The following is a 57,222-nucleotide window of genomic DNA, read 5'->3' as shown; positions in this document are numbered from 1 at the left end:
GTTGACCGCGAGCGGCTGGTTGGCGTCCGCGACCTCCTTCACCAGGGCTGCGACATCGACCGGCTCGCGGCGGATGGTGATGTCGAAGGCGTCAGCCATCGCGTCCGAGATCAGATGGTCGACCATCGTGGTCAGGCGCTTGGTGGCGTCGCGGATGTGATCGACCTGGGCGACCACGCCGCTCGCCGACGCGCCGGTCGAGATCAGCTCCTTCAGCATCTCGGTGCGGCCGAGGATGACGCCGAGCGGGTTCTTCAGATCGTGTGCGACGGTGCCCAGGATCTCGTTCTTGAAGCCGTTGGCGCGCTGCAGCCGCAGCCATTGTGCCGACAGCCGCCGATTGGCCTGCATCAGCGCGCGGGTGCGCTGGGCGACGCGGTCTTCCAGCTGGGTGTTGGCGTCCTGGAGCTGCTGGTAGAGGATGACGTTGTCGAACGCGATCGAGAGCCGGCTGGAGAAGATCTCGACCAGCGAGCGGTCGGTTTCCGACAGATCGCGCTCGGACTGCAGCAGCACCACGACCTCGCGGCCGGAGCCGGTGCGCAGATAGATCACGCTGCGATGGTCGGCGAATTCGTTCTTGCGGCGCTGGAAGGCGGCTTCGACCATCTCGCGCAGATCGGGGTCGAGCGCCTTCGACGAGGTGGTGCCGATGAAGCGGCTGTAGCAGCCGCTGCCCGCGAGCACCGAGAGCTCGGGATCGACGCCGCCATTGTCGCGCAGAACCAGTATGCCGGCGCAGTCGACATTGAGCAGCGAGGCGAGCTGGGTCAGCACGCCCTCGGCGAGTCGCTGCATCGACTTGAAGTCGTACAGCGTCGAGGCGGCATCGATGATGATCTCGAGCCCGCGCCGCGTCTGCACCATGCGCTCGAGCTGCTGGTAGGAGCGCAGCGCCGCGGTCAGCGAGGTGAACAGCTTGTCGGCGGTGAGCTCGGTCTTGGCCTTGTAGTCGTTGATGTCGTACTGCACGATCACGCGCCGCTCCGGCGCCTGGCCGGGCTGTCCGGTGCGCAGGATGATACGCACGGTCTCGTTCTTGAGCTCGTTGCGGATGTATTCGACGAGCTCCAGGCCGGCGACGTCGGTCTCCATGATGACGTCGAGCAGCACCGCGGCGATGTCGTTGTGCGCCGCCATCAGCTTGCGACCTTCGGCCGCGGAATGGGCGGAGAGGATTTCCAGCCCCTGGCCGTTCAGGTTGTAATCGGACAGCGCAAAGCGGGTGCCGTCATGCACGGCCGGATCGTCGTCGATGACGGCGATCTTCCATTTCCGGGCGTCCATATCCTCCGACGCGGTACCGGTGTCGTCGATCAGGTGGAGGACATCGTCCTGTTCGGCCATTGCGAAGTCCCGTCACTTTCTGTGCTTTGCGCGCCGCCCTTGGCGATCCGCGGCATGATAATCCGAAAAGTAGTGCCTTGTCCCAGCTTGGATTCCAGCATCATCCGCCCCCCGAGCTGCTGGGTGACGAGGTTATAGACGATATGAAGCCCGAGTCCCGTGCCACCTTCATTGCGCCGGGTGGTAAAGAATGGGTCAAAGGCCTGGCGCTGCACGTCGGGGGTCATGCCGGCCCCGTCATCGGCGAAGATGATCTCGATATCGTCGGTGCCGCGCGGCCGCGCCGAGATCGTGATGGTGCCGGCGCGGCGGTCGGCGAAGGCGTGGTTGGCGGCGTTGAGGAACAGATTGGTCAGGATCTGGCCATAAGAGCCGGGATAGCCATCCAGCAGCAGCCCCTCGGGCACGTCGACCTTGAGCGTGATCGGCGAGCGCTTCAGCACGGGCTTAAGGCTCGCGATGATCTGGTCGGTCGCTTCGCTCAATGAGAATTGCCGGCGCTCGGCATGGGAGCGGTCGACCGCGACCTGCTTGAACGACTGGATCAGCTCGCCGGCGCGGGTGAGGTTGGCGACCAGCTGCTGCGAGGCATCGCGCGAGGACTGCACGAACTCTTCCAGCTGCGAGCGGCGCAGGCCGCCGTCGCCCCTGAGCTGGGCCTCGAAGATCTCGCTGCGTCGGGCAAAACTCGAGGCAACCGTCAGGCTGATGCCGATGGGGTTGTTGACCTCATGCGCGACGCCGGCGACGAGGCCGCCGAGCGCTGCGAGCCGCTCGGCGTCGATCAGATTCTGCTGCGCGGTGTTGAGCTCGAGCAGCGCGCTCTCGGCTTTTTCCTTCGAGGCCCGCAGCTCGTCCTCGGTCTCGCGCTTGGCGATCGCGTTCTCGCGGAACACCTCCACCGCGCGCGCCATGGCCCCGACCTCGTCGCGGGCCTTGGTGCCCTGCACCTCGCGGCCGAGATCGCCGAGCGTGATCGCGCGCATCGCCGCCATGATCTGCTGCAGCGGCAGCCGGATCGACAGCGCGATCAGCACGCCTGCGGTGAGGATGATGCCGAGGAAGATCACCGCGATCGACAGCACCCGCCGTGAAATGTCGGCCAGCGTGCGGTCGAACGTCTCCTGCGCCTTCTGCTCGCGCTGGCGCATCTTGGTCGAGAGATCGTCGATGGCGCCGATCGCCTCGGCCTGGCTGGCGTCGATGGTGTTGCGCAGCAGTTCGGTGCGGTTGGTGAGCTGCTCGGACAGTTTTGCAAAGCCCTCGCGCAGCGCCATGGTGCGGGCGGCGAGCTTTTGCAGCGCCATGCGCTGCAGATCGTTGTCGGCGAGATCGATCATGACCGGAATGGTCTTCTCGATCGTCTCGGTGTTGCGGCGCGCATCGTCGGCGGCGCCCGGCGACAGCGACAGATAGTAGGAGTTGGCCGCGACCAGCATCGCGGTGAAAGCCTCGCGCGACTTGCCGAGCGAGGGCCAGATCAGCGCGTCGCGATGGCCGGTGGCGCCCTCGATGATGGAGTAGAGGCCCGCCATGTCCTTGGCCGGGCCCTGCACCTGCTCTTCATAGGTCCTGGCGATGGTCGCCTGCACGCTGCGCAGCTCGCCAAAGCCGTTGAGGAAGCGGTCCGTGGTGCGCTCCAGCTCCTCGACCGAGCCCGACAGCATCGGGTCCTTGGCGGCACGGTCGGTCAGCGTGCCGAGCACGGCCTCGCGCAGCAGCAGGATCTCGGCGAACAGGTCCGGGCTCGGCTGGTTGATGTAGCGGTGGATCAGGTTCTGCAGGCGTCCGGTCTCGCTTTCGAGCAGCGCCAGGATGCGGTCGGATTCGCGCACCTGGCGGACGTCGTCCCAGGCCGAGCCCAGCACCTGCGCGCCGTTCCAGATCATCGCCACCAGCACGATCACGACGGCGGAGTTCAGCGCCGCGATCGACAGGATGCGCCAGCGGATCGGCACCGCCCGCAGCACGCCGACGAGGCGCGCGCGCGTCCGCCCGATCGGGCCGGGCGGCCGCTCTGCGAGCTCGCTGTGTCCGGGCGCGGCCAGTCGTGTCACTCCACCTTGCGAATGCGTTCGATCAGCGCGGCCGCGGCGGGGTCCTTCGCGGCCTTGGCGTAGATCGGCGCCATCGCGTCCTCGAACGGCTTGCGGTCGATGTCCTTGATCACCGTGATGCCGGCGGCTTCCGCCTTGCGCTGCGACTGCTCCTCGAGGTCGCGCCACTTCTCGCGCATGAACTGGCTGGAGCGCAGCGCGGCCTCACGGAAAATCTGCTGGTCGTCGGCCGACAGGCTCTTCCAGGCCTTGAGCGAGATCACCAGCACCTCCGGGCTCATGGTGTGCTCGGTCAGGGAGTAGTAGCCGGCATGTTTGTAATGGTCGGTGGTCACGAAGGATGGCCAGTTGTTTTCGGCGCCGTCGATCAGACGGGTCGCGAGCCCCGTGAGCACCTGCCCATAGGGCAATTCGACCGGCTCGGCGCCGAGCGAGCGGATCATCTCGCTCATCAACTCCGATTGCTGCACCCGGATCCGCAATCCCTTGAGATCGGCGATGCTCTTCACCGGGCGGACCGCATTGTAGATCGAGCGCGCCCCGGAATCGTAGAAGGCGAGCCCGACGAAGCCGTAGGGCTCGAAGCTTCCCAAAATCTCGTTGCCGATCGGCCCGTCCAGCACCTTCTGCATGTGCTCGATGGACCGAAACAGGAACGGCATGGCGAGCACGTTCATCGCCGGAACGAAATTGCCGATCGGGGCCACATTGGTCCGGTTGAGGTCGATCGCGCCGGCGCGGGTCTGCTCGATCGTCTCCTTCTCCTCGCCGAGCTGGCGGGAGTGAAACACCTTGATCTCGTGCCGGCCGCCGGTGCGCTCGGCGATCAGCGCGCCCATGTAGCGCAGCGCCTGGACGGTCGGGTAGTCCTCGGTCTGGGTGTCGGCGGCGCGGAATTCACGCGCAGCAGCGCCCGTCGCGTAGATGGCGAGCAAAAGCGCGACGAAGATCACCCCGGTCCGTGAGAGTTCGGCACGGTTCAGCACTGGCACACTCAACCCCTCGGAGATGGAGTCTATGGCGGGACCAAAAGGTTCAATGCAATCTAGCAGATGGTAAAGGGAAGGCCATCCCGGGTCGGGTCCCCGGGCGATTGTGCGGCGCGGCCCGTCTTTATTCCCGGTTGAAACCGCTTGTGTCGCGCCTTAAGCAGGGTCCGGTCGCCTTTTGCCGCTTGATCCGGGAAGAGCCATCGTGAGTTCAGCATTGCGCCTTTTGCAGGTCGCCGCCGCCACCTTGGCCCTCGCCTTGAGCTGCGAGGCGCGCGCCGCCACCGACATCGCGTGGTGGCACGCCATGTCGGGCGAGCTCGGCAAGCAGCTCGAAAAGCTCGCCTCCGACTTCAACACCTCGCAGTCCGATTACCGGATCGTGCCGAGCTACAAGGGCAGCTACACTGAGACGGTGACCGCTGCGATCTTCGCCTTCCGCTCCCGCAGCCAGCCCGCGATCGTCCAGGTCAACGAGGTCGCCACCGCCACCATGACCGCGGCCAAGGGCGCGATTTATCCGGTGTACAGCATGATGCGCGACATGGGCGAGCCGTTCTCGCTCAACGACTATCTTCCAGCGGTCTCCGGCTATTACACCGATGCGAGCGGCAATCTGCTGTCGTTCCCGTTCAACTCGTCGACGCCGATCCTCTATTACAACAAGACCATGTTCCGCGACGCCGGCCTCGATCCCGAGACGCCGCCGAAGACGTGGCCGGAGCTTGGCGTCATTGCAAAGCGGCTGCGTGACCGCGGCGCCGTCTGCGGCTTCACCACGTCCTGGCCGTCCTGGATCCATGTCGAGAATCTTTCGGCGTTTCACAATCTGCCGCTGGCCACGCGCGCGAATGGCTTTGCCGGCCTCGATGCGGAATTGACCATCAACAATCCGGTCGTGGTCAAGCACATCGCCCAGCTCGCCGAATGGCAGAAGACAAAACTGTTCGACTATAGCGGCCGCGGGCAGTCGGCCGAGCCGCGCTTCCAGAACGGCGAATGCGGCATCTTCATCGGCTCCTCGGCGACGCGCGCCGACATCAAGGCGAATTCGAAGTTCGAGATCGGCTACGGCATGATGCCGTATTGGCCCGACGTGAAAGGTGCGCCGCAGAACTCGATCATCGGCGGCGCCACGCTGTGGGTGCTGCGCGACCGTCCGCGCGAGGAATACAAGGGCGTGGCGCGGTTCTTCGCCTATCTGTCGCAGCCGGGCGTGCAGGCCGCCTGGCATCAGAACACCGGCTATTTGCCGATCACCCGCGCCTCCTTCGAGCTGACGCGCGCGCAAGGATTTTACGAGCGCAATCCGGGCTCGGCGATCTCGTTCGAGGAAATCACGCTGCATCCGCCGACCGAGAACTCGAAAGGCATAAGGCTCGGCTCCTTCAACCTGATCCGCGGCACGATCGAGGAGGAGCTCGAGCAGGCTTTTGCGGGCCAGAAGAGCGCGCAAGCCGCCCTCGATGCCGCAGTCGAGCGCGGCAACAAGCTCCTGCGCCAGTTCGAGCGCGCCAGCCCGGATCGGTAGCAGCAGCCAGAGCGCGTGCCTCGTCCTTCGAGACGACCGCTCCGCGGTCTCCTCAGGATGAGGCTAAGCGGCATGGGTGCCCGCCGAACTTGCTGCCGCGCACTCCGCCCTCATCCTGAGGAGCCCGCGAAGCGGGCGTCTCGAAGGATGGCCGCAGGGAATCCTGCTTTCGAAATGCATTTGCTCTTCCCGTAGCGGCAGGGCATTTCTCTTCCGATGACAATCAAGTTGGTTGCGATGTCGATGACACTGCCTCACTTCGCCGACGCGAAAACCTTTCGCGCCTGGCGCTCCGATCCGCCGCAATGGCTGCCGATCGCCCTCGACATCGCCCGCAGCCACGGCATCGACGTCAGCGCGCCGCATGTGTTTTCGACCGGCACCAATCTCGTGGTCGGGCTCGGCGAAAAACTGATCCTGAAAATTTTCCCGCCGCTGCTGCGCGCTCAATTCGTCTCCGAGCGCGGCTCGCTGATGCAGCTTGCGGGCCGGCTTCATCTGCCGATCCCCGAGATCGTCGCGGAGGGCGAGCGCGATGGCTGGCCTTATCTCGTCATCGCGCGCCTCGCCGGCATGCTCGGCTCGGAAGTGTGGCCATCATTGCCGGAAGCGCAGAAGGAGCGCGTGCTGCGCCAGATTGGCGAGACGATTGCCGCCGTGCAGCGCGTGCCGCTCGGCCTGCTCGCAGAGATCGAGCCGCGCTGGGATGCGTTCATGCGCACACAGATGCTGGGCTGTCGTAACAGGCACACGCGTCTCGGCCTCGCGCCAAAATTCCTTGAAGGCCTCGACGGTCTCCTGCGCGATGCGGCAACCCTGATTCCGATGGACGCGCCGCCGGTGATCCTGATCGGCGAGTACATTCCGGAGAACTTTTTGCTCGCTTGCCACGACGGCGACTGGTCGCTCGCCGGCCTGTTCGATTTCGGCGACGTCCGGGCGGGCTGGCGCGATTACGATCTGCTCGGCCCCAGCGCCTTCATGTCGGCGGGCCGGCCGGGGAGGGTGCGCAGCCTGCTCGAAGGTTTTGGCTACGAAAAGCCGGACTACGCGCTGAAGCGGCGCCTGATGGCGCTGCTGCTGCTGCACCAGGCCAGTGACCTCAACAGTCACATCTGCATCGAGGGCTGGCAGGACAAGGCGGATGATCTGGTCGCGCTGCAGGAGTTGGTCTGGGCGGAGTGATCGCCCCATCAGCCGTCATTGCGAGCGTAGCGAAGCAATCCAGACTGCGTCCGCGGAAAGATTCTGGATTGCTTCGCTACGCTCGCAATGACGGGTTCGAGGGCGCGCTTTCATCCTCTTGATAGCTCGCGGAGGTGATAGGGCATCGTCGCGCACATTTATTAGGCCGCAGGCCGCTTCAGTCTATTTAATAAGCAAATGCTCTGCTTTGTATGCAATGCATAAGAGCTGAGCGTTGGCGCTCCGTCACTGATTTCTAGGATTTAGATGCGATATCAATTGCATAAGCCGAAGCTAACCTCTCGTTAAGCCTTGGCACGAACCTTGCGAATCCAGTTCCAACCAAAAACTTTTGAGTTGGAGCATCCTCATGAAGCGCCGCGATTTCCTCAAGTCCGTTTCCGGATTGGCCGCCGGCGCGACGCTTCCGGCGATGCCACAGGTGGTTTCCTCGGCCTATGCCGACGCGCGCTCGGAGACGCTGCTGATCGTCTCGGAAGGCGGCCCGAACAATCTCGACATCCACGGCGTCGGCACCAACGTGCCCGGCTATGAAGTGTCCTGGAATTGCTACGACCGGCTGATCAGCCACGAGATGAAGGTCGGTCCCGGCGGCGTGCCCTATTACGACCGCGACAAGTTCAAGCCCGAGCTCGCCGAGGAGTTCAAGATCGACGACATGTCGGTCACCTTCAAGCTGCGCAAGAACGCCAAATTCCACGACGGCACGCCCGTCACCGCCAAGGACGTGAAGTGGTCGCTCGATCGCGCCGTCAGCGTCGGCGGCTTCCCGACCTTCCAGATGAGCGCGGGCTCGCTGACCAAGCCGGAGCAGTTCGTCGTCATCGACGACCATACGGTGCGCGTCGACTTCCTGAAGAAGGACAGGCTGACGGTCCCCGATCTCGCCGTCATCGTGCCCTGCATCGTCAACTCCGAGCTCGTGAAGAAGAACGCCAACGAGAAGGATCCCTGGGGTCTCGAATTCACCAAGCAGCAGACGGCGGGCTCCGGCGCCTACAAGGTGACGAAGTGGACCGCCGGCACCGAAGTGATCATGGAGCGCAACGAGGATTGGGTCTGCGGTCCGCTGCCGAAGATCAAGCGCGTCATCTGGCGCATGGTGCCGCAGGCCGGCAACCGCCGCGCACTGCTGGAGCGCGGCGACGCCGACATCTCCTACGAACTCCCGAACAAGGATTTCCAGGAAATGAAGGCCAGCGGCAAGCTCAACGTGGTGTCGCTGCCGTTCTCCAACGGCATCCAGTATATCGGCATGAACGTCACCAAGCCGCCGTTCGATAATCCAAAAGTCCGTCAGGCGGTGGCCTACGCGCTGCCCTATCAGAAGATCATGGATGCCGTGATGTTCGGGCTGGCGAACCCGATGTTCGGCGCGGCAAAGGACAAGCCGACCGAAGTCGCCTGGCCGCAGCCGCACAAATACAACACCGACATCGAGAAGGCGAAGACGCTGATGGCGGAAGCGGGCCTCGCGGGCGGCTTCGAGACCACGATCTCGTTCGATCTCAACTTCGCCGGTGTCAACGAGCCGCTCTGCGTGCTGGTGCAGGAGAGCTTGGCGCAGATCGGCATCAAGACCACCATCAACAAGGTGCCCGGCGCCAACTGGCGCACCGAGTTAAACAAGAAGGAGATGCCGCTCTTCACCAACGTGTTTTCGGGCTGGCTCGATTACCCCGAATACTTCTTCTACTGGTGCTATCACGGCAACAATTCCGTCTTCAACACCATGAGCTACAAGTCGGCGGAGATGGACAAGCTCATCGACGGCGCGCGCACCGCAGCCGCCACCGGCGATATGGCGACCTACGACACCGACGTCAAAGGCTTCGTCGATCTCGCCTACACCGACATCCCGCGCATCCCGCTGTACCAGCCCTTCGTCAACGTCGCGATGCAGAAGAATATCAGCGGCTACCAATACTGGTTCCACCGCCGCCTGGACTATCGCGCGATGGCGAAGGGGTGAGGCGTCATGCTCACCATGATTGGCAAGCGCCTGATGTTCGCGATTCCCTCGCTGATCGGCGTCGTCATCGTCACATTCCTGCTGACGCGCGCGCTGCCGGGTGATCCGGCCGCGTATTTTGCGGGGCCCGCCGCGACCAAGGAAGCGGTCGAGCAGATCCGCAAAAAGCTCGGTCTCGACAAGCCGCTGATCGAGCAGTTCTTCCGCTACACCAACGATCTCGCGCATGGCGATTTCGGCAACTCGCTCACGACAGGCCAGCCGGTCGCAGCCGAAATTCGCAACCGCCTTCCGGCGTCCGCCGAGCTGACGCTGCTCGGCCTGATCGTCTCCATCGTCATCGCCATTCCGCTCGGCGTGCTGGCTGCAACAAGACCGGGATCATGGATCGATCATCTCTGCCGAATAACAACGACGGCCGGCGTCTCGCTGCCGGTGTTCTTCACCGGCCTGGTGCTGGTCTATTTCTTCTACTTCCGGCTCGGCTGGTCTCCGGCGCCGCTCGGGCGTCTCGACGTCTTCTACAGCGCGCCGCAGACCGTGACCGGCTTCTATCTGATCGACACGCTGATCGCGCGTGACTTCGAAGCGTTCCGCTCGGCGCTGAGCCAGCTCATATTGCCCGCGACGACGCTCGCGATCTTCTCGCTGGCGCCGATCGCGCGCATGACGCGCGCCTCGATGCTGGCAGTGTTGTCGTCGGAGTTCGTCCGCACCGCGCGCGCCAGCGGCCTGTCACCGGCAACCGTCATCGTCACCTATGCCTTTCGCAATGCGATGCTGCCTGTGATCACCACGCTCAGCATGGTGTTCTCGTTCCTGCTAGGGGCCAACGTGCTGATGGAAAAAGTGTTCGCCTGGCCCGGCATCGGCTCCTATGCGGTGGAAGCGCTGATCTCGTCGGACTTCGCGCCGGTGCAGGGTTTCGTGCTGACCATGGCCGTGATGTACGTGCTTTTGAATCTCGTGATCGACATTCTCTATGGCGTGATTGATCCACGCGTCAGACTTGAAGGCTAGGGGGACATAATGAGCTCCGTTGCGCCTGCTGTTGAACCGGCCGGTCCCGCGCGAACCTCGGGACTCACTGCGATCCTCGAACAGACCCGCTATGTGCTTGGCGAGAACAAGGTCACGGGCTTTTCTTTCGCCCTACTGATCGTCATTCTCCTTGCCGCGGTCTTCGGCCCATATGTTGTGCCGTACGATCCGCTCGCCTCCGACACCGCAGCGGCGTTGAAGGCACCGTCGGCGGCGCACTGGTTTGGCACTGACCAGTTGGGCCGCGACATCTTCAGCCGCGTCGTGGTGGCGACGCGGCTCGATACCTTCATCGCGGTCGCCTCCGTCGTGCTGGTGTTTTTGATGGGCGGCCTCGCCGGCATCGCGGCGGGCTATTTCGGCGGCTGGACCGATCGCATCGTCGGCCGCATAGCCGACACCATCATGGCGTTCCCGCTGTTCGTGCTGGCGATGGGCATTGTCGCAGCACTCGGCAATACCGTGCAGAACATCATCCTCGCTACCGCCATCGTCAACTTCCCGCTCTATGCCCGCGTCGCGCGCGCCGAGGCGAATGTCCGCCGCAATGCTGGCTTCGTGCAGGCGGCGCGTCTCTCCGGCAACGGCGAATTCCGCATCCTGCTGATGCACATCCTGCCGAACATCATGCCGATCATGATCGTGCAGATGTCGCTCACCATGGGCTACGCCATTTTGAATGCTGCAGGCCTGTCGTTCATCGGCCTCGGCGTCCGTCCGCCAACCGCCGAATGGGGCATCATGGTCGCCGAGGGCGCGGGCTTCATGGTGTCGGGCGAATGGTGGATCGCGCTGTTCCCCGGCCTCGCACTGATGATCGCCGTGTTCTGCTTCAACCTCCTCGGCGACGGCCTGCGCGACATCGTCGACCCCCAGCGGAGGACGTGATGGCTCATTTTCCGCGAAAATTCTCCAATGATTCCAACGCCGTTCTACTGTGCATGGGGTTGTTTTCGAGCTCTTTGAGTGACGGGAGGCATTCATGACCGCCCAGCCGTTGCTCGACGTCCAGGACCTCACGGTCGAATTCAGCACCCGCCGCGGCATCGTCAAAGCCGTGCAGCACGTCAACATCTCCGTCGCCAAGGGCGAGACGCTCGCCATCGTCGGCGAGTCCGGCTCCGGCAAGTCGGTGACATCCTACGCGGTGATGCGCATCCTCGACCGCGCCGGCAAGATCGCCGAAGGCTCGGTGATGTTTTCGGGCATCGACGTCAAGGCTGCCACCGAAGGCCAGATGCGCGATTTGCGCGGCCGCGAAGTCTCGATGATCTTCCAGAACCCGCGCGCGGCGCTGAACCCGATCCGGAAAGTCGGCGACCAGATCGAGGACGTGCTGCGCACCCATGTGCAGCAGGCCATGGTTTCGGACCACGGCGAAAAGGCGATCGAGGCGCTGGAACAGGTCAAGATCGCCCGCCCCCGCGAGCGCTATCACGCCTATCCGTTCGAGCTCTCCGGCGGCATGTGCCAGCGCGTCGTCATCGCCCTCGCGCTCGCCTGCAATCCGCAATTGCTGATCGCGGACGAGCCGACCACCGGCCTCGACGTCACCACGCAGAAGGCGGTGATGGACCTGATCGTCGAGCTGACCAAGCGCAAGGCGATGTCGACCATCCTGATCACCCACGACCTGGGTTTGGCGGCCGCCTATTGCGACCGCGTCGTGGTGATGGAAAAGGGCCGGGTGGTCGAGACCGCCAAGGCCGCCGACATCTTCGCCAACCCGCAGCACCCCTACACCAAGAAGCTGATGCGCGCGACGCCGCGGCTCGGCGTGAGCTTGCGGGATCTGTTGCCGGAGGAGGAGGGCGCTGCGGCCGCGGAGTCCGCCCCGGCCGCCGTGGCAAGTGCAGAGGGCCAAAAGCCGCTCCTGCTCATCGAAAAGCTCGTCAAGGAATATCCCCGCCAGGGCGCCACCGCCACGCTCGGAAAACTGTTCGGCCGCAAGCCGCCCGTTGAGCCGGATGTGTTCCGTGCGGTCGACGGCATCAGCTTCTCGATCGGCCACGGCGAGAGCGTTGGCCTTGTCGGCGAATCCGGCTGCGGCAAATCGACCACGTCGATGATGGTGATGCGGCTCCTGGACCAGACCTCCGGCCTGATCCAGTTCGACGGCGAGGACATCGGCGCCATCGCGCCTGCGTCCTTCGCCCGGCTGCCGCAGCGCAGCCGCATCCAGATGGTGTTCCAGGACCCGACCGACAGCCTGAACCCGCGCTTCACCGCCGCCCGCGCCATCGTCGACCCGATCATGCAGCTCGGTGACATCAAGGGGCGCGATGCGCTCCGCGCCCGCTGTGAGGAACTGGCCACCATGGTCGGCCTGCCGCACAATCTGCTGGATCGCTTCCCGCACCAGCTCTCCGGCGGCCAGAAGGCCCGCGTCGGCATCGCCCGCGCCATCGCGCTGCATCCAAAGCTCGTCATCCTGGACGAGCCGACCGCGGCGCTGGACGTCTCCGTGCAGGCGGTGGTGCTGAACCTGCTTCAGGACCTGAAAGCGCGGCTAGGTATGAGCTATCTGTTCGTCTCGCATGATTTGAATGTAGTGCGCTTGTTGTGCGATCGTGTCATTGTGATGCGGACGGGGCGGATCGTCGAGGAAGGCTCTTCCGAGAGGGTCTTGAGCGATCCGCAGGACGACTACACCAAGGAGCTGCTGACGGCGATCCCGCATCCGCCGTTGCCGGTGCACTGAGCGATTGTTTGGGAGCGTGATGGCCGAGCCGCTGGACGACTATATCGACGCCGTATCGAAAGCGCTGGCATTGCCGGTCGAGGACGCCTGGCGGCCCGCGGTGCGCGCCAATCTCGAAGTGTCGCTGCGGCTCGCCCGCCTGGTCGACGAATTCGCGCTGCCGGACGAGACCGAGCCGGCGCCGATCTTCACGGCCTGATGCTGCCATGACCACGAAGCCAGAGATGACGGCCTCGGAGATCGCGAGTGCGGTTGTGCGCGGCAAGATGTCCGCACTCGATGCCACGGAAGCGGCGCTCGCGCGTATCAAGCAGCACGACGGCGTTCTCAATTCCTTCACCGACGTCACCGCGGATCGCGCCCGCACGAAGGCACGCGCCGTCGACGCCGACATCGCTGCCGGCAAGACCGTCGGCCCGCTCGCCGGCGTGCCTTTCGCGGTGAAGAACCTGTTTGACGTCGCGGGTCTGCCGACGCGGGCCGGCTCGAAGATCAACCGCGATCTCGCACCGTCGAAGCGCGACGCGACCTTGATCGAGCGGATGGAAGCGGCCGGCGCTGTTCTCGTCGGCGCGCTCAACATGGGCGAATACGCCTACGACTTCACTGGCGAGAACATCCATGATGGTCCCTCGCGCAATCCGCATGACACGACGCGGATGGCCGGCGGCTCGTCAGGTGGCTCCGGCAGCGCCGTCGGCGGCGCGCTGGTGCCGATCGCGCTGGGATCGGACACCAACGGTTCGATCCGCGTGCCGTCGTCTTTCTGCGGCATCTTTGGTTTGAAGCCGACCTACGGCCGGCTGTCACGGGCGCGCTCTTTTCCGTTCGTCGCGAGCCTCGATCATCTCGGCCCGTTCGCGCGCTCCGTCACCGATCTCGCGCTCGCCTATGACGCGATGCAGGGCCCGGATGCCGACGATGCCGCCTGCACCACCACACGTGGCCTCGAGCCGACGCTGCCGCTACTCGCCAATCCGGTGTCGGACCTGCGCATCGCGATCGCCGGGGGCTACTTCCAGAAGAACGTGTTTCCGGAAGCCGTCGAAGCCGTCAGCCGTGTCGTCAAGGCGCTCGGCGCGACGAAGGTGGTCGATGTGCCCGAAGCCGCGCGCGCCCGCGCGGCGGCTTATGTCATCACCACCACCGAAGGCGCCTCGCTGCATCTCGATCGCCTGCGCAAGCGCCCCAACGATTTCGATCCGGCCGTGCGCGACCGGCTGATCGCGGGCGCCATGGTGCCGGCACCGCTGGTCGACCGCGCGCAAAAGTTTCGCCGCTGGTATCGCGCGCAATTCGCGGAGATCTTCAAGTCCGTCGATGTGCTGATCGCCCCGGCGACGCCCTGCACCGCGCCAAAGCTCGGCCAGGTGAATTTCAATCTCGACGGCGTCGATCTGCCGGTGCGCGCCAATATCGGCATCCACACCCAGCCGATCTCGTTCATCGGCCTGCCCGTCGTCGCAGTGCCGGTGCCGCTCGAACCGCTGCCGATCGGCGTGCAGATCATTGCTGCACCCTGGCGCGAGGACATCGCGTTGCGCGTCGCGCACGCATTGGAGAAGATGGGCGTGGTCGCCGCGCCGTCACCAAAAGGATTCTGAGATGGAGATCGATCTCCCCGACGTGATCGCGGAAGTCAAAGCCGCGTTCGAGCGCTATGAGCAGGCCCTTGTCAGCAACGACGTCGCCGTGCTCGGCGAGCTGTTCCGCAACGATCCTCGCACGCTGCGCTACGGCATTGGCGAGAACCTCTATGGCTATGAGGCGATCTCCGGCTTCCGCGCCGGCCGCTCGCCGGTCGGCCTCAACCGCCGCACCGCCAGGACGGTGATCTCCAGCTACGGCCGCGATACGGCTGTCGCCTCCACCCTGTTCTATCGCGACACGGCTCCCGGCAAGGTCGGCCGGCAGATGCAGACCTGGATTCGCTTCCCGGAGGGCTGGCGCGTCGTCGCTGCCCATGTCAGCATCATCGACGAGTCGAAAGAGACCTGACCGTATGACGCTTGACGATTTTCCGCCCGGGACACTGCCGGCCGAGCCGATGGTGCCGCGCGTCGACCGTGCCTCGCCATCGGTGCAGAAGGTCACGCGCGCCGAGGAACTGCGTCTCCAGCTTGCCGACGAGATCGTGCGTGGAACTCTCGCGCCCGGCGCGCCGCTGGACGAGACCGACATCGCAAGGCGCTTCAGTGTCTCGCGCACGCCGGTGCGCGAAGCGCTGCGGCAACTGGTCGCGAGCGGCCTGGTCGAGGCGCGGCCCCATCGCGGTGCGGTGGTCGCGCAGCCCTCGATCGAGCGTCTCACAGGCATGTTCGAGGCGATGGCGGAGCTGGAGGCGCTGTGCGCCGGCCTTGCCGCCGAGCGTATGTCGGCCGCCGAGCGTCATGGTCTCGAAGCGATCCACGAGGAGCTCCGCGTTCTCAGCTACGCCGGCAATCCCGACCGCTTCCACGAGGTCAACGAGCGATTCCACAACGCGATCTATGCGGGCTCGCAGAACGGCTACATCGCCGAGATCACGCTGGCGACGCGAGTCCGCGTGCAGCCATTCCGCCGCGCCCAATTCCGCAACCTCGGCCGTCTCGCCAAGTCGCAAGCGGAGCACGACCGCGTTGTCGTCGCCATCATGCGCGGCGACAAGCAGGGCGCGGCCGCCGCGATGCGCGCGCATATCGAGCTCGTGCGCGGGGAGTATGAGATTTACGCGGTGTCGGTGTGATTTCGTAGGTGCCGTAGGGTGGGCAAAGGCGCGAAGCGCCGTGCCCACCATCTTCCGCGATGATCTGGAATTTGGTGGGCACGCTCCGCTTTGCCCACCCTACGGTACCTAGGTTGTCGCGGCTTCCTTCATATATGCGCGCCAGCCGCCATACGCCGTGATGTCCCGCGCCTCGCCAAGCACCTCCGGTTCGACGAGAAAGCCCTTCACACTGCGACCGTCGGCGAGCTGGATCGTACCGATCGCCATCGGCGCAGGGATCGCGTTGACGAACTTCCCGAAGGCCGATGACGACAGCGACCAGATCTCCAGCTCGATCGACGCGCCCTTGCCGGCCTCGACACGCAGCAGGCCCGGCTTCGGCGGCGTGGTTTTCAGCGCATAGAGCTTGTAGTCCGGCGCGGTCTTGGTCGCCTCGATCAGCTTTGCATTCAGCGCCTTCAAGTCGCCGTTCAGCGCCATGCCCGAGAGATGCGCGCCGACCACGGCGATCGGGATCTCGTCGCCGCTGTCTGCGGGAAGCGCCGAAAGCGGCGCCTGCATCACGCCGTTCGCACCGACTGTCAACTTCGTATCGGCATGGAACACGCGTCCGATGCTCGCAAGCATCGCATCGCGGCCTGCGGGCGCCAGCAGCGTGATGCCGAATGGAATGCCGTCCGCGCGCATCGCTGCCGGCACGGCGAGGCCGCAGAGGTCGAGCAGATTGACAAAATTGGTGTAGGTGCCGAGCCGGCTGTTGAGCTCGATCGGATTGGCCAGCACCTGCGCGGTCGTGTAGGCCGTCGGCGCCGTCGGCAGCACCAGCGCGTCGATATTGGTAAAGGTGCGCTCGGCGATCTTGCGCAGGCCCTGCAAGCGGTAGAGCGCAGAGAAGGTGTCCGCCGCTGTCAGCCGTGCGCCGGCCGCGGTGATCTCGCGCGTGACCGGATGAATCGAGTCCGGGGCCGAGGCGAGCAGATTCTTGATCACGAGATAGCGCTCGGCAACCCAGGGGCCTTCATAGAGCAGCCGCGCCGTCTCGTAGAACGGTTCGAGGTCGAACTCGACCAGCTCAGCGCCGAGTGCGCTCCAGCGCTTCATGGCTTCGCCGTAAGCGGCTTCCGCCTTCTTGTCGCCGAAGAAGATCAGCTGCCCGTTACGCGGCACGCCCAGGCGCAGATTCGCCGGGAAGGGCGTGAGCGCGCCCAGCGGCCGGTCGCGTGAGAACGGATCGGCCTGGTCGGGACCGGCCATCACCGACAGCGCGAGCGCAGCATCATCGACCGTCAGTGCAAACACCGAGATGCAGTCGAGCGTGCGGCATGCCGGCACGAGGCCTGCGGTCGAGATCATGCCGAGGCTCGGCTTCAGCCCGACGATGTTGTTGAGCATCGCCGGCACGCGGCCGGATCCGGCCGTATCGGTGCCGAGCGTCAGCGGCACGAGCCCGGCGCCGACCGCCACAGCCGAGCCCGAGCTCGAGCCGCCGGGAATGAGGTCCTCACGAATCGAATTCTTGGGAATGCCATAGGGCGAACGCACGCCGACGAGACCGGTTGCGAACTGGTCGAGATTGGTTTTGCCGATGATGATCGCGCCCGCCGCGCGCAGCCGCTCGACCGCGGTCGAGTCGTGCGTCGGTGTATAGGAGAAAGCCGGGCAGGCCGCCGTGGTCGGAAAGCCCAGCGCGTCGATATTGTCCTTCACCGCGACCGGCACGCCATAGAGCGGCAGGCTGGCAGGGTCCTTCGCGGCAAGCTTTTCAGCCTCCGCGATCGCGTCCTTCTCGTCGCTCACGCTGATGAAGATGGCGGGATCGTTGTGGTCGCGGATGCGCTGATAGGTCCGCGCGATCGTCTGCGCCGGCGTCATCGTGCCCGCGCGATGCGCGGCCACGATCGCGGCGATCGTTTCAGGCTGCTCAGCCCCCATTTCAGCCTTCATGGCGATAAAACTCCGGCAACTTGTCTTCAGCCGGAATGAAGCAAGCGATGTGCCATTGTGTACATTATCCGGGCAGCGTGGCGGCTCCGGATACTATCGAAAAATCAGCAGCTTGTGGGATTTCTCGATGATCGATTGGGCGGACGTGCCAAGGCCCTGTTGCGGGCACTTGCCCAAATGATGAGCAGTCCGGATCAGGTGAAGCCAGCGAGGATCTGAAGCAGCTGCTCCCGGTTGGCCTTACCAATCTTCTCCTCGACATGCCGCTCGTGCTCGGCGGCGAGGCGTTTGAATTTGGCCAGTGCGGTCTCGCCCTGCGCGGTGAGATGCAGCGCATGCGAGCGCCGGTCCAATTTCGACTTGATCCGCTTCACCAGCTTGCGCTGCTCGAGGCTGTCGAGCAGATGCACCAGCCGGGCACGCTCGATGCCGAGGCGCTTTGCCACCGCCATCTGCGACAGGCCGGGATTGGCGCCGATCACGGTCAGCACCGAATATTGCGTCGGCCTGATGTCGACCTCGCCGAGCGTCTTGATGAAATCCTGAAAGATCCAGATCTGGAAGCGCCGCACCGCATAGCCGGCGTGGCCGACCAACGCGTCGAGGCCGATCTCGTCCGCGTCGATCCGCCGCGCAGCGCCATTGCCGGCGCGTTTGCGGGGGGAAGTCTGGGTTGCGCTGGCTGTCACATCGTGTCTCCTGCCGTGCGACCTTAGCGCCTCGACGGTGCCAACGGAAGATTGTTGTTGACGACAACAATTGTCCCGCCCAACATTATGACCAAAGCAGCCCGGAACGAGGCTGCGGCCGATCCCGGACGCCCCGGGCGAGGAGGAAACCATGACGTCAGCCACTCGCGGTGACGCTTCGAGCCTGTTCGCAACGCCCAAGACCGTCGCCGAGCATCGCGCCGACGGCAGCATCGTGCTGCGCTCGCCCGATCCCTTGCGCGACTGCGCGCGCTGCATCGGCGACTGGCTGGAGCATTTTGCGCGGCAGACGCCGGACACGATCTTCCTCGCCGAGCGAGACAGCGCCGATACGCCCTGGGCCACCGTGACTTACGCAGGTGCTCTGCGGCGTATACGCGCCGCGGCGTCCTGGATCCTGACGCACGGCTCAGCGCGGAGCGTCCCGTTGTCATTCTCTCGGACAACAGCATCGATCACGCGCTGCTTGCGCTAGCCGCCGAGCATGTCGGCGTGCCCTCGGCCGCGATCTCGCCGGCCTATTCGCTGATGTCCAGGGATTTTGACAAGCTGAAAAGCATGATCGCGCTGCTTGACCCCGGCGCGATCTACGTTTCTGCTATCAAGCCGTTTGCGGCGGCGCTCGCTGCGATCAAGCCGCTGCATAAGGCGCAGATCATCAGTGGCAATGCTGGCGATGCCGATGCACTTGCGTTCCGCACCATCGCGTCAACTCCTGAGACGCTTGACGTTGCAAAAGCCTTTGCCGCAGTGTCTCCAGACACGATCGCAAAATTCCTGTTCACCTCAGGCTCGACCGGCACGCCCAAGGCGGTCATCAACACCCAGCGCATGCTGACCTCGAGCCAGCAGGCCAAGGCGCAGACCTGGACCTTTCTCGAACAGTCCGACGATCTCGTCATTCTCGATTGGTTGCCCTGGAGCCACACCTTCGGCGCCAACCACAATTTCAATCTGGTGCTGCGCAATGGCGGTTCGCTCTATATCGACGGCGGCAAGCCCGCGCCCGGCCTGTTCGCGACGTCGCTGGCCAATCTGAAAAGCGTGATGCCGACGGTCTATTTCAACGTGCCGCGCGGCTTCGATATGCTGATCGCGACGCTGCGCGGCGACGACGACCTGCGCCGCCGTTTCTTCAACGAGGTGAAGTTCGCCTTCTATGCCGGCGCGGCATTGCCGCAGAATCTGTGGGACGCTCTTGAAGAGCTTTCGATCAAGACTGTCGGTCGTGCGATGCCGATGGTCTCGGCCTGGGGCTCGACCGAGACCTCGCCACTGGCGACCGACTGCCATTTCCTTGCTGAGCGCTCCGGCAATATCGGCGTGCCGATTCCAGGCACCGAATTGAAGCTCGTCAATTCCGGCGACAAGCTGGAGGTGCGCGTGCGCGGCCCCAACGTCACGCCGGGCTATTGGAAGGCGCCGGAGTTGACCAGGCAGGCTTTTGACGAGGAAGGGTTTTATTTCATCGGCGACGCCGTAAAGCTTGCGGACACTGAGCGGCCCGACCGCGGCCTGTTCTTCGATGGCCGTGTCGCCGAGGATTTCAAGCTCAATTCCGGCACCTGGGTCAACGTCGGCACGCTACGCGTCGCCGGCATCGCCGCGCTTGCGCCGCTGGCGCAGGACATCGTCGTGACCGGCCATGGTGGCGACGAGGTGCGGTTTCTGGTGTTCCCGAACCTCGTCGCCTGCCGCGCGCACGCTGGTCTGCCAGAGGCGGCGGGCGTGAATGATGTGTTGGCGCACGACAAGGTCAGGACCGCCATCGCGCAGGGACTCGCAAAACTGAAGCAGCAGGGCGCCAATTCCTCCGGCCACGCCACGCGCGCGCTGCTGCTCGCCGAGCCACCTTCGGTCGATGGCGGCGAGATCACCGACAAGGGCTACATCAACCAGCGCGCGGTCTTGACGCGGCGTGCGGATTCCGTGGCGCAGTTGAATGATGATGCGTCGGGTGAGTGGATCGGGTTGTAGCGGCCGACTGATCAAGTCAGAGCGAGGCCACGCTCTCTCACCCCGTCATTGCGAGCGCAGCGAAGCAATCCAGAAACCATCCGCGGAAAGACTCTGGATCGCTTCGCTGCGCTCGCAATGACGGAGGATGGGGCGAGCAGCTCGCCCAAATACGCCAGCCATTCTGCCGCAATATCCTGCACGATTCTTTTGTTGCCGAAGCAACTAATTTGTGCGAACCGTTCCGGACAAGGATGACGGCGGAGGAACCGCTGCGTCGGATCGGAGGAAACGATGCTCGGCAGAGAAGGTGCCGCGGGCAAGCGCCCGCGCATGCCTGGAGGTGATACCCGATTGCGCCCGGCGCGTGGTCCGTCAGGCCTCGCTGCCGCCGGTCACGGCGCCGAGATTTTCGTGCAATCGACGCAGCAGGTCGATCAGAACCTCGCGCTCGTCCTTGCTCAGACAGGACAGCAGACGCCGCTCGCGTTCGAACGCTGCGACGATCACCTTGTCATGGGTGGCGCGGCCCCTTGCTGTCAGCGAGATCGAATGGGTGCGGCCGTCGTTCGGGTCGGTGCGGATCGACACATGCCCGCGCTTCTCCAGGCCGGCAAGCGTGCGGCTTACCGGGCCCTTGTCGAAGCCGATGACGTGGCAGATGCGCGAGGCGGGAATGCCGGGCTCGATCGCCAGCAGCGACATGATCCGCCACTCCGTGACGTTGACGCCGAACTGCCGCTGATAGAACGCGGTCGCGCTGTTCGAGAGCTTGTTGGCGATGAAGGTGATGAACGCCGGGACGTAGCGATCGAGATCGAGTGTCGGCCCGAATTCAGCGGGCGCAGGCTTTGGGCGGGATCTGGTCGAAGGCGGCATATCGGGAATCTGTCTCGCAGCGTGCCCAAAGACCTAAGGGCAAGCGCCGCCCTTTCACAAGATCAAAATGAGGGAGGACCTTCATGAGCGCACCCGGCTCGACTGCAAACGGCGTCCCGCATCTCGACGTCGATCCCTTCGACATGAATTTTTTTGCCGATCCGTATCCCACGCATGAGCTGCTGCGCGAGACGGGGCCGGTCGTCTATCTCGACAGGTGGAAGCTCTATGGCGTGGCACGGTATGCCGAGGTTCATGCGGTTCTGAATGATCCCGCGACGTTCTGCTCCAGCCGCGGTGTCGGCCTGTCCGACTTCAAGAAGGAGACGCCGTGGCGGCCGCCAAGCCTGATCCTCGAGGCCGATCCTCCCGAGCACACCCGCACCCGCGCCGTGCTGTCAAAGGTGCTGTCGCCGACCGTGATGAAGGGGCTGCGCGACCGCTTTGTGGCGGCGGCGGAGGAGCGGGTCGATGTGCTGCTCGAAAAGCGCAGCTTTGATGCGATTACGGATCTTGCGGAAGCCTATCCACTCTCGATCTTCCCGGATGCGCTTGGGTTGAAACCGGAGGGCCGGGAGAATCTCATTCCCTATGCGAGTCTGGTGTTCAACGCCTTCGGTCCGCCGAACCAGCTGCGCCAGGACGCGATCGCGCGTTCGGCGCCGCACCAAGCCTACGTCACGGATCAGTGCCAGCGCGACAACCTCACGCCCGGCGGCATCGGCGCCTGCATCCACGCCCATGTCGACGAGGGCGCCATCACGGCGACGGAGGCGCCGTTGCTGGTACGCTCGCTGCTGTCGGCTGGCCTCGACACCACGGTCAACGGTATCGGTGCCGCCGTCTATTGCCTGGCTCGCTTCCCCGATCAGTGGCGGCGCTTGCGCAGCGATCTCACGCTCGCGCGCAACGCTTTCGAAGAGGCCGTGCGGTTCGAGAGCCCGGTGCAGACCTTCTTCCGCACCACGACGCGCGATGTCGAGCTCTCCGGCGCGACCATCGGCGAAGGCGAGAAAGTGCTGATGTTCCTCGCGGCCACCAACCGTGATCCGCGGCGCTGGGACAAGCCTGACAGTTACGACATCACCCGTCGCACCTCCGGTCATGTCGGCTACGGCTCGGGCATCCATATGTGCGTCGGCCAGCTGGTGGCGCGGCTCGAAGGCGAGACGATGCTGTCGGCGCTGGCACGGCGCATCGCAAAGATCGAGATCACAGGCGAACCTAAGCGCCGCTTCAACAACACGCTGCGCGGGCTCGACAGCCTGCCGGTGACGATCACGCCGGCCTGATGCTGTCGGCGGCGAAAACAACAAAGGGGAGGGACCAATGAAGAACTTGAAGTGGACGCTCGCGCTCGCTGCGAGCCTGATCGGCGGCACGGCGAGCGCCGAGATCTCCGACAATGTCGTGCGCGTCGGAGTGCTCAACGACATCTCCGGCATTTTTCAGGATACCAATGGCATGGGCTCGGTCGAGGCTGCGCGCATGGCGGCCGAGGATTTCAATGGTGGCGGAAAAGGCATCAAGGTCGAGATCGTCTATGCCGACCATCAGAACAAGGCCGATGTCGGCAACGCCATCGCGCGCAAATGGCTCGACGTCGAAGGCGTCGACGCCATCGTCGATGTGCCGAACTCGGCGGTCGGCCTCTCCATCAACACGCTGTTGCGCGACAGCCGCATGACGTACCTCGCGTCGTCGACCGCGAGCGCCGATCTCACGGGAAAGGCCTGCTCACCGAATACCATCCAATGGGTCAACGACACCTGGGCGACCGGCAACACCACGGCGGCGGCGATGATGTCGCGCGGCGGCAAGGACTGGTATTTTCTGACGGTCGATTACGCGCTCGGCAAGGGCATCGAGGCGGAGGCGCAGAAATACATCGACGGCCGCGGCGGCAAGGTGCTGGGCTCTTCAAAACATCCGCTCGGCACCTCCGACTTCGCCTCGTTCCTGCTGCAGGCGCAGGGCTCAAAGGCGCAGGTGATCGGCCTTGCCAATGCCGGCGGCGACACCATCAATGCGGTGAAGCAGGCATCCGAGTTCGGCATCCAGCAGAGCGGGCAGAAGCTCGTCGCTTTCCTGCTGTTCATCAACGACGTCCACGGCATGGGGATCAAGGTCGCGCAGGGCCTGCAGCTCATGGAAGCCTTTTACTGGGACATGAATGACGACACCCGCGCCTTCGCAATGCGCTTCGCCGCGCGTCCCGGCATGAACGGCAAGATGCCGAGCGGCAACCAGGCCGGCGTCTATGCGTCCACGCTCGCCTATCTCAACGCGGTCGCGGTGACGGGCAGCGACAATGCCAAGGACGTTGTGCCCGAGATGAAGAAATTCAAAGGCAAGGACAGGTTGTTCGGCGACACCACGATCCGCCAGGACGGCCGCGTCGTGCATCCGATGTATCTGTTCGAGGTGAAAAAGCCGGAGGATTCGAAATATCCGTATGACTATTACAAGCTGGTTTCGACGATCCCCGCGGAGCAGGCGTTTCGCCCGATGGCGGAGGGCGGGTGTGAGCTGGTGAAGTAGCGAACCGACCCTCTCCCCCGTAAGAACGGGGAGAGGGAGTGCAGGCGCATTAGCTCCTCTTCAACCCTTGCTCGCCACGACCTTCGCCGCGTCCGCAATTCCCCTTGCCATCGCGACGAACTCGCTCGGCATCATGATGATGGTCATCGTGTTCTGCTCGGCGCCGACCTCGGTGATCATCTGCATGCGCCGCAGTTCGAGGCCGGCGGGGTTTTGCATGATCACCTCGGCGGCCTGACGGAGTTGTTCCGCGGCGTCGAGTTCGGCTTCTGCCTTGATCAGGCGGGCGCGCTTCTCGCGCAGGGCCTCGGCTTCCTGGGCCATCGCGCGTTGCATGCTCGGTGGGATCTCGACATTCTTCATCTGCACGAGTTCGACCTTCACGCCCCAGGGTTCGGTAATAGCGTCGATCGACTTCTGCATGACCTCGGCGATGGTGTCCTGCGCCTTCAGTATCTCATCCAGCGTATGCTGGCCGAGCACGGCGCGCAGTGTCGTCAAGGAGACCTGCACAACAGCATTCGAGACGGCCTTCACCTCGATGACGGCGCGTTCGGGGTCGACGATGCGATACCAGACCACGGCGTCGACCTTGATCGGCACGTTGTCTCGCGTGATGCCTTCCTGCTGCTCGACATTGGCGGTGATCGTGCGTAGGTCGAGCTTGGTCTGCCATTCGATCACTGGCCAGACGAGGTAAAGGCCGGGGCCGGCGGTACGGTTGAACTTGCCGAGCCGGAACACGACGCTCCGTTCATATTGATTGGCCACGCGGATGCTCAGTACCAAAAGGGCAAGAGCTACGATGCCGGCGATTAACAAGAACGAAAGCGATGCGAAGAAGTCCATGACGGACATAGCCGCCTCCAAAATGAATTCAGCGTGTGATGGATAAAATACTGGCGGTCATCGGGTTCAATCTCGGCGCTCGACGACCTAAGGCTATATATATTTGCCGGGGGTACTTGACGTTTACCCCACCACCTTGCTGCTTCCCTGCGTGATCAACCTCGCCGCGCGCTGGTCGCGGGCGTAGATCCAGAGCCAGCTCAGCGCGACGCTGAGGCGGTGGCGGAGGCCGATCAGGAAGTAGATGTGGGCGATGCCCCAGATCCACCATGCGATCGTGCCGCGCAGCTTGATGCGGCCGAAATCGATCACCGCGAGCCGTTTGCCGATCTGCGCGAGGCTGCCAGAGTGTTTGTAGCGGAACGCGCCCTTGCTCTCGCCGCGCAGCCGCGCCTTGATGGTGTCGGCGACGTGCTGCCCTTGCTGCTTGGCGGCAGGCGCGATGCCGGGCACCGGCTTGCCATCCCAGGCGTTGATCAAGACGGTGTCGCCGATCGCGAAGATGTCGGGATGGCCTGGGATGGTGAGATCGTCCTCGACTTGCACGCGCCCGGCGCGATCGGCCGGTGCGTCCAGCCATTCGGCAGCGGGCGAGGCGCGCACGCCGGCGGCCCAGATCATGGTTTTCGCGTTCAGCCGCTGCCCGCCATAGACGACGCCGTCGCGGTCGATCTCGGTGACGGCCTGGCCAAGCACGACCTCCACGCCGATCTTCTCAAGCGAGGCCTGTGCATAGGCCGAGAGATCGTCGGCAAAACCCGCCAGCACGCGCGGTCCGGCCTCGATCAGGACCACGCGGGCCTTGGTCGTATCGATGTTGCGGAAATCGTCCGGCAGGGTGTCGTGCGCCATTTCCGCGATAGTGCCGGCAAGCTCGACGCCAGTCGGTCCGGCGCCGACGATGACGAAGGTCATCCGGGCCGCCCGTTTGGCCGGATCGATCTCTCGCTCGGCGCGCTCGAACGCCACCAGGATGTGGCGGCGCAAGGTGGTCGCATCCTCCAGCGTCTTCAGGCCCGGCGCGAACTGCTCCCACTCGTCGTGGCCGAAATAGGCGTGGCGCGCGCCGGTGGCGAGCACCAGCGTGTCGTAGGGCACCTCGCTGCCGTCGTCGATCAGCACGCGGCGCCTGGCGGCATCGACGCCGCTGACGGTCGCAAACAGTGTCGTCACCTCGCGCCGGTCGCGCATGAGATGGCGGACCGGCCACGCGATCTCGCTGGTCGCGAGCGAGGCGGTGGCCACCTGATAGAGCAGCGGCTGAAACAGATGATGGTTGCGGCGGTCGATCAGCGTGATCTCGACCGGCGCGCCCGCCAGCCGGTAGGTCGTCTCCAGCCCGCCGAAGCCGGCCCCGACGATGACGACGCGATGCGGTGTCGTGGTCATGATGTACCCTCGAATCTCGCTGCTCTGACTTCCTCATTTAAGTGCGGATTGGGCGCCGTGGTCCAATAGTCGTCATCAATCACCGAATAGTCTCGGCGTATCGATATTCCCCGTGGAAAAGCGCCGCAGCCTTCGTCGAAGTAAGTAGAATTATATTTCTTGCCATCGACGATTGGGGCGAAATATGGTGCAGGGGCGGGCGCTGAGCCATTGGCGACGCGACAGATTTTGCGTTCAATAGAGACAGGCCCGGGGCGGCGATCACCCCGTTTCCGGGATCAATAATAAGGAGGGGAGTGGTTATGAAGACAGCATTCTGGCTGGCGGGTGCGGCTGCGCTCGCGCTGGCAAGCCCGGCATTCGCCGGCGACACCATCAAGATCGGTTTCGTCTCGACCTTCAGCGGCCCGGGCGCCGTGATCGGCAACGACATGCGCAACTCCTTCGAGCTCGCACTCGACCACATCGGCCGCAAGATGGATGGCAAGCCGGTCGAGGTGATCTATGAGGACGACGGCCAGAAGCCGGATGTCGGCAAGCAGAAGACCGAAAAGCTGGTGCAGTCCGACAAGGTCGATTTCCTCGCCGGCTACATTTGGTCGAACGTGTTGCTGGCCTCGCTCAAGACCGCAGTCGACTCGCAGACCTTCCTGATCTCGGCCAATGCCGGCCCATCGCAGCTCGCCGGCGAGCTGTGCAGCCCTTACGTGTTCTCGACGTCCTGGCAGAACGACCAGACGCCGGCCGCCATGGGCCTCTACATGAACCAGAGGGGCGTCAAGAGCGTGTTCCTGATCGGGCCGAACTACGCCGCCGGCAAGGACATGCTCGCGGGCGTGAAGAGCACGTTCAAGGGTGAGGTGAAGGGCGAGGAATACACGGTGTGGCCGAGCCAACTCGACTTCTCCGCCGAGCTCTCCAAGGCACGCGCCTCGGGCGCCGAGTCGATCTTCGTGTTCTATCCGGGGCCCGCCGGCGTGCAGTTCCTCAATCAATATGCGCAGGCGGGCCTGAAGAGCACGATGCCGCTCTACACGGCGTTCACCGTCGACGAGCTGTCGCTGCCGCTGCAGAAGGAGAACGCGTTAGGGGTTCCCGGCGCGCAGGAATGGGTCAACGACCTCCCCAACGAGCAGAACAAGCGCTTCGTCGCCGACTACCGCAAGAAGTACACCGGCCTGCGTCCGACCTATTATGGCGCGCAAGCCTATGACGCGGCCCAGCTCATCAACAGCGCGGTCGTCGCGGTGAAGGGCGATACCAGCAAGAAGGACGCGATGAAGGCCGAGATGGAGAAGGCCAACATCAAGTCGCTGCGCGGCCCCTTCAAGTTCGGCAACAACCACATCCCGGTGCAGAGCTTCTATCTGCAGGACGTGGTGAAGGACGGCGAAGGCCAGCTTTCGCTGAAGACTGTGGCGACGATCGTGGAGAATGATCAGGATCGTTTTCATGACAAGTGTCAGATGAAGTGAGATATCTCCCCTCTTCCCGCTCGCGGGAGAGGGGCTCTCAGCTCTCTCCTCCGTCATTGCGAGCGTAGCGAAGCAATCCAGAGTCTTTCCGCGGATGCAGTCTGGATTGCTTCGCTACGCTCGCAATGACGGCGATGGACACCGCCTACACCCGCGGCATGCTGACGGGGCGCACCTCGCGGGACTGCGCGGCCAGCCTGATCCCGGCATTGGCCGCACCAAAGCCCTGGTAGCTCCGTCGCTCCACGATCTCGAAGAAGAATCGCTCATCAAAGATGTGCGTGTAGACCTGGAAGAACTCGCCGTCGCCCTCGCGGTCGTAGAGGATGTGGTTGGCGCGGAGCTTGGCCATGACATCGGGGGCGAGATCGTATTTGGCTTCGATGTCGTCGTAGTAATTGTCAGGGATATCCAGGAAGTCCGCGCCGCGGGCGCGCATCGCAGCGACCGCGGCAAAGATATCCTGGCAGGCAAACGCGACGTGCTGCACGCCCGAGCCGAAAAACTCCGAGATGAAACGCGCCGGCAGCGTGCGGTTGGCGGATGAGCCGTTGAGCACGAAGCGCAGGCTCTGGTCGCCGTTGATGACGGCCTGGCTCTGCACGAGACCGCGGGGGTCGGCGATCTCCATCTGCGGCAGCCGCTTGAGGTCGAGGATGCCGGTGTAGAACAAGAGCCAGGACAGCATCTCGTCATAGGGCATCGACTGCGCGATGTGGTCGATGGCGAGCAGCGCATCCGCGCTTGCATCGCTCGCAACTGGCGCAAAATCCGTGTCCCAGTTCTTGCCGGCCTGGTCGAGGAAATAGAGCAGACTGCCGCCGACGCCGTGGATCGCGGGGATCTCCAGCTCGCCCGGCCCGACCGGCTGGTAGAAGGTGCGCGCCTTCAGCGTTTCGGCGCGCTGCATGGCAAGGCCGGCATTGTCGACGTCCAGCGCGATGGCGCAGACACCGGGGCCGTGCGTGACGTAATGCGAATGCGCAAAACCGTCGGTCTCGGAATTGATGACGAGTTCAACCGCACCCTGCGACCAGCGCTCCACGGCCTTGCTGTGATGCTTGCCGGTCTTGCGGAAGCCGAGTTGCGAGAACAGATGCGCGAGCTCGCCGGCCTTGGTCTCGTTGACGGCGAACTCGATGAAGCCCGTGCCGCTGCTCTTGGCCTTCGGTGCCAAGGGCTCGCCGACGAGCTTTGGCCAATCCGGGGCGAGCTGGTCCTGCAACAGGATCAGCGAGCGCAGGCCGTCCACCGCGGTCTGCGCCGCCGAGCCGGCGCGGAACTGGTCGTTGAAGATCTCCAACGACCACGGACCGGAGTAGCCGGTCGCCGCGATCGCCTGCATGAACTCGCCGACCGGCAGGTCGCCCTGGCCGGGGAAGGAGCGGAAGTGCCGGCTCCACGACAGGATGTCGAGCTCGAGCTTCGGCGCATCGGCCAACTGCACCAGAAAGATTTTGTTGCCGGGGATCGAGGCCATCGCGCGCACCGGGAAGCCCGGCGCCAGCGCGTGAAAACTGTCGAGGATGACGCCAATCGCCGGATGATCGGCGCGCCGCACGATTTCCCAGGCATCGCGATAGTCGTTGACGTGCCGCCCCCAGGCCAGCGCCTCATAGCCGACGCGCAAACCGCGCTTGGCGGCGCGATCGCCGAGCTCGCGAAAATCATCGGCTGCGCGGTCGATGCCGCCGAGCGAGTGAGGGGAGACGTTGGAGCAGATCAGCAGCAAATCGGTGCCGAGCTCCTGCATCAGATCGAATTTGCGCTCGGCGCGGACAAAATTGCGCGAGCGCTGTGGCTCCGGCATGCCCTCGAAATCGCGGAATGGCTGGAACGCGCAGATCTCGAGATTGAGGTCCGTGCACAGCTTTGCGATATCGCGCGGGCCGGAACCGAAGGACAGCAGGTCGTTCTCGAAAATCTCGACGGCCTCGAAGCCAGCGGATGCGATGGCGCGAAGTTTTTCGTCCAGCGCCCCTGAGAGGGAAACGGTTGCGATCGAGCGCTTGTTCATGCTGCCTGCTCCATGATTTGGCCCGGCGATATTTTTTGGCCCGTGCGTGCTGCTTCACTGACGGCCTCGACGATCGCGAGCGTGCCCATCGCATCTTCGACTGGGATGAGCGGTTGTTCGCGACCCCTGATGACCGCGCAGAAATGCCGGAGCTGCTCGGCCAGCGGATCGAGCGCTGCCGGGACGACGGTCTCGCGCGCCAGCGGCGCATGCCAGCCGGGCTCTTGCGCGTAGAACCATAGCTCCATATTCGGCACGGACAGCGAGCCCGCGGTGCCGGAGAGGATGCAACAGGGCTGATCCTGCTTCGGGTATGCAGCGTTCTCGCCCGACGTCAGCTCCCAGCTCCACGGCGCCGGCGTTGCGTCCGACACGGTCACCGTTCCCAGCGCGCCATTGGCGAAGCGCAGCAGCAATGCGGCGGTGTCCTCGACAGCGAAGCCGCGAACCTTGTTCGAGGTCAGCGCCTGCACCTCGGTGATCTCGCCGCAGATGAAGCGGAGATTGTCGATGTCGTGGATGAGGTTGATGAGCAACGGGCCGCCTCCGTGCTCACGCCGCCACGCCACGTCAAAGTAATCGTCGGGCTTCTTCAGGAGCCACAGTCCGACCACGGCCGTAAGCTCGCCGAGCTTGCCGGTCGTCACCGTTTCGCGCGCGGCCTTGATGATCGGATTGTGCCGGCGGTGATGGCCGACCAGCATTGGTACGCCGGTCCGTTTGACTGCCGCGCATAGCCGCTGCGCGGCCGCGACCGTGTCGGTCACCGGCTTCTCGATCAGCGCGGGCACGCCGGCTTGTGCGCAGTCGAGCGCCATCTGGAAGTGCAGCGCGTTCGGTGAGGCGATGATCAGGCCATCAGGCTTCTCGTCCGCCAGCAGCGTGCGGTGATCCGAATGCCAGGGTGTGCTGCGTGCCTGCGCGAACTCTTTCGCGGCGGGGGAGGGGTCAGCGATGCCGGCCAGCACGCAATCGGGCGAAGCGTCGATCAATTCGATATGGCGGCGGCCGATCAGGCCGGCACCGGCGACAGCGATGCGCATTGGCGCACTCATGCCGCGCTCTCTTCCATGGCGCCGCCGAGGAACAGCTGGCCGATGCGGGGATCGTTCAAAATACGCTCCGCCTTGTCGATCATGCGGGTCTGACCGAGCTCGAGCACAATGCCGATGTCCGATATCTGCAGCGCCGAGCGCGCGTTCTGCTCGATCATCAGGATGGTGACCCCGCGGTCACGCAGGCTCTTCAGGATATCGAAGGTCTGCTGCACCATCAGCGGCGACAGGCCGATCGAGGGCTCGTCGATCAGCACCAGCTTTGGTTCGAGCAGCAGCGAGCGAGCGATCTCGAGCTGCTTCTGCTCGCCGCCGGAGAGCGTCGAGGCCTGCTGCGTCGACTTGCGGCGCAGCGCGGGAAACAGGTCGAGCGCTGCCTCGATGCGCGTCGGCAGATCGATACCCTTTCCGGCGGAGACGCCGCCAAGCTCGATATTGCTGCGGACTGAGAGCTCGGGAAAGATGTTGCGGCCCTGCGGCACGTAGCAGATGCCGGCGTTGAGCAGCGCGCGCTGGCTCAGATTGGTGACGTCGCGGCCGGCAAAATTGATCTTGCCCTCGCGCAGCCTAAGTAGGCCGAAGATCGCCTTGAACACGGTCGACTTGCCGGCGCCGTTCGGGCCGATGATCGTGGTGATCGTCGCCGGCGGCACCGAAAATGTCGTGCCGTTCAGGATCGTCATCTTGCCGTAGCCGCCGACGAGGTTGTGAACCGAGAGGATCGGATCGCTCATGGCCCGCTTTCCCTAATGTCCGAGATAGGCTTCGATCACGGCGGGGTTTTTCCGGACCTCGTCCGGTCGCCCCATCGCCAGCACCTTGCCTTCCGCCATCACCATCACCCGCGAGCACAGCGACATCACGAACTCCATGTTGTGCTCGATCACGACGAAGGTGGCGTTCTTCTCGCGGTTGATCGCGATGAGGCGTTCCTTCAGATCCGACAGCATCGTCGGATTGACGCCGCCGGCGGGCTCGTCGAGCAACACCAGGCGCGGGCCGCCCATGAAGGCCATGGCGGCGTCGAGCAGCTTTTGCTGGCCGTAGGAGAGACCGCCGGCAGGTTCCGCGGCGAGATGATCGAGCTTGAAGAAGCCGATCATCTGGTTGGCGGTATCAGTCAGCCCGGCATCGGAGCGCCCGACCAGGCGCGAGGCCATGTTGCCCTGATGCTCCTGGCCCGCGAGGATCAGGTTCTCGCGCACCGAGAGTTTTGGGAATACCTGCAGGAGCTGGAAGGTGCGGCTGACGCCGAGCTTGTTGAGTTCGGAGGGGCGCAGGCCGGTGACGACCTTGCCGTCAAGCTTGACCTCGCCGCCTGATGGCGTGAGCTGGCCGAGGATGCAGTTGAACAAGGTCGACTTGCCGCAGCCGTTCGGGCCGATCAGGCCGAGGATCTCACCCTCGCGGACGTCGAACGAGACACCGTCGACCGCGGTGATGCCGCCAAAGCTCTTCTGGATGTCGGTGACTTCGAGGACTGCACTCATTGCGCCGTCTCCAGGCGAGACTTTGCGACGGCGCGCAACGCGGAGGCGGCCTTGGTGCGACGCTCGGCGAGATAGCGGTCAAGGATTCCCAAGATGCCCGTTGGCGACCAGATCAAGAGTCCCATCACCGCGATCGCGTAGAGCATCAGATAATAGCCTTCCGTGAAGCGCAGCCATTCCGGCAGCAGCACCGCAATCATCGCACCCAGGAACGGGCCAAAATAGAAGCCGGCGCCACCGACGATCACCATCATCAGGAGATCGAGCGAGAGCGACAGGTTGAACGGCACGGGATCGATATATTGCGTCAGCGGCGCATAGAGCGCGCCGGCGACGCCGCCGAGTGCCGAGCCGATCGCAAAGGCCATCAGCGTGTAGCGGCGCGTATCGATGCCGAGCGACTGCGCGCGGAGCGGATTTTCCCGCAGCGCCATGAAGGCGCGGCCCCAGGGCGAACGAATCAGCCACCAGACCGCGAGGGACGCGATTGCGAGCGAGCCGAGGCAGACATAGTAGAACGGCAGCGGCTTGTTGGTCGCGATGCCGAAGATATGCGGCCGCGGAATGTTGGAGATGCCGTAGATGCCGCCGGTGAGCCAGCTCTCGTTGCGGAACACCAGGAAGGCCAGGGTCGAGAAGGCGAGCGTGACGAAGGCAAGGTAGTGGTGCTGCACGCGCAGTGCTGGATAGCCGAGCACCCAGCCGACGCCGAAGCTCAGTACGATCGCAACCGGGATCGCGGCCGGCAGCGGCCAGCCGTGGGTCGTCATGATCGCGGCCGCATAGGCGCCGATGCCGACGAATGCGCCCTGCGCCAGCGAAACCTGGCCGGCATAGCCGAGCGTGAGGTTGAGGCCCATCGCGGCGATCGTCATCACCGCCCACTGGCTTAGGATGAACAGGCCGTAGCGGTTGAAGTTCATGGGAATGACGATCAGGCCGGCGATGACGATGAGGCCGAGCGCGATCTTCAGGGGTTTGGCAAAACCGCTCATACCGTGCGCTCCTCGGCGCGGCCGAGCAGTCCTTGCGGCCGGAGCAGGATGACGGCGATCAGGAAGATCATCGGCACGGCGGCGCGGTACTGCGTCGAGACATAGGCGGCCGCGAGGTTGTCGAGCACGCCGATCAACAGGCCACCAGCGATCGCGCCGCGCACCTGGTTGAAGCCGCCGACGATCGCGGCAATGAAGGCCGCCTGGCCCAGCACCTCGCCGCTCGAGAATTTCGCCAGATAGATCGGCGTGATCAGCAGCGAGGCCAACGCGACCAGGAAGGCATTGATCAGGAAGGTCAGCAGGATCATGCGCTCGACGGGCACGCCGATGATGCGCGCAACCGTCGGGTTCTGGGCTGCCGCCTGCATCTGGTGGCCGAGCGACGTGCGGTTGAGCAGCGTCGTCAGGCCGAACACGGCAAGGATGGCGACGACGAGCACGCCGATGCTTTGCAGCGATACGGCGTGGCCGAGGATGGCGATGTCGCCGGTCGGCACAATCGACGGGAAGGGCGAAGCTTCCGCGCTGAAGAACTGTTTGACGGCTTCCTTGATGCCGATCGCCAGCGCCATGGTCGCGATCGCCAGTGGCAGCACGCCATGGCGCATCATCGGATCGACCAGCAGCACCTTGAAGGCCAGTCCAAGCAGGATCATCGACATGAGGATGCCAAGGATGATCGCGAGCCAGAACGGCGCGCCGGCATGCATTGCCGCCAGCATCAGGAACGCGGGCAGCATCACGAACTCGCCTTGCGCGAAATTGATGGTCTGCGAGGTCTGCCACAGCAGCGTGAAGCCAACCGCGACCAGCGCATAGATCGCGCCAGTGGCCAGTCCCGCGACCAGAAGATCGAACAGATTGGACATTTTCCCCTCTCGTGTCCCTTGCGCCGCTCTTTCTTCTCCCTCGCCCCGTTCTCCTTACTTCTCCCTCTCCCCGCGAAGAGCGGGGAGAGGGAGAAGAGAGACCCCGCAAGCGGGGAGAGGTGAGAGACCTCGTTCCTCACTTCACTTTCGGCAGCACCTGCTTCACCACCTGCTTGCCTTCGACCACCTCGACCAGAAAACTCTGTCGGTCGATGTCGCCGGTCTCGTTGAAGGTGACGTCCATCAAAATGCCCGGCTCGTCCGCGGCCTTGATGGTCAAGCCATGCAGCGTGTCGGCGAAGGCCTTGGAATCGACCTTGCCCATCTTCTCGGTGGTGGCCTTCACCATGTAGACGGCGAGGTAGCCCTTCAGGCCGTTATGATCAGGAACGTAATTGTACTTCTTCGCGAACTTGTCGCGGAACGTCTTGATCAAATCGACCGGGGCATCCGTGGTGAGGCCGACATGGCCGCGCGCGCCGTTGGCGGCGTCGCCGGCGAGCTCGATCACCTTCTGGCCGATCAGCGTGGTCTCGCCCATCAGCGGCGCGGTGACGCCCTGGCGCTTGAGCTCCTTGAGAATACGCGCGCTCTCTTCCTCGTTGAGATAGACGAACACGGCGTCGGGATTGGCGGCCTTGATCTTGCCGACGTCGGCGGCGAAATCGGCTTGTCCGGCTTCGGTCGAGAGATCGGCGACGACCTTGGAGCCGAGCCGCTCCAGCTCCTTGACGACGACGTCGCGCCCGCCGCGACCGAAGTCATTGTTGACCCAGGCCACCGCGACCGACTTCGCCTTCATGTCGTCGTGGATGTATTTTGCGACCTTCGGCATCGAAGACTGCTGGCCGAACGAGGTGCGGAACAGGAACTTGTTGCCGGCCTGGGTCAGCTCGGCGGCTTCTCCGCCCATGATCTGCGCAATGCCGGCTTCGGCCGCGAGCGGGGCGGTGACCTTCACCGAGCCGGAATAGCCGGGCCCGAGCAGCACATAGGGCTCGGCGTCGAGTGCCTTCTGCACCTGCGCGCGCGCCACGCCGGGGTTGGACTGCGAGTCGGCATGGCTGACTTCAAGCTTGCGGCCGAGCACGCCGCCCTTGGCGTTGATCTCCTCGATCGCGAGGTCGATGCCGTTCTTCCAGTTGGTGCCGACGGTGGCGCCGCCACCCGAGAGTTCGGCGACGTCGGCAAGCTTGATCGCCTGTGCAAAGGCGCCCGTGGTCGTGATTGCGGTGAGCAGCGCGCCCACCAGTAGCGTTGATTTCATCGTCCTCACCTCCCGGTTCAATTTTGCAAGCGGCCTTGTGTCCGGCCGCTTCGTCTCAAGCTGCCTGATAGGCGGCGCTGCGCGCGGCCATCACGGCGTCAAAAGCCTCTCCCATGACTTCGGTCGACGGGGCAAGGCCTGTGAACAGTTCGAAGGCGTCGGCGGCCTGGTAGATCGCAAGCTCGCGCCCAGTCATGATCCGCGCGCCCTTCTCCTGCGCGGCGGCAAGGAGCGGCGTGATCAGCGGCGAATAGACGGCGTCGGCGACCCACAAGCTCTGGCGCAGCAGCGCTGGTGCGACCGGCGTGTCCCGGTTCGGCAGCATGCCGACCGGCGTGCCGTTGACGAGGCCGGTTGCGCCGTCGAGCGCGTCCTCGACGCTCTTGGCGACCCGCGCGCCACCATGCCTGGCCAGCAGCGCGGCGAGTTTTTCGGCCCGCGCCAGCTCGCTATCGAAGATGCGGAGGTCAGCCACCTCTAGGCTCGCCAGCGCAAAGGCGATCGCCTTGCCGACGCCGCCGGTGCCGATCACGGCCACTGCATTTCCGGCAGGTGCCAGCAGCGGCTTGACGGCGCGCGCAAAGCCGGTGGTGTCGGTGTTGTGGCCGATCAGGCGGCCGTCCTTGACGACGACGGTGTTGACCGCGGCCATGGTGGCCGCAGTCGTGGCCAGCTCGTCGAGCAGCGGGACCACGGCTTCCTTGTAGGGAAAAGTGACGTTGACGCCGGCAAAGCCGAGCCGCCGCACGCCCTCGAGCATCATGCTCAGCGCCGTCGCGTCCGCGCCCGCCACTTCGATGAGCTGATAGTGGCCGCGCAGGCCAAGCGCCTCGGCGGCGCGCTCGTGCATGGCGGGGGAGGCGGAATGGGCGATCGGCGCGCCGATCAGGCCGGTCAGGAGTTTTTTGGGGGCGATGGGTCCGCGGCTAGACATGATCCACTATCGTCTCTTGAGGCGCGTTGAGGTCCGGCCATTAGCGGGGAAATCCGCGCCATTCCAAGAGGGACGATAGTCTTTCCCCTGCCTAACACAATTACCCATTTATCCAACAAACCTAACATAATGTTATTTCTTCCGCCCGCGCCCCGCGGCGGCCTTGCCGTTGCCGCAGGACGGCTCGACCGCGCGCATCTCGGCGCGCAGGGACTCGATGAAATACTCGACGTGGAGCGACAGCGGTGCGCCGCGCTTGACCGCAATGTAGGTGTCGAAGCGGGTCGGCTCGGTGATCTTGATCAGCTCGATGCCGGGATAGCCGCCATGGGCCACCGTGAACTGGTCGATGATGGCTACGCCGAGCCCAGCCTTCACCAGCGCGCAGACCGTGGTGCCGAACCGCGCGCGGATGGTGATGTTGTACTCCAGCCGGTTGCGCGCAAAAATCTCGGCCATGATCCGGCCGTAAGGGTCGTTCGGATCGATGCCGATCAGCGGATAGCGGGTGATCTCGGCGGCCGAGACCTGCTTGCGGCCGGCAAGCTCGTGGCCGGGCGGCACGATGCAATAGAGCTCGCCCGAGGCGAGCGGCATGAAGTCGAGGCCGGAATGCTCCAACCGGTAGCTCATCGCCACGCACTCGCCGCGGCCGAGCAGGAGATAGTCGATGGCCTCCTCGAGCTTGAGGATGTTGATGTCGATGCCGAGATCGGGATAGCGGCGGCGGACGCGCTCGATCGCGCGCGGCACCATCACCTGCGAGATGCTCGGCACCGAGCCGATGCGCAGTTCCGACAATCCGCCGCGGCCGATCTTGGAGATGATCTCGGAGAGGTCGTCGACCTTCTTGTAGACGCCGTTGATCTGCTCGAAAATGTTCTCGGCTTCGGGCGTCGGGAAGTAGCGGCCGTTCTGGCGCTGGAAGAAGCGGATGCCGAGCGAGCGCTCGGTGTATTTGACCAGCCGGCTGATCCCAGGCGCCGACACGTTCAACAGCTTCGCCGCGCCGCCAATGGTGCCCGTCACCATCACGGCACGGATCACTTCAACCTGGCGCAGCGTCATCATGGTCTTGAAATATCCCTGGCATCCGAAAGACGATCGTGGCGGCGATCATCTCACGACAGCCGTGATGTCATCCAGCGGCAAGTGTAACTTTGGTGGAGGCGGAGGAGGGCGGGTAAATTCGCAGTCAGGGTGTTTCGGCCAAAAGCGGCGCGCTCAAATCGAAGGCATCGATCGCGCGATCCGTTGCATCGGCGCCGTCTGCTGCACCTGCGTGCTATCTCGCAGGATTTTCCGGTGAGGCGCTGTCGACGAGCTTGGGGCGCTCGCTTTGAAGCACGTCGCGCGCGAACTCGATGATCTTCTGCTTGTTTGCCGTATCGCGCACGGCGAAAAACACGCGGTTCAATTCCAGGCCGAGCACGCTGTTGAGGGCGATGTTCTCATCTTCCATCGTGGCTTTCCCGCTCTAGACGTCATAGGTGTAACTTGACGTCACTTCCTCCACAAGTAGATTAAATCCTCGGTGCAGTGCCACACCGGGAATTTACGGACGCGGTGAATTGAGGCAGCCCCCAAAGACGTGCTATACGGAACGGCGAGGGTCAGGGGACGCACCGATGTCCGCCGTGGATTATGGCCGGGAAGCGCTGGACTTCATCGAAGGGCTGGGAGCCTATCGCAAGGTTCCTGACGCCATGGACGCGCTTGCGCTCGCGTTCGGCCGCTATGGCTTCGAGCATATCATCGTCACCGGATTGCCGAATCCCGATCAGCGCTTTTCCCAGATGGTGCTGGCCAAGAAATGGCCGGCGGAGTGGTTCAGCCTCTACACCGAAAAGAGCTACGATCGCGTCGATCCCGTGATCCGGAAGTGCCGCCAGACGGTCAATCCGTTCGAATGGTCGGAAGCGCCTTATGATGCGGAACAGGAGCCGGGCGCAGTGGAAGTGATGCGGCGCGCCGCCGATTTCCGCATGTCGCGCGGTTTCGTCGTGCCGATCCACGGCTTGACCGGCTATGAGGCCGGCGTCTCGCTCGGCGGCGTTCATCTCGATCTCAATGCCCGCAGCAAGCCAGCACTGCATTTGATCGCGATGTACGGCTTCGACCACATTCGCCGCCTGCTCGCGCCATCGCCGCATCCGTCGGCGCGGCTGACCCCGCGCGAGCGCGAGGTGATCGCCTGGGCGTCGCAGGGCAAGTCTGCGTGGGAGATCGGCGAGATCCTGAACATCACGCAGCGCACTGCGGAAGAGCATCTTGCAACCGCTGCGCGCAAGCTCGGTGCCGTCAACCGGACGCATGCGGTCGCGATCGCGATCCGCCAAAGAATCATCAATCCCTGAAATCTTCGCCTACTGGGAAATTTCCCAATAGTAGGTTTGGCCTTTTTCGCTGAGGCTGCCCCCATTTCAAGCCATGGGGGAGTTCATGATTCATGTCATTTCTGCCGAGAACCGGCACCTCTACGAAGACGTACTGGAGCAGCACTTCAGGATGCGTCACGAGATTTTCGTCGAAGAGCGGAAGTGGGAGGGGCTGCGCAAGCCCGACAGCCGCGAGATCGACGTCTACGACAACGAGGACGCAATCTATTTGCTGGCTCTCGAGAACCGCCGCGTGCTCGGTGGCTCCCGCCTGTATCCAACCACCAAGCCGACCATGATGAGCGAGGTCTTCCCCCATCTCGCTGCGGTGCGCGGCTGCCCGGTCGATCCGCAGATCTGGGAGTGGTCGCGCTTCTTCGTGACGCGCGAGCGGCGTGACGGCGCGTTCAATCTGCAACTGATGGCGGCGGCGCAGGAGTTCTGTCTCGATCAGGGCATCGAGCGGCTTTCTCTCGTCATGGAGACATGGTGGCTGCCGCGCTTCCACGACATTGGCTTCGTCGTCACGCCGCTGGGATTGCCGGCGCTGGTCGAGGACTCCTGGACCATGGCCGCGACCATCGAGATCCGCCAGGAATCACTCAACGTCGTCCGCGACCGGATCGGGATGAAGAGCCTCGTCCAACAGGACGGACCGCGTCTCGATTGTATCGCCCGTGCCAACCTTTGCGGCCGCACCGCCGCGCAACGAAAGAGCGCCTGAGATGTCGAACATGATGCGAGACAGCCAGATCATGGCGCAAACCAAGGACGAGAATCTCGGCTACATGTCCGACATGGCGCTTGAGCTGGCGCAGATGGCCGAAGACACCGGGTTGGCGACGCTCGCCTACCTGTTCCGGATGGCGGCGCTGGAGGCCTCGACGGCCAATAGCGAGCTCAACGAGCCGGATGACCTCCCCCGCCAGATCACGTCGCACTAGAAATATCTTCATTCCGACAAGCGGCCCACCCTCTCCCTGGCAACAGGGGGAGGGTGATCGTTTGGGTGCGGCAGGCTGACCCACCCCGCGCGGCAGTCTTCTTGCAAGGCTGGTTTTACAAGGTCTGATTTTGATCGCATGCACCGGCATGCAACAAAGTGCATGTCCGGCGCGGAATCGCTCTTGCCTCGGAACGATACTGCCATTACCCATTTTTCCGCCTTGAAGAGGCAGGGGGAGCTCTTTCACTGATGGCGACTGTGTTCGAACATCGGCGCGCGTCCGCATGCGCCTGAAAGAGTTTTGATGCTGCTCGTCGTCGAACAGTTCTTGAACGGATTGCAGTTCGGCTTGCTGCTGTTCCTGCTCGCCGCCGGCCTGACGCTGGTGTTCGGGATCATGGATCTCGTCAACCTCGCGCACGGCTCGCTCTACATGATGGGCGCCTATTTCGCCGCGACCTTCGCGGCGTGGACCGGCAGCTTCCTGCTCGGCGCGCTGCTGGCGTTAGGTGCTACCCTTGTGCTCGGCATCGTGCTCGAAATGAGTGCGCTGCGGCATCTGTACGGGCGCGACCATCTCGACCACGTGCTCGCGACCTTCGGCCTGATCCTGTTCTTCAATGAAGCCGTGCGGCTGATCTGGGGCCCAGCGGGCCTCGCGCTGCCGCTGCCGGCCTGGCTTACAGTGCCGGTGCCGATCCTGCCCGGCATTCACTATCCGGCGTACCGCCTCGCCATCATCGTCGTCGCGCTGCTGGTGGCGCTACTGCTCTATCTCGGCGTGATGCGCACCCGCATCGGCATGCTGATCCGCGCCGGCGCCTCCAACCGCGAGATGATCGGCGCGCTCGGCATCAACATCAAGCTGCTCTACACGCTGGTGTTCGGGCTCGGTGCGGCGCTCGCAGGGTTGGCCGGCATGATGCAGGCGCCGATCCTCACCGTGCAGATCGGCATGGGTGAGAACATCCTCATCCTCGCCTTCGTCATCATCGTGATCGGCGGCATCGGCTCGATCCGCGGCGCGTTCCTCGCTGCGATCTTCGTCGGGATGATCGACACGCTCGGCCGCGCCTTTCTGCCCAATCTGCTGCGGCAGGTGCTGAGTGGCGCCGCCGCCTCCACCGCCGCGCCCGCGCTCTCGTCCATGCTGATCTATCTGCTGATGGCGATCGTGCTGGTGGTCCGGCCGGAGGGGCTGTTTCCGGCCAATCGTCGATGAAGACTTTCTCGGTGAGCAAGGCCGTCACGGCCCTGATGCTGGCGGGCCTCGTGTTGCTGCCGCTCTATTCGTATCTGTCCGGCAACATCTTCATCATGACGCTGTTCACCCGCATCGTCATCCTGGCGCTGGCTGCGGCGAGCCTCAACCTCATCATGGGGTTTGGCGGCATGATGAGCTTTGGCCACGCCGCCTATCTCGGCATTGGCGGCTACGCCGTCGGCATGCTCGCGCAGGAAGGTGTCGGAAGCGGCTTCATCCAGTTTCCCGTCGCGCTCGCTGCGTCTGCGATCTATGCGCTGGTGATCGGCGCGCTCTCTTTGCGCACCCGCGGCGTCTATTTCATCATGATCACGCTCGCCTTCGCGCAGATGGCCTATTACGTCGCCTCGGGCCTTGCACGTTACGGCGGCGATGATGGTCTCACCGTTTACAAGCGCAGCGACTTCTCCGGCCTGATCAACCTGTCGAACCGCACGCAGTTCTATTATCTCTGCCTGGCCTGCCTGTTCGCGGTACTCTTCCTGATCTGGCGCATCGTCAATTCGCGCTTCGGCCTCGTGGTGCAGGGCCTGCGCTCCAACGAGCAGCGCATGCAGGCGATCGGCTTCCCGGCCAAGCGCTACCAGCTGGTCTGCTTCGTCATCTCGGGCACCATGTGCGGGCTCGCCGGCGCACTGCTCGCCAACAACACCGATTTCGTCAGCCCGGCCGTGATGTACTGGACCCGCTCCGGCGATCTCATGGTGATGGTGATCCTGGGCGGCATGGGCACGCTGTTTGGCCCTGTCATGGGCGCGGTGGTCTATCTGCTGCTGGAAGAGTTTCTGTCGCAGATCACCGAATATTGGGCGCTGATCATGGGCCCGCTGCTGCTGCTGATCGTGCTGTTCGGTCGTGGCGGAATCATGGGCCTGCTGGGGAGGCTCAATCGTGGCTGAACCCTTGCTCCGCGTCGAAAAGCTGGTGCGCCGCTTCGGCGGCATCACCGCGACTGACAACGTCTCGCTCGACGTTGCCGCGGGCGAGCTGCACGCCATCATCGGCCCGAACGGTGCCGGCAAGACCACGCTGATCAGCCAGCTCACCGGGCATCTCGAGCCGCATTCCGGCAGCGTCTCGTTGGGCGGCCGCGACATCACCCATCTGCCGGCCTATCGCCGCTGCGCGCTGGGTCTCGCACGTTCATTCCAGATCACCTCGCTGCTGCTCGACTTCACCGCCGCCGACAATGTCGCGCTGGCGGCCCAGGCGCATGCAGGCCACTCGTTCCGCTTCTTCGCCAATGCGCGCAAGGAGAAGGGCCTGCGCGATGCCGCGCACGCAGCGCTCGATCGCGTCGGGCTGGCTCATCGCGCCGATGTTCTGGTGTCGAAGCTCAGCCATGGCGAGCGGCGCCAGATCGAGCTTGCGGTGGCGCTCGCCAGCAGGCCAAAATTGCTGCTGCTCGACGAGCCCATGGCCGGTCTCGGCGTCACCGAATCCCAGGGCATGGTAAAGCTGCTCCAGGAGCTGCGCAAAGAGGTCTCGATCGTGCTGGTCGAGCACGACATGCCGGCGGTGTTCGCGCTGGCCGACCGCATCTCGGTGCTGGTTTATGGCCGCGTCATTGCGTCGGGCGATCCCGCCGCGATCCGCGCCAACGAAGACGTCAAGCGCGCCTATCTCGGCGACCAGCACGTGGTGACGCACCATGGCTGACACACTGCTCGACGTCGACGGTATCGAGACCTGCTACGGCCTCAGCCAGGTGCTGTTCGGCCTGTCGCTGTCGATCAAGCCCGGCGAGATGGTCTCACTGATGGGCCGCAACGGCATGGGCAAGACCACGACGATCCGCTCGATCATGGGCCTGACGCCGGCGCGCGCCGGCAGCATCAGCTTTGCGGATACCGAGGTCCGGCAGCTTCCGTCGTACCGGATCGCCAAGCTCGGCATCGGGCTCGTGCCTGAGGGCCGCCAGATCTTCCCGAACCTCACCGTACGCGAAAATCTCGTCGCGGCCGCCGCCGATCGCTTCAGCAGCGCCAATCCCTGGACGCTCGCTGCGATCTACGTGTTGTTCCCGCGGCTCGCCGAGCGCGCCGCCAACATGGGCAACCAGCTCTCCGGCGGCGAGCAGCAGATGCTCGCCATCGGCCGCGCGCTCATGACGAACCCAAAGCTCCTGATCCTGGACGAAGCGACCGAGGGGCTGGCGCCGCTGATCCGCGAAGAGATCTGGAACTGCCTGTCGCTGCTGAAGAGCCGTGGACAGTCGATCCTGGTCGTCGACAAGAACGTCGACCACCTCGCCCGCATCTGCGACCGCCATTTCATCATCGAGCGTGGCAAGACCGTGTGGAGCGGCACGTCGGACCAGCTGATGGCCGAGCCGGACCTCCAGCACAAGTATCTGGGGATCTAGCCCCGCTCTCTCCCCGTCATTGCGAGCGTAGCCAAGCAATCCAGAGTCTTTCCGCGGGGACAGTCTGGATTGCTTCGCTGCGCTCGCAATGACGGAAGAGAGAGCTAAGCCCTCTCACCAATAAATCCCGTGCCGATGCAGCTCGCGGATCACGCGCGCTTCGGTGGATGGTTCGCGATGCTTCGGCTTGGCCGTTTCCGTAGTCGGCTTCGCAGGCGTTGCGGCCGGCGCTGTCGCGGTCTGCGCTGGTGCGGCCGTCGGCGTTGAGGCCGGCGTGGTGGTCGCCGTCTGCACATTCGCCGGTGGCGTTGCGGTCGGAGCCTGTGTGGCCTGCGGCGGAGTTGTGGTTGCCGGCTGGTCAGTCACCTGGCTCGCATTGGTTGCAGAAAGGCTCAGGCTGCGCGGACCGCCGGCATAGGCTTGGCTCGCCAGCAGCGACATCGCCGCGATCACGATCAGCTTGCGCATGGAAACCCCCTTTCGTTTGGTCAATCCATCTGACCTGACTTGCCATCAGCGGGCGAGGTGGTGTCTGCCGATCTCGACCAGGGTTGTCCGGCAGGACAGGTGATAGATCAGGCTGAACAATTTACCCAACATGATCGAACTCCATTGTTGATCATCTACGACAAGGATAGACCTCGCGTCTTTCCGGCCGTTTTCACGGCGTCAGGAAAACGGCTTCGTTCGGGACCGGCGTGATGTCGTCGGAACTGCGCTGACGAAGTCTCCTCACAGGGGTGTGAGGCGTGTCCCCGCCGAAGCCCAAGAGACCTCCCGGGTTGACGTTGCGATAATATCGGGATATCCCTTCATATAGCGGGATATCCCGGTAATGGGGGCGTGATGGCCGAGCAAGAGCTTCCTGTCTTGGAGCGGAATCGCTGCAATTGTGCGGCGCTGCGCAAGGCGTCGCGCCACATGACGCTGTTCTACGATGCCGCGCTGGAGCCCTCGGGGCTGCGCTCAACCCAATACGCGATGCTGACCGAGATCCATCGCCGCGGCGATGCCGCGCCTGCGATCGGCGACCTCGCCGGGGCGCTGGTCATGGATCAATCCACCATCGGCCAGAATTTGCGGCCGCTTCAGCGCGACGGCCTCGTCACCCTGGAGCGCGATGAAGCCGATCGACGAAGCCGCCTGGTCAAGCTGACCCGGGCGGGACGTTCGCGCCTTGCCGACGCACGGCCACTCTGGCTCGCGGCGCAGGAGAAGTTCGAAAACGGCTTTGGCAAGCGTGCCGCCGCCGAGCTGCGAAACCTGTTGGCGGGCATCGCCGGGGATCCGTCGCTGGTCCCCGAGCGGGCTGAATTGCATCACCAAAAGGCATAATCCATGAACAGTATTGAACGCGGCACCTTCGCGCGCGCGGTTCCGCTCGACGATCTCTCGCTGCGGCCCAAGCCTCCCCGTCCGTCGACGTCGCCAAACCTGGTGCTGGCGATCGTCTGCGTCGGCATTTGCCTTGCCAATCTCGACCTCTTCATCGTCAACGTCGCGCTGCCCAGCATCGGGCAGGATTTCAAGGACGCCTCGCTCGATGATATGTCGTGGGTCTTGAACGGCTACGCCATTGCCTATGCCGCGCTGCTGGTGTTCTTCGGACGGCTCGCCGAGCGCCATCGCAGAAATCTCAGCTTCCTGCTCGGTGTCGGCCTCTTCACGGTGGCATCGGCCGCCTGCGCGGCCGCCAACAGCGTCGGGATGTTGACCGCGTTTCGTATCGTGCAGGCCGCAGGCGCCGCACTGATGACGCCGACCTCGCTCGGCCTGCTGCTGGCGGTGTTCGCGCCGGAGAAACGCGGCGGTGCGGTGCGGACTTGGACGGCAATCGGCGGTCTTGCCGCAGCGCTCGGGCCGGTCGTCGGCGGCGTGCTCGTTGCGGTCAACTGGCGCTGGATCTTCTTCGTCAATGTCCCGATCGGCCTCATCGCCATGGTGATCGGCTGGTGGAAGCTGCCGGAGATCGAGGGTCATGACGCGCCACGGCCCAAATTCTTCGATGCCGTGCTGGTGACAGGCGGTATCGGCGCGCTCGTCTTCGCCATCGTCAAGGTCAGCGACTGGGGTTTTCGCGCGCCGGCCATCGGCTACAGTTTTGCCGCCGCCGCCATTCTGCTTGCACTGTTCGTCTGGCGCTGCCTGCGCACTGAAAATCCCTTTGTCGATCCGGCGGTGTTTCGCATCCGTCCCTTCACCGGGGCTGCCCTGGTGATGGCGCCTTACTCGGCAGCCTTCGGCGCCATGCTGCTGTCGGTCGCGCTGTGGGAACAGACGGCGTGGGGATGGTCGGCGTTGCAGACCGGACTTGCGATCGCGCCGGGGCCGCTGATGGTGCCGATCACCTCGCTGCTGTTTGCCGGGCGCTTGATCGCGCGCTTCGGCGCTGCGCCCGTCGTCACCGCCGGCATCGTCGTGTTCGCGGCCGGCCTGGTTGCCTGGGCAACCCTGATTGGACCCGAACCGCATCCGGCCTTCGTGATCATGGGCATGATCCCGACCGGCATTGGCGTCGGCTTGACGTTCCCGACCCTGATGGGCGTCAGCGCCGCAGGCCTGCCGCCGTCGTCCTTCGCGACCGGCTCCGGCGTGATCAATATGATCCGCCAGGCCTCGCTCGCGGTCGGCGTTGCGATCTTCGTCGCCATCATCGGCTCGCCGTCATCCCTGCCGGAGCGCCTCGTGGCGTTCCAGCGCGGATGGTGGGTGATGGTCGCGATCGTCGCGCTCGGCCTGTTGCCGACCTATCTCTACCTCAGGCAGAAGCCGAAGGCGCCGTAACGGAGCCGTCAGAACATCTCGAAATATTCGCGATGTTCCCAGTCGGTCACCTCCGACAAGAAACGGTCGATCTCGGCGTTCTTGATGTGGGTGTAGTAGTCGATGAACTCCGCGCCGAATTTTTCGCGGAAGAACGGATCATCCTTCAGCGCGGAGACCGCATCGCGCAAGGATTTCGGCAGCAGCGGCGCCTTGGTCTCGTAGGGCGTGTCGGCCGAGGGGCCGGGATCGAGCTTGCGGTCGACACCGTCGAGACCTGAGAGGATCTGCGCGGCCATGTAGAGATACGGGTTGGCGGCGGGCTCGCCGACGCGGTTTTCCAGGCGCGTGGCAGCATCGTTGGCGCCACCGAGCACGCGGATCATCACGCCGCGATTGTCGCGGCCCCAGATCGCGCGGTCCGGCGCCAGCGAATAGGAGCGGTAGCGCTTGTAGCCGTTGATGGTCGGCGTCGTGAACACTGTCGCGGCGCGGGCGTGATCGAGCAGGCCTGCGAGATATGAGCGACCGAAGGCGCTGAGCGGCTCGCTGCCTTCCTTCGTCATGAACTGGTTCTCGCCCGTCGTGCGGGAGACGATCGATTGATGCAGGTGCCAGCCGCTCGCAAACAAATTAGGCAGTTTCGGCCGGCACATGAAGGTGGCATGATAGCCGTGCCGGCGCGCGATCTGCTTCACGGCGCTGCGGAACAGCACCATGTTGTCGGCGGGCTCCAGACCCTTCTTCGGCGCAAAGGTGAATTCGCACTGGCTCGGCCCGAATTCGACCTCGACCGAGCGCAGCGGCAGCCCAAGCGCGACGATGTCACGCCGCAGGATCTCGAGCACCGGCTCCATCTGATCAAAACGCTGCTCGGTGAGGTATTGATAGCCGTGAGAGAGCAGGCTCACCGAGGGCGGCGTGCCGGGCTGGCCGGCGTCCTCGGGCCGCATATGCGCGTCATCGAGCTTGAAGATGTGGAATTCGACCTCGAGGCCTGCGACGAAATCGTGGCCGCGGCGTCCGAGCTCGTCGAGCACGCGTGCGTAGAGCCCGCGCGTCGCGAACGGCACCGGACGGCCGTCATTGAAATAGAGATCGCACAACACCCAGCCTGTGGCCGGCGCCCATGGCAGCACGCGGAATGTCGTGGGATCGGCGACCATCAGCACGTCGGCTGCGCCCTCCATCTCCTTCATGCCGAAGCCGCCGCCTGAGGTGAAGACCGGAAACACCGTGCGGTGCGAGGTGTCCTTGGCGAGCATGGTGGTGGTGATGGAGCAGCCGCTCTCCAGCGACGCAACCGCCTCGGACGCGATGATGGTCTTGCCGCGCAAAATGCCGTGCTGGTCGGGGAAGGCGAGGCGGATGACCTCGAGCTTCTTCTCCTCGACGATGCGGCGCACGCGCGCTGCGGCGTCTGTCTGCTCATCCGACCACAGCGCATGACGCGCGACGAAAGTCACTTCACCACTCCTTCAACTGCCGTAGGGTGGGCAAAGCGAAGCGTGCCCACCATTTCTATCGCCCGAACGGAAGCATGGTGGGCACGGCGCTTTGCGCCTTTGCCCACCCTACGGGGTCCGTCCACGCACGTCACTCCGCCGCCGTCAGCCGATGCACGTTGTCGGCGATCTCCTTCGGCACCGGCGCGGTCCACGGCGCGCCGCGGCGACGCTTGACGTCGACTTCCATCCAATAAGTCTCCCAGCCGCGTGTCGGGCCGATGCCGTCCATGGTCGCCGGGCCCTGAATGGAGCGCGCATTGGCCTCGTCCAGGAACAGCATCGGCTTCTCGCCGCCGCCGACCTTCTCGATCTCCTGCCGCAGCAGGCGGCGATATTGCACGATCGCCTTGTCGCTCGAGCCGAGATGCTCCTTGGTGCGGTCCTGGATCGCGCCCATCGATTCCACCGCCCACTGGTCGTGGACGTTGATGTCGTTGCCCATGCCGGTATAGGTCGCGGTCTGCTGCTCGTGCGGATCGAAGCCGTAATCATTGCCGCGGTTCTTGCGCGACTTGTAGTCGGGCAGCTCGTAGAGCTCGAGCCGCTGCTCGCGCATCTTTGTCTTGTCGACCGGGTTCGAATAGCTGGTGAAGATCGCGTACCAGTAGCAGTTCTCGTCGTCGACCGGCACGTGCCACTGCGTGATCGTCATCTCCGTGCTCATGGGGATGACGAAGCCGTGCGGGAAGAGCTGGTTGGTGACGCGCACATGCGTGCGCTCCTCGTCGATCTCGCGCAGCGCGATCAGCCGGAGCCCGTATTCGGTGTGCTCGACATTGATGATCGGACGATCGTATTCGCGCAGGATTTTTGTCATCGGCAGGTCGCTTCCCGCCGAAGCGCCGCGAAACTGCTTGCCGTAGGCCGTGGACGTGTCCTCGTCCTCGAAGAAGCGATGCAGATAGGAGGCGTGCGCGGGATCGATGCCGACCTCCAGCGCCTGCAGCCAGTTGCAGGCCATATGGCCCTTGAATGCAAAGGTATGCGTGCCGGTCGCGACGAAGCAGTCAAGCTCCGGGAATGCCGGCGGCTCACCTTCGCCGAGATAGGCCCAGAGGATGCCGCTCTTCTCCACCACGGGATAGGAGCGCTGGCGAATGTTCTGGCAGAGCTTTGAATCCTTCGGCTCGGCCGGCGTTTCGACGCACTGGCCGGTCGCGTCGAACAGCCAGCCGTGGAAGGCGCAGCGCAGCCCGCCGTGTTCGAGCCGTCCGAAGGCGAGGTCGGCGCCGCGATGGGCGCAGTGGCGATCGATCAGGCCGTAACGCCCGGTCTCGTCCCGAAACAGCACCAGGTTTTCGCCGAGCAATTTGACGGGACGGATCGGTCGCTCACCCTCCAGCTCGTCGACCAGGGCCGCCGGCTGCCAGTAGCTCCGCATCAGTCTGCCGCACGGGTCTTTCGGCCCGGTACGGGTGATCAGGTCGTTCTGCTCCTGGCTCATCATGGCGGTCGCGTCCTTTTCGTGAGGGGCGTTTTGTTCGCCTATTGAACGAATGGGCGAATTATGACATGCCTTGGATCGGCAGCAAGCACTATTTTGCAGGACTATCCCGACCGATGCCTAAGCTGAAGCGGAGCGACACTGACGGACGATCGACGGATTTCGTCGAAGCCCTCGATCGCGGCCTGCGCCTGCTGCAATGCTTCGGCACTAACGCAGGCCCGATGACGCTGAGCGATCTCGCCCGCGCCGCTGATCTCCCGCGCGCCACCGCGCGGCGCATGCTGTTCACGCTCCAGCGCGGAGGCTTTGTCAGTGGCGACGGAAAACTGTTCTCGCTGACGCCGCATGTGCTGACGCTGGCGGCGTCCTATCTGCGCTCCAACCAGCTCGTCACGGTGCTGCAGCCGGTGCTCGATCGCGTCGCGACCGCGGCGAACGAAATCTCCTCGCTCGCGGTGCTCGACGGCGATGACGTCGTATTCATCGCGCGCAGCAGCCCGGCACGAATGTTCTCCGGCGGATTGGAGATCGGCTATCGGTTGCCTGCGTTCTGCACCTCGGTCGGCCGCGCCATGCTCGGCCAGCTTGACGATGTGGATTGTCTTGCGCGCCTGAAAGAGATGAAGCGCGAGGCACTGACGCCGGAGACGGTGACCGATCCCAAGACGCTGCTTGCGCGTATCGCGGCTGATCGTGCCCAGGGCTATTCGCTGGTCGACCGCGAAGCCGAGCCGCATTTCCGCTCGATCTCGGTGCCCGTCCACCGCTACGACGACGTGATCATCGCCGCCATCAACATGGGCGCCCATGTCGATCGCGTGCCGGCGCGGGAATTGATCGACCGCTTCCTGCCGCTGCTGCGCGAGGGGGCAGAATCGGTGCGTTCGCAGCTGTTGTAAGCGGCGCTACCGGTTGCGCATCCAGTCGGCAAGTCCGGATATCGCGCGATCGAGGTCCTGCCGCGCGGCGCTGTCTGTCACTGTTTCCTCCATCGCACCACGCATGCACAGCAGCCACGCGTCGCGTTCCGCATCGCCGATGGCAAAGCCGATATGCCGCTGCCGCAGCCGTGGATGGCCTTTCTCGGGAGAATAGAGTTTTGGGCCACCGGTCCATTCCGTGAGATAGCGCTTCAGCACATCCCTGATCAGGCCGAGATCGTCCGCATGCATCGCGCGGATCACCTTCGCCTCCGGCAGCGTGTCCATGCGGTCGTAGAAGCGATCGACCAACAGGTCGATCGTGGCACGGCCGCCGATCCGCTCGAATATGGAGGTGGTGACGTCGCTGTCGGTCATTCCGCGTTCCAGACTAGAGCGCCACACTGCGCAGCCCGAAGCTGCGCGCTTCGTTCTGCAGCACCGGCCGCACCGCATCGATCAGCCGCGCGGCCGCGGCATCGACCGACAACCCCGCCGTATCCACCACCGCCGCCGCGCGCGCATAGAGCGGCTCGCGGCTGAGCAGGATGTTGCGTAGCTCGGCCATCGCCGAGCGATCATCCGCCATCGGGCGCAGATCGCCCTGGCGGCGGACGCGGGCCATGTGCTCCTCGGGCTCGGCCTTGAGCCAGATCGTGTAGAACGACGACAGGATCTGGTCGAAGGTCAGCGGCTCCGAGACGATGCCGCCGCCGGTCGCCAGCACCATCAGCTCGTTGCGCGCGAGCAACTGTTGCAGCGCAGCCTGCTCCATGCGGCGAAAGCCTTCCTGGCCGTAGAGCGCGATGATCTCGGCGACCGAGAGCCCGTTCTGCTGCTCGACCTCCTTGTTGAGCTCGACAAAGCTCCAGCCGATTTTCTTCGCCAGCATCCGCCCAAGCGTCGATTTGCCGGCGCCGCGCAGGCCGATCAGCGCGATGCCGCAGAACGGCGCGCGCCGCGGCGCCGAGGCACTGCCGCCGGCGAGCAGATCCTTGGCTTGCGCGATCTGCGCCGGCGTTGCCTTGCGCAGCAGATCGCGGAACATCTGCCAGTCCGGCGTCGGATCGGCTGAGGGAAGTAGATCTTCCAGATGCGCGCCCATCGCGTCGGCGACGCGGCGGAGCAGCACGATGGAGACATTGCCCTTGCCGCTCTCGAGCTGCGCGATGTAGCGCTCCGAGATTCCTGATACCTTGGCGAGCACCTTGCGCGACATGCCGCGCAGCGCGCGCATGGTGCGCACGCGCTGGCCGAGCTGTTCGAGAAAGCGGGATTCGGCGTCGGGACTGTCGGTCATGAGCCTTCTTTAGCGGGTACCTTCTTTAAAGGAGGTCCTGCGGCGCGTTTTAATGAAACATAATGCCTGCTGGCATTGACAGCAAGCTGTCGCAATGTCTTTCTATGAATTATAATTCTAAATTCGGGGGGGGGACGACCGTGAGCGAGGGATCCTACAACGCGGTGACCTGGCTGCTCGACCGTAACGTCGAGGAGGGCCGGGGCAGCAAGCTCGTCTTCGACGACACCGTCTCGAGGCTCACCTATGGCGAGCTCCAGCGCGAGACGCGCCGCGCCGCCAACATGCTGCGCCGGCTCGGCGTCCGCCGCGAAGAGCGCGTGGCGATGATCATGCTGGATACGGTCGACTTCCCGATCGTGTTCTTGGGCGCGATCCGCGCCGGCATCGTGCCGGTGCCGCTCAACACGCTGCTGACCGCGGATCAATACGCCTACATCCTCGCCGACTGCCGGGCCCGCGTGCTGTTCGTCTCGGAAGTGCTCTATCCCGTCATCAAGGACGTCGTCGGCCGCATGCCGGATCTCGAGCATGTCGTTGTCTCCGGCGCCAAGCAGAATGGCCACAAGCAGTTCGCCGAGGAGATCGCTGATGAGAGCGATCAATTCACGACCGCCGCGACCCATCCGGATGAGCCGGCATTCTGGCTCTATTCGTCCGGTTCGACCGGCATGCCCAAGGGCGTGCGCCACATCCATTCGAATTTGCAGGCGACCGCCGACACCTATGCGAAACAGGTGCTCGGCATCCGCGAGAACGATGTCGGCCTCTCCGCCGCAAAGCTGTTCTTCGCCTATGGCCTTGGCAATGCGCTGACCTTCCCGATGTCGGTTGGCGCCACCACAATTCTGAACAGCGAGCGCCCGACGCCGGCGCGGATGTTCGACCTGATGAACCGCTACAATCCGTCGATCTTCTACGGCGTGCCGACGCTGTTCGCGGCGATGCTCAACGACGAGACGATGAAGAGCGAGCGCGGCGGCAAGTCCTTGCGCATCTGCACCTCGGCCGGCGAAGCGCTGCCGGAATCCGTCGGCAACAGCTGGAAGGCGCGCTTCGGTGTCGACATTCTCGACGGTGTCGGCTCGACCGAGCTGCTGCACATCTTCCTGTCGAACGCGCCGGGCGACATCAAATACGGCTCGTCCGGCAAGCCGGTGCCGGGCTATGCGGTGCGGCTCGTCAACGAGGCCGGGCAGGACGTCGCTGACGGCGAGGTCGGCGAGCTCCTGGTCGATGCGCCATCGGCTGGCGAAGGCTACTGGAACCAGCGTCACAAGAGCCGCCGCACCTTTGAAGGACCGTGGACCCGCACCGGCGACAAATATATCCGCGACGGCGAGGGCCGCTACACCTTCTGCGGCCGCGCCGACGACATGTTCAAGGTCTCCGGCATCTGGGTCTCACCGTTCGAGGTCGAGAGCGCGCTGATCACGCATCCGGCGGTGCTGGAAGCCGCTGTCGTGCCCGAAGCTGATCCGGAAGGGCTGCTCAAGCCGAAGGCTTTCGTCGTGCTGCGCCCGGGCGTGAAGACGACGGACTTGCAGGAGATGCTGAAGGAGCACGTCAAGCAGAAGATCGGCCCGTGGAAATATCCGCGCTGGATCGACGTGGTGGACTCGCTGCCGAAGACGGCGACGGGAAAGATCCAGCGGTTCAAATTGCGCGAGGGCACGAATTGAACGTGCAGGCCGAGCGAACAGGAATTCGACCATGACTCTCACCCCCACCGGCTTCCTCAGCATCGGCACGGCCCGCCTCGAATACAAATGGCTCGCACCGCAATCCGCTGACGCGCCGACCATCGTCATGCTGCACGAAGGTCTCGGCTCGGTCGGCCTCTGGAACGATTTTCCTGAGAAGATCCAGCAAGCGACCGGCGCCGGCATCTTCGTCTATTCGCGTGCGGGCTATGGCCAGTCGAGCCCGGTGACGCTGCCACGTCCGCTCGACTACATGCAGCACGAGGCGCTCGATGTGCTGCCCAAGGTACTCGACGCCATTCCCTTCAAGCGTGGCCTGCTGCTCGGCCATTCCGACGGCGGCTCGATTGCGGCGATCTATGCCGGCGCGCATCAGGATCATCGCCTGCAAGGCATCGCGCTGATTGCGCCGCATTTCATCGTCGAGGACATCTCGGTGGAGTCGATCGCCGCGATCAAGACAACGTACGAAACCACCGATCTCAAGGCAAAGCTCGCGCGCTGGCACAAGGACGTCGACAATGCCTTTTACGGCTGGAACGGCGCCTGGCTCGATCCGAAATTCCGTGATTGGGACATCTCGGAATATCTGGCCTACATCCGCGTTCCTGTCTTGGTCGTGCAAGGTAGGGATGACCAATATGGGACACTGCAGCAGGTCGAAATCGCGCAGGAAGAGTGCTACTGTCCGGTAGATTTGAAGATTATTTCAGACGCGGGCCATTCCCCGCATCGTGAAGCGCCCGGAGCGACGCTTGACGCAATTGAGCAATTTGCAAAAGCGGCCCTGCGCGACGATCAGGGACTCCAGGGGCGCGCCGCATGATCACGCGGAGGCACATCTATGAATGTGCCTTCACATGCGAGCGGCGCTTTGCCATGGCCGCAATGGGCCTATGTGCCGGGCGAGACGACCGAGCTGGATGCGGACTACGAGACGCTCGATATCGCCAAGGCGTTGGTGCCCTCGGCGTTCCGTGGCTACGTGCCGGCGCGCCATCCGGCGCTGCGCTATGGGCTTGCGCTGAACGACCGCGGCTATTTCTGGGAATCGCAGGAGGTGCTGGAAGCGTTGTGGGCCGCGGCGCCGCAAGGCGGCCGCGAGCGCATTTTGCTGCGGGCCTGCATCCTTGTCGCCAATGCGAATCTGCGGCTGCGCATGCAGAAGGCGCATTCGGCGGCGCGCTTGTTTGGAGATGCGCTCACCGAGCTGCGCGCGCTGACTTCCCGGAAGGCGGCCCCGGCCGGTGACGGCTTTGTCGAGAGCTTTCCAGTGCCGGCGCTAACGGCCTTGCTGCAGGCCAAGCTCGGCCGTGCCCAGCTCACCAAGGCCGACTGGATCGGGCTCGGCGCCATCGTGCGGTCCTGAGCGTCCCTATGAAACAAAGTGCATGTATCGGCGATTAGAGACTAGACGCGCTCAGCAACATGCATTATTGTGCATCTAACGGTAAAACCAAGACGAGTTCAAGGGTGGCCCATGGCCGGGGAAGATCGGCGCCTCGCAGGCGGCGCTACGTTCATCGATTTCCAGACCGAACCGTCCCGCTACAAGCACTGGAAGCTGGCGGTCGATGGTGACGTCGCGACGCTGACCATGGACGTCGACGAGAATGGCGGCCTGTTCGAGGGCTATCTGCTCAAGCTCAATTCCTACGATCTCGGGGTGGACATCGAGCTTGCCGACGTGGTGCAACGGCTGCGCTTCGAGCATCCCGAGGTGAAGGTCGTAGTGATGCGCTCGGCCAAGAACCGCGTGTTCTGCGCCGGCGCCAACATCCGCATGCTCGCGGGCTCAACCCACGCTCACAAAGTGAACTTCTGCAAGTTCACCAACGAGACCCGCAACGGCATGGAAGATTCATCGGAGAATTCCGGCCAGCGCTTCATCACGGTCGTAAACGGCTCCGCCGCCGGCGGCGGCTATGAGCTGGCGCTCGCGACCGACCACATCATTCTCGCCGACGACGGCGCCTCCGCCGTCGCGCTGCCCGAGGTGCCGCTGCTCGCGGTGCTGCCGGGCACCGGCGGTCTCACCCGTGTCGTCGACAAGCGAAAAGTGCGCCGCGACCACGCTGATTTTTTCTGTACCATCGAGGAAGGCGTCAAGGGCAAGCGCGCCGTGCAGTGGCGCCTCGTTGACGAGATCGCGCCGAACTCCAAGCTCGAGGCCAAGGTCGTCGAGCGCGCCAAGGAATTTGCGGCCGCGTCGAAACGCGCTGGCAGCGGCAAGGGCATCGCGCTTTCCCCGCTCAAGCGCACGATCGACGAGACCAGCATCCGCTACGGCTTCGTCACCGTCGATATCGACCGCACAGCCCGCATCGCCACCATCTCGATCAAGGCGCCGGAGGCAGCGGCTCCCGCCGACATCGACGGCATGATGGCGCAGGGCGCTGCGTTCTGGCCGCTGCAGGTCGCGCGCGAGCTCGACGACGCCATCCTGCATTTGCGCATCAACGAGCTCGAGATCGCGATGCTGGTGTTCAAGAGCCACGGCGACCGCGCCCATGTGCTCGCCAGCGACGCCTTCCTTGAAGCCAACAAGGCGCACTGGCTGGTCAACGAAATCCGCCACTACTGGAAGCGGGTGCTCAAGCGCATCGATGTCACCTCGCGCACGCTGGTGGCGCTGGTCGAGCCCGGCTCGTGCTTTGCCGGCACCTTGGCCGAGCTCGTCTTCGCCGCCGACCGGTCCTACATGCTGATCGGCACGCGCCAGGGCGACAACCAGCCGCCGCCGTCGATCGAACTGTCGGCGATGAATTTCGGCCCGTATCCGATGAGCCATGGCCTGACGCGGCTGGAGTCGCGCTTCCAGGCCGATCCGGCGGATGTGGAGCGCGCGGAAGCTACGCGCGGCACCAGTCTCGACGCCGAGCAGGCCGAAGAACTCGGCCTCGTCACCTTCGCGCTCGACGACATCGATTGGGACGACGAGGTCCGCGTGTTCCTGGAGGAACGCGCCAGCTTCTCGCCCGACAGTCTCACCGGCATGGAAGCGAGCCTGCGCTTCGTCGGTCCGGAGACGATGGAATCAAAAATCTTCTCGCGCCTGACCGCGTGGCAGAACTGGATCTTCCAGCGCCCGAACGCCGTCGGCGAGGAAGGCGCGCTGCGCCGCTATGGCAGCGGCCAGAAGCCGAAATTCGATATGACGCGGGTTTAAGGAGCACGGCCATGAACATGAACATCATGAACGTCGACTACTCGACCAAGATTCCGAACAACGTGAATCTCGCGGAAGACCGCCAGGTGCTGAAGGCGCTGGAAGGCTGGCACCCAGGCTACATGGATTGGTGGAGCGACATGGGGCCGGAAGGCTTCCAGGAATCGCTGGTGTATCTGCGCACCGCTTACTCCGTTGATCCGCGCGGCTGGGCCAAGTTCGATTATGTCCGCATGCCCGACTATCGCTGGGGCATTCTGCTCGCGCCGCAGGAAGAGAATCGCGTCGTTCCCTTCGGCGAGCATTTTGGCGAGCCGGCCTGGCAGGAAGTCCCGGGCGAGTACCGCGCCATGCTGCGCCGCCTGATCGTGATCCAGGGCGACACGGAGCCCGCCTCGGTCGAGCAGCAGCGCCATCTCGGCAAGACCGCGCCCTCGCTCTACGACATGCGCAATCTGTTCCAGGTCAACGTCGAGGAAGGCCGCCATCTCTGGGCGATGGTCTACCTGCTGCAGAAGTACTTTGGTCGCGACGGCCGCGAGGAAGCCGATGATTTGCTGCGCCGCCGCTCCGGCGATGCCGACGCGCCGCGCATGCTCGGGGCCTTCAACGAGGCGACGCCGGACTGGCTGTCCTTCTTCATGTTCACCTATTTCACCGACCGCGACGGCAAGATGCAGCTGCACTCGCTGGCGCAGTCGGGCTTCGACCCGCTGTCGCGCACCTGCCGCTTCATGTTGACGGAGGAAGCGCATCACATGTTCGTCGGCGAGACCGGCATCACCCGCGTCGTGCAGCGCACTTGCGACGCGATGCGCGAGGCCGGCATCACCGATCCGACCGATATCGCAAAAGTCCGCGCGCTCGGCGTGATCGATCTTCCGACTATCCAGAAGAAGCTGAACCTGCACTACACGCTGTCGCTTGATCTGTTCGGCTCGGAAGTCTCGACCAACGCGGCCAACGCCTTCAACACCGGCATCAAGGGCCGCTATCACGAGACCCAGATCGACGACGATCACCAGCTCAAGAACGCGACCTATCCGGTGCTCAAGTTCATCGACGGCGAGATCAAGCTGGTCGACGAGCCGGCGCTGACAGCGCTCAACATGCGCCTGCGCGACGATTACAGCCAGGATTGCGTCAAGGGCATGCTGCGCTGGAACAAGGTGATCTCGACCGCGGGCTATAACTTTCAGCTCAAGCTGCCGAACGTCGCTTTCCATCGCCACATCGGCGAGTTCAAGGGCATCCACGCCACGCCGGATGGTCTCTTGATCGACGACGCCACCTGGACCAAGCGCAAGGACGATTGGCTGCCCTCGACCGTCGACGGCGACTTCATCACCTCGCTGATGCAGCCCGTCACCGAGACCGGCCAGTTCGCGTCGTGGATTTCGCCGCCGAAGGTGGGTATCGATAACAAGCCGGGTGATTTCGAGTACGTGAAGATCGAGTCGTAGGCGCCAGCAGCCGACGCTCGCGCCAAAAACTCCGCTGCCGTCCCGGCGAAAGCCCTAGGGCATGCACATATC

At 64.2% G+C, this 57,222-nt stretch carries 51 protein-coding genes and 1 pseudogene (1 of these 52 only partly in view); 29 read left to right on the top strand and 23 right to left on the bottom strand.

Going from position 1 to position 57,222, the window contains the following annotated elements:
- The 3 genes in view from FXB40_RS38130 to FXB40_RS38120 are tightly spaced (at most 5 nt apart) and all read right to left on the bottom strand, a layout consistent with a single transcriptional unit that may run on beyond the window.
- Positions 1–1,347 carry the 5' portion of an ATP-binding response regulator gene (locus FXB40_RS38130; protein WP_148777413.1) on the bottom strand. The gene continues 399 nt to the left of window position 1, outside the view, so 1,347 of the gene's 1,746 nt are visible here — the first part of the coding sequence; the start codon lies at positions 1,345–1,347; its stop codon lies off the left edge, out of view.
- Positions 1,317–3,395 (bottom strand): sensor histidine kinase, encoded by a 2,079-nt coding sequence (locus FXB40_RS38125; RefSeq protein WP_246208241.1) that lies wholly within the window; start codon positions 3,393–3,395, stop codon positions 1,317–1,319. The genes FXB40_RS38130 and FXB40_RS38125 overlap by 31 nt, the downstream gene beginning before the upstream one ends.
- Positions 3,396–3,400: 5 nt before the next feature.
- Positions 3,401–4,396, bottom strand: a complete 996-nt coding sequence (locus FXB40_RS38120; RefSeq protein WP_148777412.1) for a TRAP transporter substrate-binding protein — start codon at positions 4,394–4,396, stop codon at positions 3,401–3,403.
- Positions 4,397–4,598: 202 nt separating this feature from the next.
- Here FXB40_RS38120 and ugpB point away from each other — a divergent pair, with 202 nt between their 5' ends.
- From ugpB to FXB40_RS38070, 10 genes are all read left to right on the top strand, one after another.
- Positions 4,599–5,924 carry a sn-glycerol-3-phosphate ABC transporter substrate-binding protein UgpB gene (ugpB, locus tag FXB40_RS38115; protein ID WP_246208237.1) on the top strand — a complete coding sequence of 442 codons (1,326 nt, stop codon included), beginning with the start codon at positions 4,599–4,601 and terminating at the stop codon, positions 5,922–5,924.
- A gap of 237 nt (positions 5,925–6,161) precedes the next feature.
- Complete coding sequence (locus tag FXB40_RS38110) at positions 6,162–7,109, top strand: aminoglycoside phosphotransferase family protein (RefSeq protein WP_187437456.1); 948 nt, start codon at positions 6,162–6,164, stop codon at positions 7,107–7,109.
- A gap of 370 nt (positions 7,110–7,479) precedes the next feature.
- Complete coding sequence (locus tag FXB40_RS38105) at positions 7,480–9,102, top strand: ABC transporter substrate-binding protein (RefSeq protein ID WP_148777409.1); 1,623 nt, start codon at positions 7,480–7,482, stop codon at positions 9,100–9,102.
- Positions 9,103–9,108: 6 nt separating this feature from the next.
- On the top strand, positions 9,109–10,122 hold the full coding sequence (locus FXB40_RS38100) for an ABC transporter permease (protein WP_148777408.1): 1,014 nt from the start codon (positions 9,109–9,111) through the stop codon (positions 10,120–10,122).
- Positions 10,123–10,131: 9 nt separating this feature from the next.
- Positions 10,132–11,031 (top strand): ABC transporter permease, encoded by a 900-nt coding sequence (locus tag FXB40_RS38095; RefSeq protein WP_148777407.1) that lies wholly within the window; start codon positions 10,132–10,134, stop codon positions 11,029–11,031.
- A gap of 94 nt (positions 11,032–11,125) precedes the next feature.
- Positions 11,126–12,844 carry a dipeptide ABC transporter ATP-binding protein gene (locus tag FXB40_RS38090; protein WP_148777406.1) on the top strand — a complete coding sequence of 573 codons (1,719 nt, stop codon included), beginning with the start codon at positions 11,126–11,128 and terminating at the stop codon, positions 12,842–12,844.
- 19 nt (positions 12,845–12,863) lie between these two features.
- Positions 12,864–13,043: a DUF4089 domain-containing protein gene (locus FXB40_RS38085; protein ID WP_164938943.1), complete on the top strand. Its 180-nt coding sequence runs from the start codon at positions 12,864–12,866 to the stop codon at positions 13,041–13,043.
- Between the two features lie 7 nt (positions 13,044–13,050).
- A complete protein-coding gene (locus tag FXB40_RS38080; protein ID WP_187437427.1) occupies positions 13,051–14,448 on the top strand; it encodes an AtzE family amidohydrolase in 1,398 nt (465 codons plus the stop codon).
- Between the two features lies 1 nt (position 14,449).
- A complete protein-coding gene (gene hpxZ / locus FXB40_RS38075; protein ID WP_148777405.1) occupies positions 14,450–14,842 on the top strand; it encodes an oxalurate catabolism protein HpxZ in 393 nt (130 codons plus the stop codon).
- 4 nt (positions 14,843–14,846) lie between these two features.
- Positions 14,847–15,569 (top strand): GntR family transcriptional regulator, encoded by a 723-nt coding sequence (locus FXB40_RS38070; protein ID WP_187437426.1) that lies wholly within the window; start codon positions 14,847–14,849, stop codon positions 15,567–15,569.
- Positions 15,570–15,677: 108 nt separating this feature from the next.
- On the opposite strand, the gene atzF is transcribed toward FXB40_RS38070, so the two are convergent.
- Both atzF and FXB40_RS38060 read right to left on the bottom strand, forming a co-directional pair.
- A complete protein-coding gene (gene atzF / locus FXB40_RS38065; RefSeq protein ID WP_148777599.1) occupies positions 15,678–17,483 on the bottom strand; it encodes an allophanate hydrolase in 1,806 nt (601 codons plus the stop codon).
- 206 nt (positions 17,484–17,689) lie between these two features.
- Positions 17,690–18,184, bottom strand: coding sequence for a MarR family winged helix-turn-helix transcriptional regulator (locus FXB40_RS38060; RefSeq protein ID WP_148777403.1), 495 nt, complete (start codon positions 18,182–18,184; stop codon positions 17,690–17,692).
- A 151-nt stretch (positions 18,185–18,335) separates the two neighbouring features.
- On the opposite strand from FXB40_RS38060, the pseudogene FXB40_RS38055 reads away from it, so the two are divergent.
- A pseudogene (locus FXB40_RS38055) lies at positions 18,336–20,182 on the top strand (feruloyl-CoA synthase).
- 354 nt (positions 20,183–20,536) lie between these two features.
- Here FXB40_RS38055 and FXB40_RS38050 read toward each other — a convergent pair.
- Positions 20,537–21,040: a MarR family winged helix-turn-helix transcriptional regulator gene (locus tag FXB40_RS38050; protein WP_148777402.1), complete on the bottom strand. Its 504-nt coding sequence runs from the start codon at positions 21,038–21,040 to the stop codon at positions 20,537–20,539.
- A gap of 83 nt (positions 21,041–21,123) precedes the next feature.
- On the opposite strand from FXB40_RS38050, the gene FXB40_RS38045 reads away from it, so the two are divergent.
- Positions 21,124–22,332 (top strand): cytochrome P450, encoded by a 1,209-nt coding sequence (locus tag FXB40_RS38045; RefSeq protein ID WP_148777401.1) that lies wholly within the window; start codon positions 21,124–21,126, stop codon positions 22,330–22,332.
- 37 nt (positions 22,333–22,369) lie between these two features.
- Positions 22,370–23,581: an ABC transporter substrate-binding protein gene (locus FXB40_RS38040; protein WP_148777400.1), complete on the top strand. Its 1,212-nt coding sequence runs from the start codon at positions 22,370–22,372 to the stop codon at positions 23,579–23,581.
- A 60-nt stretch (positions 23,582–23,641) separates the two neighbouring features.
- On the opposite strand, the gene FXB40_RS38035 is transcribed toward FXB40_RS38040, so the two are convergent.
- Together FXB40_RS38035 and FXB40_RS38030 are read right to left on the bottom strand one after the other, a co-directional pair.
- Entirely contained in the window at positions 23,642–24,439 is a 798-nt protein-coding gene (locus tag FXB40_RS38035; RefSeq protein ID WP_246208236.1) for a slipin family protein, read from the bottom strand.
- Positions 24,440–24,553: 114 nt separating this feature from the next.
- A complete protein-coding gene (locus tag FXB40_RS38030) occupies positions 24,554–25,819 on the bottom strand; it encodes an NAD(P)/FAD-dependent oxidoreductase (RefSeq protein ID WP_148777399.1) in 1,266 nt (421 codons plus the stop codon).
- A 302-nt stretch (positions 25,820–26,121) separates the two neighbouring features.
- Between FXB40_RS38030 and FXB40_RS38025 the strand changes: the two genes are divergently transcribed.
- On the top strand, positions 26,122–27,294 hold the full coding sequence (locus FXB40_RS38025; RefSeq protein ID WP_148777398.1) for an ABC transporter substrate-binding protein: 1,173 nt from the start codon (positions 26,122–26,124) through the stop codon (positions 27,292–27,294).
- Positions 27,295–27,439: 145 nt separating this feature from the next.
- Here FXB40_RS38025 and FXB40_RS38020 read toward each other — a convergent pair whose 3' ends face one another.
- From FXB40_RS38020 to FXB40_RS37975, 10 genes are all read right to left on the bottom strand, one after another.
- Positions 27,440–29,311, bottom strand: a complete 1,872-nt coding sequence (locus FXB40_RS38020; RefSeq protein ID WP_148777397.1) for a bifunctional sugar phosphate isomerase/epimerase/4-hydroxyphenylpyruvate dioxygenase family protein — start codon at positions 29,309–29,311, stop codon at positions 27,440–27,442.
- On the bottom strand, positions 29,308–30,366 hold the full coding sequence (locus FXB40_RS38015; RefSeq protein WP_148777396.1) for a Gfo/Idh/MocA family protein: 1,059 nt from the start codon (positions 30,364–30,366) through the stop codon (positions 29,308–29,310). The genes FXB40_RS38020 and FXB40_RS38015 overlap by 4 nt, the downstream gene beginning before the upstream one ends.
- Positions 30,363–31,100 (bottom strand): ABC transporter ATP-binding protein, encoded by a 738-nt coding sequence (locus tag FXB40_RS38010; protein ID WP_148777395.1) that lies wholly within the window; start codon positions 31,098–31,100, stop codon positions 30,363–30,365. The genes FXB40_RS38015 and FXB40_RS38010 overlap by 4 nt, the downstream gene beginning before the upstream one ends.
- Before the next feature lie 12 nt (positions 31,101–31,112).
- Positions 31,113–31,856 carry an ABC transporter ATP-binding protein gene (locus FXB40_RS38005; RefSeq protein ID WP_148777394.1) on the bottom strand — a complete coding sequence of 248 codons (744 nt, stop codon included), beginning with the start codon at positions 31,854–31,856 and terminating at the stop codon, positions 31,113–31,115.
- Positions 31,853–32,851: a branched-chain amino acid ABC transporter permease gene (locus FXB40_RS38000; protein WP_148777393.1), complete on the bottom strand. Its 999-nt coding sequence runs from the start codon at positions 32,849–32,851 to the stop codon at positions 31,853–31,855. Before FXB40_RS38000 ends, FXB40_RS38005 begins: the two co-directional genes overlap by 4 nt.
- Positions 32,848–33,723 carry a branched-chain amino acid ABC transporter permease gene (locus tag FXB40_RS37995; RefSeq protein WP_148777392.1) on the bottom strand — a complete coding sequence of 292 codons (876 nt, stop codon included), beginning with the start codon at positions 33,721–33,723 and terminating at the stop codon, positions 32,848–32,850. Before FXB40_RS37995 ends, FXB40_RS38000 begins: the two co-directional genes overlap by 4 nt.
- Positions 33,724–33,859: 136 nt before the next feature.
- Positions 33,860–34,990 carry an ABC transporter substrate-binding protein gene (locus FXB40_RS37990; RefSeq protein WP_148777391.1) on the bottom strand — a complete coding sequence of 377 codons (1,131 nt, stop codon included), beginning with the start codon at positions 34,988–34,990 and terminating at the stop codon, positions 33,860–33,862.
- Between the two features lie 55 nt (positions 34,991–35,045).
- Positions 35,046–35,924 carry a shikimate dehydrogenase gene (locus tag FXB40_RS37985; RefSeq protein WP_148777390.1) on the bottom strand — a complete coding sequence of 293 codons (879 nt, stop codon included), beginning with the start codon at positions 35,922–35,924 and terminating at the stop codon, positions 35,046–35,048.
- Positions 35,925–36,056: 132 nt separating this feature from the next.
- Positions 36,057–36,995, bottom strand: coding sequence for a LysR family transcriptional regulator (locus tag FXB40_RS37980; RefSeq protein ID WP_148777389.1), 939 nt, complete (start codon positions 36,993–36,995; stop codon positions 36,057–36,059).
- 214 nt (positions 36,996–37,209) lie between these two features.
- Positions 37,210–37,386, bottom strand: a complete 177-nt coding sequence (locus tag FXB40_RS37975) for a hypothetical protein (RefSeq protein ID WP_148777388.1) — start codon at positions 37,384–37,386, stop codon at positions 37,210–37,212.
- A gap of 166 nt (positions 37,387–37,552) precedes the next feature.
- Between FXB40_RS37975 and FXB40_RS37970 the strand changes: the two genes are divergently transcribed.
- The 7 genes from FXB40_RS37970 to FXB40_RS37940 all read left to right on the top strand — a co-directional run bounded on the left by FXB40_RS37970 (position 37,553) and on the right by FXB40_RS37940 (position 42,877).
- Positions 37,553–38,281 carry a LuxR family transcriptional regulator gene (locus tag FXB40_RS37970; RefSeq protein WP_148777387.1) on the top strand — a complete coding sequence of 243 codons (729 nt, stop codon included), beginning with the start codon at positions 37,553–37,555 and terminating at the stop codon, positions 38,279–38,281.
- 85 nt (positions 38,282–38,366) lie between these two features.
- Complete coding sequence (locus FXB40_RS37965) at positions 38,367–39,026, top strand: acyl-homoserine-lactone synthase (RefSeq protein WP_187437424.1); 660 nt, start codon at positions 38,367–38,369, stop codon at positions 39,024–39,026.
- A 1-nt stretch (position 39,027) separates the two neighbouring features.
- Entirely contained in the window at positions 39,028–39,246 is a 219-nt protein-coding gene (locus FXB40_RS37960) for a hypothetical protein (RefSeq protein WP_148777385.1), read from the top strand.
- Between the two features lie 306 nt (positions 39,247–39,552).
- Entirely contained in the window at positions 39,553–40,470 is a 918-nt protein-coding gene (locus FXB40_RS37955; RefSeq protein WP_148777384.1) for a branched-chain amino acid ABC transporter permease, read from the top strand.
- A complete protein-coding gene (locus tag FXB40_RS37950; protein ID WP_148777383.1) occupies positions 40,467–41,411 on the top strand; it encodes a branched-chain amino acid ABC transporter permease in 945 nt (314 codons plus the stop codon). The genes FXB40_RS37955 and FXB40_RS37950 overlap by 4 nt, the downstream gene beginning before the upstream one ends.
- Entirely contained in the window at positions 41,404–42,171 is a 768-nt protein-coding gene (locus tag FXB40_RS37945; protein WP_148777382.1) for an ABC transporter ATP-binding protein, read from the top strand. Before FXB40_RS37950 ends, FXB40_RS37945 begins: the two co-directional genes overlap by 8 nt.
- Positions 42,164–42,877, top strand: a complete 714-nt coding sequence (locus FXB40_RS37940) for an ABC transporter ATP-binding protein (RefSeq protein WP_148777381.1) — start codon at positions 42,164–42,166, stop codon at positions 42,875–42,877. The genes FXB40_RS37945 and FXB40_RS37940 overlap by 8 nt, the downstream gene beginning before the upstream one ends.
- A 114-nt stretch (positions 42,878–42,991) precedes the next feature.
- Here FXB40_RS37940 and FXB40_RS37935 read toward each other — a convergent pair whose 3' ends face one another.
- Positions 42,992–43,345, bottom strand: coding sequence for a hypothetical protein (locus FXB40_RS37935; protein ID WP_148777380.1), 354 nt, complete (start codon positions 43,343–43,345; stop codon positions 42,992–42,994).
- Positions 43,346–43,723: 378 nt separating this feature from the next.
- On the opposite strand from FXB40_RS37935, the gene FXB40_RS37930 reads away from it, so the two are divergent.
- Together FXB40_RS37930 and FXB40_RS37925 are read left to right on the top strand one after the other, a co-directional pair.
- Positions 43,724–44,212: a MarR family winged helix-turn-helix transcriptional regulator gene (locus tag FXB40_RS37930; RefSeq protein WP_148777379.1), complete on the top strand. Its 489-nt coding sequence runs from the start codon at positions 43,724–43,726 to the stop codon at positions 44,210–44,212.
- Positions 44,213–44,215: 3 nt separating this feature from the next.
- On the top strand, positions 44,216–45,661 hold the full coding sequence (locus tag FXB40_RS37925; protein WP_148777378.1) for an MFS transporter: 1,446 nt from the start codon (positions 44,216–44,218) through the stop codon (positions 45,659–45,661).
- Positions 45,662–45,669: 8 nt separating this feature from the next.
- Here FXB40_RS37925 and FXB40_RS37920 read toward each other — a convergent pair whose 3' ends face one another.
- On the bottom strand, positions 45,670–47,106 hold the full coding sequence (locus tag FXB40_RS37920) for a glutamine synthetase family protein (RefSeq protein WP_148777377.1): 1,437 nt from the start codon (positions 47,104–47,106) through the stop codon (positions 45,670–45,672).
- 130 nt (positions 47,107–47,236) lie between these two features.
- Positions 47,237–48,595, bottom strand: a complete 1,359-nt coding sequence (locus FXB40_RS37915) for an aromatic ring-hydroxylating dioxygenase subunit alpha (protein ID WP_148777376.1) — start codon at positions 48,593–48,595, stop codon at positions 47,237–47,239.
- Between the two features lie 113 nt (positions 48,596–48,708).
- Between FXB40_RS37915 and FXB40_RS37910 the strand changes: the two genes are divergently transcribed.
- Positions 48,709–49,494: an IclR family transcriptional regulator domain-containing protein gene (locus FXB40_RS37910; RefSeq protein WP_148777375.1), complete on the top strand. Its 786-nt coding sequence runs from the start codon at positions 48,709–48,711 to the stop codon at positions 49,492–49,494.
- 6 nt (positions 49,495–49,500) lie between these two features.
- Here the strand turns inward: FXB40_RS37910 and FXB40_RS37905 are convergent, their stop codons facing one another.
- Together FXB40_RS37905 and FXB40_RS37900 are read right to left on the bottom strand one after the other, a co-directional pair.
- Entirely contained in the window at positions 49,501–49,893 is a 393-nt protein-coding gene (locus FXB40_RS37905) for a group II truncated hemoglobin (RefSeq protein WP_148777374.1), read from the bottom strand.
- Positions 49,894–49,906: 13 nt separating this feature from the next.
- Entirely contained in the window at positions 49,907–50,815 is a 909-nt protein-coding gene (locus tag FXB40_RS37900; protein WP_148777373.1) for a helix-turn-helix transcriptional regulator, read from the bottom strand.
- A 140-nt stretch (positions 50,816–50,955) separates the two neighbouring features.
- On the opposite strand from FXB40_RS37900, the gene FXB40_RS37895 reads away from it, so the two are divergent.
- The 5 genes from FXB40_RS37895 to boxB all read left to right on the top strand — a co-directional run bounded on the left by FXB40_RS37895 (position 50,956) and on the right by boxB (position 57,150).
- Entirely contained in the window at positions 50,956–52,497 is a 1,542-nt protein-coding gene (locus FXB40_RS37895) for a benzoate-CoA ligase family protein (protein WP_148777372.1), read from the top strand.
- A 31-nt stretch (positions 52,498–52,528) separates the two neighbouring features.
- A complete protein-coding gene (locus FXB40_RS37890; RefSeq protein ID WP_148777371.1) occupies positions 52,529–53,344 on the top strand; it encodes an alpha/beta fold hydrolase in 816 nt (271 codons plus the stop codon).
- Positions 53,345–53,362: 18 nt separating this feature from the next.
- The gene (locus FXB40_RS37885) at positions 53,363–53,887 is read left to right on the top strand and encodes a DUF309 domain-containing protein (RefSeq protein ID WP_148777370.1); all 525 of its coding nucleotides are present in this window, start codon (positions 53,363–53,365) and stop codon (positions 53,885–53,887) included.
- Between the two features lie 111 nt (positions 53,888–53,998).
- A complete protein-coding gene (boxC, locus tag FXB40_RS37880) occupies positions 53,999–55,687 on the top strand; it encodes a 2,3-epoxybenzoyl-CoA dihydrolase (protein WP_148777369.1) in 1,689 nt (562 codons plus the stop codon).
- A gap of 11 nt (positions 55,688–55,698) precedes the next feature.
- Complete coding sequence (gene boxB / locus FXB40_RS37875; protein ID WP_148777368.1) at positions 55,699–57,150, top strand: benzoyl-CoA 2,3-epoxidase subunit BoxB; 1,452 nt, start codon at positions 55,699–55,701, stop codon at positions 57,148–57,150.
- Positions 57,151–57,222 lie beyond the last annotated feature (72 nt).

Source organism: Bradyrhizobium rifense (assembly GCF_008123425.1).
Taxonomy (GTDB): Bacteria; Pseudomonadota; Alphaproteobacteria; order Rhizobiales; family Xanthobacteraceae; genus Bradyrhizobium; species Bradyrhizobium rifense.
Note: the sequence above shows the minus strand (reverse complement) of the source record. Positions and strands in the feature narration are given on the sequence as shown.

Coding starts and splice junctions, on each gene's coding strand:
- FXB40_RS38110 (WP_187437456.1), top strand. CDS start 6,162: ATGTCGATGACACTGCCTCACTTCGCCGACGCGAAAACCTTTCGCGCC.
- FXB40_RS38105 (WP_148777409.1), top strand. CDS start 7,480: ATGAAGCGCCGCGATTTCCTCAAGTCCGTTTCCGGATTGGCCGCCGGC.
- FXB40_RS38100 (WP_148777408.1), top strand. CDS start 9,109: ATGCTCACCATGATTGGCAAGCGCCTGATGTTCGCGATTCCCTCGCTG.
- FXB40_RS38095 (WP_148777407.1), top strand. CDS start 10,132: ATGAGCTCCGTTGCGCCTGCTGTTGAACCGGCCGGTCCCGCGCGAACC.
- FXB40_RS38090 (WP_148777406.1), top strand. CDS start 11,126: ATGACCGCCCAGCCGTTGCTCGACGTCCAGGACCTCACGGTCGAATTC.
- FXB40_RS38085 (WP_164938943.1), top strand. CDS start 12,864: ATGGCCGAGCCGCTGGACGACTATATCGACGCCGTATCGAAAGCGCTG.
- FXB40_RS38080 (WP_187437427.1), top strand. CDS start 13,051: ATGACCACGAAGCCAGAGATGACGGCCTCGGAGATCGCGAGTGCGGTT.
- hpxZ (WP_148777405.1), top strand. CDS start 14,450: ATGGAGATCGATCTCCCCGACGTGATCGCGGAAGTCAAAGCCGCGTTC.
- FXB40_RS38070 (WP_187437426.1), top strand. CDS start 14,847: ATGACGCTTGACGATTTTCCGCCCGGGACACTGCCGGCCGAGCCGATG.
- atzF (WP_148777599.1), bottom strand. CDS start 17,483: ATGGGGGCTGAGCAGCCTGAAACGATCGCCGCGATCGTGGCCGCGCAT.
- FXB40_RS38050 (WP_148777402.1), bottom strand. CDS start 21,040: ATGCCGCCTTCGACCAGATCCCGCCCAAAGCCTGCGCCCGCTGAATTC.
- FXB40_RS38045 (WP_148777401.1), top strand. CDS start 21,124: ATGAGCGCACCCGGCTCGACTGCAAACGGCGTCCCGCATCTCGACGTC.
- FXB40_RS38040 (WP_148777400.1), top strand. CDS start 22,370: ATGAAGAACTTGAAGTGGACGCTCGCGCTCGCTGCGAGCCTGATCGGC.
- FXB40_RS38035 (WP_246208236.1), bottom strand. CDS start 24,439: ATGTCCGTCATGGACTTCTTCGCATCGCTTTCGTTCTTGTTAATCGCC.
- FXB40_RS38030 (WP_148777399.1), bottom strand. CDS start 25,819: ATGACCACGACACCGCATCGCGTCGTCATCGTCGGGGCCGGCTTCGGC.
- FXB40_RS38025 (WP_148777398.1), top strand. CDS start 26,122: ATGAAGACAGCATTCTGGCTGGCGGGTGCGGCTGCGCTCGCGCTGGCA.
- FXB40_RS38020 (WP_148777397.1), bottom strand. CDS start 29,311: ATGAACAAGCGCTCGATCGCAACCGTTTCCCTCTCAGGGGCGCTGGAC.
- FXB40_RS38015 (WP_148777396.1), bottom strand. CDS start 30,366: ATGAGTGCGCCAATGCGCATCGCTGTCGCCGGTGCCGGCCTGATCGGC.
- FXB40_RS38010 (WP_148777395.1), bottom strand. CDS start 31,100: ATGAGCGATCCGATCCTCTCGGTTCACAACCTCGTCGGCGGCTACGGC.
- FXB40_RS38005 (WP_148777394.1), bottom strand. CDS start 31,856: ATGAGTGCAGTCCTCGAAGTCACCGACATCCAGAAGAGCTTTGGCGGC.
- FXB40_RS38000 (WP_148777393.1), bottom strand. CDS start 32,851: ATGAGCGGTTTTGCCAAACCCCTGAAGATCGCGCTCGGCCTCATCGTC.
- FXB40_RS37995 (WP_148777392.1), bottom strand. CDS start 33,723: ATGTCCAATCTGTTCGATCTTCTGGTCGCGGGACTGGCCACTGGCGCG.
- FXB40_RS37990 (WP_148777391.1), bottom strand. CDS start 34,990: ATGAAATCAACGCTACTGGTGGGCGCGCTGCTCACCGCAATCACGACC.
- FXB40_RS37985 (WP_148777390.1), bottom strand. CDS start 35,924: ATGTCTAGCCGCGGACCCATCGCCCCCAAAAAACTCCTGACCGGCCTG.
- FXB40_RS37980 (WP_148777389.1), bottom strand. CDS start 36,995: ATGATGACGCTGCGCCAGGTTGAAGTGATCCGTGCCGTGATGGTGACG.
- FXB40_RS37975 (WP_148777388.1), bottom strand. CDS start 37,386: ATGGAAGATGAGAACATCGCCCTCAACAGCGTGCTCGGCCTGGAATTG.
- FXB40_RS37970 (WP_148777387.1), top strand. CDS start 37,553: ATGTCCGCCGTGGATTATGGCCGGGAAGCGCTGGACTTCATCGAAGGG.
- FXB40_RS37965 (WP_187437424.1), top strand. CDS start 38,367: ATGATTCATGTCATTTCTGCCGAGAACCGGCACCTCTACGAAGACGTA.
- FXB40_RS37960 (WP_148777385.1), top strand. CDS start 39,028: ATGTCGAACATGATGCGAGACAGCCAGATCATGGCGCAAACCAAGGAC.
- FXB40_RS37955 (WP_148777384.1), top strand. CDS start 39,553: ATGCTGCTCGTCGTCGAACAGTTCTTGAACGGATTGCAGTTCGGCTTG.
- FXB40_RS37950 (WP_148777383.1), top strand. CDS start 40,467: ATGAAGACTTTCTCGGTGAGCAAGGCCGTCACGGCCCTGATGCTGGCG.
- FXB40_RS37940 (WP_148777381.1), top strand. CDS start 42,164: ATGGCTGACACACTGCTCGACGTCGACGGTATCGAGACCTGCTACGGC.
- FXB40_RS37935 (WP_148777380.1), bottom strand. CDS start 43,345: ATGCGCAAGCTGATCGTGATCGCGGCGATGTCGCTGCTGGCGAGCCAA.
- FXB40_RS37930 (WP_148777379.1), top strand. CDS start 43,724: ATGGCCGAGCAAGAGCTTCCTGTCTTGGAGCGGAATCGCTGCAATTGT.
- FXB40_RS37925 (WP_148777378.1), top strand. CDS start 44,216: ATGAACAGTATTGAACGCGGCACCTTCGCGCGCGCGGTTCCGCTCGAC.
- FXB40_RS37915 (WP_148777376.1), bottom strand. CDS start 48,595: ATGATGAGCCAGGAGCAGAACGACCTGATCACCCGTACCGGGCCGAAA.
- FXB40_RS37910 (WP_148777375.1), top strand. CDS start 48,709: ATGCCTAAGCTGAAGCGGAGCGACACTGACGGACGATCGACGGATTTC.
- FXB40_RS37905 (WP_148777374.1), bottom strand. CDS start 49,893: ATGACCGACAGCGACGTCACCACCTCCATATTCGAGCGGATCGGCGGC.
- FXB40_RS37900 (WP_148777373.1), bottom strand. CDS start 50,815: ATGACCGACAGTCCCGACGCCGAATCCCGCTTTCTCGAACAGCTCGGC.
- FXB40_RS37890 (WP_148777371.1), top strand. CDS start 52,529: ATGACTCTCACCCCCACCGGCTTCCTCAGCATCGGCACGGCCCGCCTC.
- FXB40_RS37885 (WP_148777370.1), top strand. CDS start 53,363: ATGAATGTGCCTTCACATGCGAGCGGCGCTTTGCCATGGCCGCAATGG.
- boxC (WP_148777369.1), top strand. CDS start 53,999: ATGGCCGGGGAAGATCGGCGCCTCGCAGGCGGCGCTACGTTCATCGAT.
- boxB (WP_148777368.1), top strand. CDS start 55,699: ATGAACATGAACATCATGAACGTCGACTACTCGACCAAGATTCCGAAC.